This is a genomic window from Bacteroidales bacterium, assembly GCA_021648725.1.
Classification (GTDB): Bacteria; Bacteroidota; Bacteroidia; order Bacteroidales; family JAADGE01; genus JAADGE01.
This window is the reverse complement of record JAKISF010000007.1, coordinates 57,672-113,307: the sequence shown is the minus strand read 5'-3', so window position 1 is coordinate 113,307 and position 55,636 is coordinate 57,672. Positions and strand designations below refer to the sequence as shown.

General features: G+C 32.4%; 44 protein-coding genes and 1 tRNA gene (1 of these 45 running past the window's edge). 31 read left to right on the top strand and 14 right to left on the bottom strand.

Annotated features, from left to right (window positions below; all coding sequences use genetic code 11):
* Nucleotides 1-212 precede the first annotated feature (212 nt).
* Both L3J35_04495 and L3J35_04490 read right to left on the bottom strand, forming a co-directional pair.
* On the bottom strand, nucleotides 213-7,670 hold the full coding sequence (locus tag L3J35_04495; GenBank protein MCF6365442.1) for a choice-of-anchor L domain-containing protein: 7,458 nt from the start codon (nucleotides 7,668-7,670) through the stop codon (nucleotides 213-215).
* A 298-nt stretch (nucleotides 7,671-7,968) separates the two neighbouring features.
* Nucleotides 7,969-9,555 (bottom strand): hypothetical protein, encoded by a 1,587-nt coding sequence (locus L3J35_04490; protein MCF6365441.1) that lies wholly within the window; start codon nucleotides 9,553-9,555, stop codon nucleotides 7,969-7,971.
* 658 nt (nucleotides 9,556-10,213) lie between these two features.
* Between L3J35_04490 and L3J35_04485 the strand changes: the two genes are divergently transcribed.
* Nucleotides 10,214-11,911, top strand: a complete 1,698-nt coding sequence (locus tag L3J35_04485; protein MCF6365440.1) for a hypothetical protein — start codon at nucleotides 10,214-10,216, stop codon at nucleotides 11,909-11,911.
* A 62-nt stretch (nucleotides 11,912-11,973) separates the two neighbouring features.
* Here L3J35_04485 and folK read toward each other — a convergent pair whose 3' ends face one another.
* Entirely contained in the window at nucleotides 11,974-12,477 is a 504-nt protein-coding gene (gene folK / locus L3J35_04480; GenBank protein MCF6365439.1) for a 2-amino-4-hydroxy-6-hydroxymethyldihydropteridine diphosphokinase, read from the bottom strand.
* A 105-nt stretch (nucleotides 12,478-12,582) separates the two neighbouring features.
* Between folK and L3J35_04475 the strand changes: the two genes are divergently transcribed.
* The 4 genes from L3J35_04475 (at nucleotide 12,583) to L3J35_04460 (ending at nucleotide 15,530) form a co-directional block, all read left to right on the top strand.
* A tRNA-Gln gene (locus tag L3J35_04475) sits at nucleotides 12,583-12,653 on the top strand.
* A gap of 118 nt (nucleotides 12,654-12,771) precedes the next feature.
* The gene (locus L3J35_04470) at nucleotides 12,772-13,671 is read left to right on the top strand and encodes a hypothetical protein (GenBank protein ID MCF6365438.1); all 900 of its coding nucleotides are present in this window, start codon (nucleotides 12,772-12,774) and stop codon (nucleotides 13,669-13,671) included.
* 35 nt (nucleotides 13,672-13,706) lie between these two features.
* Complete coding sequence (locus tag L3J35_04465; GenBank protein ID MCF6365437.1) at nucleotides 13,707-14,252, top strand: hypothetical protein; 546 nt, start codon at nucleotides 13,707-13,709, stop codon at nucleotides 14,250-14,252.
* 54 nt (nucleotides 14,253-14,306) lie between these two features.
* A complete protein-coding gene (locus L3J35_04460; protein MCF6365436.1) occupies nucleotides 14,307-15,530 on the top strand; it encodes a 3-deoxy-D-manno-octulosonic acid transferase in 1,224 nt (407 codons plus the stop codon).
* 50 nt (nucleotides 15,531-15,580) lie between these two features.
* Here the strand turns inward: L3J35_04460 and L3J35_04455 are convergent, their stop codons facing one another.
* Nucleotides 15,581-16,891, bottom strand: a complete 1,311-nt coding sequence (locus tag L3J35_04455; GenBank protein MCF6365435.1) for a hypothetical protein — start codon at nucleotides 16,889-16,891, stop codon at nucleotides 15,581-15,583.
* 18 nt (nucleotides 16,892-16,909) lie between these two features.
* Complete coding sequence (locus tag L3J35_04450; GenBank protein MCF6365434.1) at nucleotides 16,910-19,453, bottom strand: TonB-dependent receptor; 2,544 nt, start codon at nucleotides 19,451-19,453, stop codon at nucleotides 16,910-16,912.
* A gap of 205 nt (nucleotides 19,454-19,658) precedes the next feature.
* Here L3J35_04450 and L3J35_04445 point away from each other — a divergent pair, with 205 nt between their 5' ends.
* The 3 genes from L3J35_04445 (at nucleotide 19,659) to L3J35_04435 (ending at nucleotide 20,933) form a co-directional block, all read left to right on the top strand.
* Entirely contained in the window at nucleotides 19,659-19,802 is a 144-nt protein-coding gene (locus L3J35_04445; GenBank protein MCF6365433.1) for a hypothetical protein, read from the top strand.
* 163 nt (nucleotides 19,803-19,965) lie between these two features.
* Nucleotides 19,966-20,544, top strand: a complete 579-nt coding sequence (locus tag L3J35_04440) for a hypothetical protein (protein ID MCF6365432.1) — start codon at nucleotides 19,966-19,968, stop codon at nucleotides 20,542-20,544.
* Between the two features lie 101 nt (nucleotides 20,545-20,645).
* Nucleotides 20,646-20,933, top strand: coding sequence for a co-chaperone GroES (locus L3J35_04435; protein MCF6365431.1), 288 nt, complete (start codon nucleotides 20,646-20,648; stop codon nucleotides 20,931-20,933).
* A 40-nt stretch (nucleotides 20,934-20,973) separates the two neighbouring features.
* Here L3J35_04435 and nadB read toward each other — a convergent pair whose 3' ends face one another.
* Nucleotides 20,974-22,548 (bottom strand): L-aspartate oxidase, encoded by a 1,575-nt coding sequence (gene nadB, locus L3J35_04430; protein ID MCF6365430.1) that lies wholly within the window; start codon nucleotides 22,546-22,548, stop codon nucleotides 20,974-20,976.
* Nucleotides 22,549-22,666: 118 nt separating this feature from the next.
* On the opposite strand from nadB, the gene rfbB reads away from it, so the two are divergent.
* Nucleotides 22,667-23,722 carry a dTDP-glucose 4,6-dehydratase gene (gene rfbB / locus L3J35_04425; protein MCF6365429.1) on the top strand — a complete coding sequence of 352 codons (1,056 nt, stop codon included), beginning with the start codon at nucleotides 22,667-22,669 and terminating at the stop codon, nucleotides 23,720-23,722.
* A gap of 146 nt (nucleotides 23,723-23,868) precedes the next feature.
* Nucleotides 23,869-24,321, top strand: coding sequence for a Spy/CpxP family protein refolding chaperone (locus L3J35_04420; protein MCF6365428.1), 453 nt, complete (start codon nucleotides 23,869-23,871; stop codon nucleotides 24,319-24,321).
* A gap of 51 nt (nucleotides 24,322-24,372) precedes the next feature.
* Here the strand turns inward: L3J35_04420 and L3J35_04415 are convergent, their stop codons facing one another.
* Nucleotides 24,373-25,374: a radical SAM protein gene (locus L3J35_04415; protein ID MCF6365427.1), complete on the bottom strand. Its 1,002-nt coding sequence runs from the start codon at nucleotides 25,372-25,374 to the stop codon at nucleotides 24,373-24,375.
* 158 nt (nucleotides 25,375-25,532) lie between these two features.
* On the opposite strand from L3J35_04415, the gene atpB reads away from it, so the two are divergent.
* The 7 genes from atpB to atpG all read left to right on the top strand — a co-directional run bounded on the left by atpB (nucleotide 25,533) and on the right by atpG (nucleotide 30,816).
* Complete coding sequence (atpB, locus tag L3J35_04410; protein ID MCF6365426.1) at nucleotides 25,533-26,627, top strand: F0F1 ATP synthase subunit A; 1,095 nt, start codon at nucleotides 25,533-25,535, stop codon at nucleotides 26,625-26,627.
* A gap of 29 nt (nucleotides 26,628-26,656) precedes the next feature.
* Entirely contained in the window at nucleotides 26,657-26,905 is a 249-nt protein-coding gene (atpE, locus tag L3J35_04405) for an ATP synthase F0 subunit C (protein MCF6365425.1), read from the top strand.
* Nucleotides 26,906-27,001: 96 nt separating this feature from the next.
* Nucleotides 27,002-27,496 (top strand): F0F1 ATP synthase subunit B, encoded by a 495-nt coding sequence (locus L3J35_04400; protein MCF6365424.1) that lies wholly within the window; start codon nucleotides 27,002-27,004, stop codon nucleotides 27,494-27,496.
* Between the two features lie 9 nt (nucleotides 27,497-27,505).
* A complete protein-coding gene (atpH, locus tag L3J35_04395; protein MCF6365423.1) occupies nucleotides 27,506-28,054 on the top strand; it encodes an ATP synthase F1 subunit delta in 549 nt (182 codons plus the stop codon).
* Between the two features lie 13 nt (nucleotides 28,055-28,067).
* Entirely contained in the window at nucleotides 28,068-29,651 is a 1,584-nt protein-coding gene (gene atpA, locus L3J35_04390; GenBank protein ID MCF6365422.1) for a F0F1 ATP synthase subunit alpha, read from the top strand.
* Between the two features lie 11 nt (nucleotides 29,652-29,662).
* Complete coding sequence (locus L3J35_04385) at nucleotides 29,663-29,914, top strand: acyl-CoA-binding protein (GenBank protein ID MCF6365421.1); 252 nt, start codon at nucleotides 29,663-29,665, stop codon at nucleotides 29,912-29,914.
* Between the two features lie 29 nt (nucleotides 29,915-29,943).
* The gene (gene atpG, locus L3J35_04380; protein MCF6365420.1) at nucleotides 29,944-30,816 is read left to right on the top strand and encodes an ATP synthase F1 subunit gamma; all 873 of its coding nucleotides are present in this window, start codon (nucleotides 29,944-29,946) and stop codon (nucleotides 30,814-30,816) included.
* Nucleotides 30,817-30,921: 105 nt separating this feature from the next.
* Here the strand turns inward: atpG and L3J35_04375 are convergent, their stop codons facing one another.
* Nucleotides 30,922-31,632, bottom strand: coding sequence for a GW dipeptide domain-containing protein (locus L3J35_04375; GenBank protein ID MCF6365419.1), 711 nt, complete (start codon nucleotides 31,630-31,632; stop codon nucleotides 30,922-30,924).
* A gap of 505 nt (nucleotides 31,633-32,137) precedes the next feature.
* Between L3J35_04375 and ccsA the strand changes: the two genes are divergently transcribed.
* The gene (ccsA, locus tag L3J35_04370; protein MCF6365418.1) at nucleotides 32,138-35,293 is read left to right on the top strand and encodes a cytochrome c biogenesis protein CcsA; all 3,156 of its coding nucleotides are present in this window, start codon (nucleotides 32,138-32,140) and stop codon (nucleotides 35,291-35,293) included.
* A 283-nt stretch (nucleotides 35,294-35,576) separates the two neighbouring features.
* On the opposite strand, the gene L3J35_04365 is transcribed toward ccsA, so the two are convergent.
* Genes L3J35_04365 through L3J35_04355 form a run of 3 tightly spaced genes read right to left on the bottom strand, consistent with a single transcriptional unit; the run spans nucleotide 35,577 to nucleotide 40,072 of the window.
* Entirely contained in the window at nucleotides 35,577-38,798 is a 3,222-nt protein-coding gene (locus L3J35_04365) for a SpoIIE family protein phosphatase (GenBank protein ID MCF6365417.1), read from the bottom strand.
* Nucleotides 38,799-38,851: 53 nt separating this feature from the next.
* Nucleotides 38,852-39,358, bottom strand: coding sequence for a biotin/lipoyl-binding protein (locus L3J35_04360; GenBank protein ID MCF6365416.1), 507 nt, complete (start codon nucleotides 39,356-39,358; stop codon nucleotides 38,852-38,854).
* A gap of 12 nt (nucleotides 39,359-39,370) precedes the next feature.
* A complete protein-coding gene (locus L3J35_04355; GenBank protein ID MCF6365415.1) occupies nucleotides 39,371-40,072 on the bottom strand; it encodes a Crp/Fnr family transcriptional regulator in 702 nt (233 codons plus the stop codon).
* Nucleotides 40,073-40,215: 143 nt separating this feature from the next.
* On the opposite strand from L3J35_04355, the gene L3J35_04350 reads away from it, so the two are divergent.
* Nucleotides 40,216-40,659: an OsmC family protein gene (locus L3J35_04350; GenBank protein MCF6365414.1), complete on the top strand. Its 444-nt coding sequence runs from the start codon at nucleotides 40,216-40,218 to the stop codon at nucleotides 40,657-40,659.
* A 35-nt stretch (nucleotides 40,660-40,694) separates the two neighbouring features.
* Here L3J35_04350 and L3J35_04345 read toward each other — a convergent pair whose 3' ends face one another.
* Genes L3J35_04345 through folE form a run of 3 tightly spaced genes read right to left on the bottom strand, consistent with a single transcriptional unit; the run spans nucleotide 40,695 to nucleotide 43,210 of the window.
* Entirely contained in the window at nucleotides 40,695-41,390 is a 696-nt protein-coding gene (locus L3J35_04345) for a hypothetical protein (protein ID MCF6365413.1), read from the bottom strand.
* A gap of 30 nt (nucleotides 41,391-41,420) precedes the next feature.
* The gene (locus L3J35_04340) at nucleotides 41,421-42,524 is read right to left on the bottom strand and encodes a pyridoxal phosphate-dependent aminotransferase (GenBank protein MCF6365412.1); all 1,104 of its coding nucleotides are present in this window, start codon (nucleotides 42,522-42,524) and stop codon (nucleotides 41,421-41,423) included.
* A 50-nt stretch (nucleotides 42,525-42,574) separates the two neighbouring features.
* Nucleotides 42,575-43,210: a GTP cyclohydrolase I FolE gene (gene folE / locus L3J35_04335; protein MCF6365411.1), complete on the bottom strand. Its 636-nt coding sequence runs from the start codon at nucleotides 43,208-43,210 to the stop codon at nucleotides 42,575-42,577.
* A 69-nt stretch (nucleotides 43,211-43,279) separates the two neighbouring features.
* On the opposite strand from folE, the gene mqnB reads away from it, so the two are divergent.
* The 12 genes from mqnB to guaB form a co-directional block, all read left to right on the top strand.
* On the top strand, nucleotides 43,280-43,969 hold the full coding sequence (gene mqnB / locus L3J35_04330) for a futalosine hydrolase (protein MCF6365410.1): 690 nt from the start codon (nucleotides 43,280-43,282) through the stop codon (nucleotides 43,967-43,969).
* Complete coding sequence (locus L3J35_04325) at nucleotides 43,966-44,802, top strand: 1,4-dihydroxy-6-naphthoate synthase (GenBank protein MCF6365409.1); 837 nt, start codon at nucleotides 43,966-43,968, stop codon at nucleotides 44,800-44,802. The genes mqnB and L3J35_04325 overlap by 4 nt, the downstream gene beginning before the upstream one ends.
* 73 nt (nucleotides 44,803-44,875) lie before the next feature.
* Nucleotides 44,876-46,177 carry a peptidoglycan DD-metalloendopeptidase family protein gene (locus tag L3J35_04320; GenBank protein ID MCF6365408.1) on the top strand — a complete coding sequence of 434 codons (1,302 nt, stop codon included), beginning with the start codon at nucleotides 44,876-44,878 and terminating at the stop codon, nucleotides 46,175-46,177.
* Nucleotides 46,178-46,263: 86 nt separating this feature from the next.
* Nucleotides 46,264-47,127: a hypothetical protein gene (locus tag L3J35_04315; GenBank protein ID MCF6365407.1), complete on the top strand. Its 864-nt coding sequence runs from the start codon at nucleotides 46,264-46,266 to the stop codon at nucleotides 47,125-47,127.
* Nucleotides 47,128-47,219: 92 nt separating this feature from the next.
* Nucleotides 47,220-49,352: an RNA-binding transcriptional accessory protein gene (locus tag L3J35_04310; protein MCF6365406.1), complete on the top strand. Its 2,133-nt coding sequence runs from the start codon at nucleotides 47,220-47,222 to the stop codon at nucleotides 49,350-49,352.
* 7 nt (nucleotides 49,353-49,359) lie between these two features.
* Nucleotides 49,360-49,977 (top strand): NUDIX domain-containing protein, encoded by a 618-nt coding sequence (locus L3J35_04305; GenBank protein MCF6365405.1) that lies wholly within the window; start codon nucleotides 49,360-49,362, stop codon nucleotides 49,975-49,977.
* Between the two features lie 8 nt (nucleotides 49,978-49,985).
* A complete protein-coding gene (locus L3J35_04300; GenBank protein MCF6365404.1) occupies nucleotides 49,986-51,254 on the top strand; it encodes an FtsX-like permease family protein in 1,269 nt (422 codons plus the stop codon).
* Between the two features lie 5 nt (nucleotides 51,255-51,259).
* Nucleotides 51,260-51,892: a CoA pyrophosphatase gene (locus L3J35_04295; GenBank protein ID MCF6365403.1), complete on the top strand. Its 633-nt coding sequence runs from the start codon at nucleotides 51,260-51,262 to the stop codon at nucleotides 51,890-51,892.
* A 39-nt stretch (nucleotides 51,893-51,931) separates the two neighbouring features.
* Nucleotides 51,932-52,621: a tRNA (guanosine(46)-N7)-methyltransferase TrmB gene (gene trmB / locus L3J35_04290; protein ID MCF6365402.1), complete on the top strand. Its 690-nt coding sequence runs from the start codon at nucleotides 51,932-51,934 to the stop codon at nucleotides 52,619-52,621.
* A gap of 81 nt (nucleotides 52,622-52,702) precedes the next feature.
* Nucleotides 52,703-53,773, top strand: a complete 1,071-nt coding sequence (locus L3J35_04285; GenBank protein ID MCF6365401.1) for an endonuclease/exonuclease/phosphatase family protein — start codon at nucleotides 52,703-52,705, stop codon at nucleotides 53,771-53,773.
* A 43-nt stretch (nucleotides 53,774-53,816) separates the two neighbouring features.
* Nucleotides 53,817-54,776 (top strand): calcium/sodium antiporter, encoded by a 960-nt coding sequence (locus tag L3J35_04280; protein MCF6365400.1) that lies wholly within the window; start codon nucleotides 53,817-53,819, stop codon nucleotides 54,774-54,776.
* Nucleotides 54,777-54,935: 159 nt separating this feature from the next.
* Nucleotides 54,936-55,636: the beginning of an IMP dehydrogenase gene (guaB, locus tag L3J35_04275; GenBank protein ID MCF6365399.1), read on the top strand. The gene runs 772 nt beyond the window's last position; 701 of the gene's 1,473 nt are visible here — the first part of the coding sequence; the start codon lies at nucleotides 54,936-54,938; the stop codon falls past the right edge of the window.

Genomic DNA, 55,636 nt, shown 5'->3' with positions numbered 1-55,636 from the left:
TTGACAACTTTATATTTACCTCTGCTTTTGGAAATAATTTGAACAGAAATACTACCCGAACGGTTCTTTAATTTTCTTAAAAACATGTACAAATATAGCTTGCAACACCCAATTCCCAAAATCACAATCTATAAATAAAGGGATACAGAGCTTTTTTCAAAAACCGACGAAAACAGGAAAAAGGAGCATTAAATTTGCTCCCTTATATTTTGTTATTCACTTTGTTTAAAAATCTTAATCGTTTTGCGTTGTTCTTTATTTCCTATCATTAAATAATAAATTCCTGCTGAATAACTTGAAATATCAATTTCAACAGAACCTCTGCCATTTGTTATTATATTTTCGTATAACAAAACTCCTGTAACATTTACTATTCTGACTGTTGATTTTTCTTTAACAGAATTATAATCAATTGTAAGCATTCCGTTTGTCGGGTTCGGATAAACATTTACAATCATGTTTTCAATATCTTTCACAGAATTACTGAATTCAACAGTATAATTTCCTTCAAATTCGCAACCGTTTTCATCCGAAACTGTAACGAAATAATCTCCGGGTAACAATCCGTTGATGTCTTCCGAATTTGCTCCGTTGCTCCAATCAAAAGTATATGTTCCTGCAGGTTCGGGAGTTAAGTCAATTGTTCCGTCATTACAAGTTTCACAAGAACTGTTGGTTATTATTTCACTAACATTATATGAAGGAATTACACCTACATCATACGACCTGAATTCTTCACACGAAAATTCTAAATCAGTAACAATAACAGTATAAGTCCCGCCGGGAATATCATGTAAGAAATCAGTTGTTTTACCGGTATTCCAAAGAACCGAATAACCGAGCGGAGCCCCTGAAATTGTTAAATCAATGCTTCCTACAGATTGCCCGCAAATATTATCTTGAACATTTTCCGAAATAGAAATATTATTACTGTCATCAATAACTTCTTCTGTAATAACATCAGAACAAGAAGAATTATCTGTAATTGTGCAAGTATAAGTTCCTGCCGAAATGCCTGTTAAATCTTCGGAAGTTGCTCCGTTACTCCAATCGAAAGTATAAGTTCCGGCAGGACTAAGGGTTACATCTATCGCTCCGTTAGAATTTCCGCAAGTTTCATCAATTTTTTCAGAACTCGCTGTAAATGCAACAATATTTGTGATTGTTTGAGATAAAGTTTGCACACAACCTGAATTTACATGCGTTATTTCACAGGAATAATCTCCTGCCGATAAATTATAAATGTCTTGTGTGGTTGCACCGTTGCTCCAAGCATAATTGAAACTTCCGCCGCCACCGCCGCCGGCACTTATTTCAATCAAACCGTTTTGTTGACCGCAAACTTCATTTTGAACATTGTCAATATTAATACTAAAGAATCCGTCACTTTCAATCGTAACTGTTTCATCAACTCTGCAATATCCGTCAATAAGCGAAATAACATAATCTCCTGATGTTAAGTCCGTAAAAGGCGGAACACCCGGAACGCCGTTAAGTTCATAAGTATAACTTCCGGAAACAGCAGCGTCATAATCAATTAACCCCCAACCTTCACCGCAAAAATCAGGTTCTGTATAAATATTAACTATTGCAAGTTCATTATTTTCAGTGTTTTCTACGGTATAGTTTTCGGATGTCATGTTGCAACCTGTGTTATCAGTAATCGTTACAAAGTAAGTTCCTGCCGTAATATTATTCAGGTCTTCACTTGTTAGTCCGTTATTCCAAATGAACGTGTACGGACTGTTTCCTCCTGTCGGAGTTATATTAATACTTGCATTTCCGGAGGCACACTCATCATTAACTATTTCGTTAAGCGTAACTGCAAGTCCGTTTGCATTATTTATTATACTTGCCGAGATATTTATTATACAACCTGAGTTATCAGTAATAATGCATGTATAAGTTCCTTCCGAAATATTATTTAAATCTTCGTCGGTTGCACCGTTACTCCATGCAAAATTATAAGGAGTATTTCCGCCTGTTAAGGTAATGTCAATTGCACCGTTATGGTTTCCGCAAGTTTCGTCTGTTACATCAATGTTTTGCAGAGCAAGTCCGTTTGTGATATTATCGACAAAGTAATTTTTCGTTATTGAACAACCGTAAAAATCTGTAATAGTAAGTTCATAGTTTCCGCTTGTAAGCGAATTTATATCTTCGGTAGTTTCGCCGTTGCTCCATAAAAATGAGGTAGGTTCATTTGCTCCCGTATAAGTTATATTTATTGCTCCGCCTGCATTTCCGCAACTTTCATCGGTTATGTCGGCATTTGTGATTGTGATTGCATTTGAAATATTTAAAATTTCCGCTGAAGTTTGAAGTTCGCAACCTGTTGCTTCCGTAACAGTCAAATTATATGTTCCTGCAGAAAGCCCTGTTAAATCTTCCGTTGTTTCTCCGTTATCCCAGTTAAAAGTATAAGTTTGAGTTCCTCCGACCAATGTTACGTCAATTTCTCCTTGTCCGTTATCACAATGTTCGTTTGTAATTTCTGTATTAATAATTGCAAAATCTCCGCCTATGTCTTCAACTGTTGTACTGTAATTTATTGAACAACCTTCATTGTCAGTTATTACGCAATTATAATTTCCTGCGTCAATATTTGTAAGGTCTTCGGTTGTTGCTCCGTTATTCCATGCAAAAATATAAGGTTCTGTTCCGCCTGCAACTGTAATGTCAATTGAACCGTTACTGTTTCCGCAAGTTTCATTTACAAGCACTTCGTTCGAAACATTAACATTTCCTTCAACATTCTCTACCACAACAAAATAGCTTAATTCGCAGCCATTTGCATCGCTTGCCGTGCAAGAATAAACTCCTTGATGTAAACCTGATAAATCTTGTGTTATTTCAGAATTGCTCCATAAATAATTTATCGGTTCCGTTCCGTTTGCAACTTCGGCATTAATTGAACCCGTTGCATCACCGCAATGTTCGGGAATTGCACTTATACTTGTTAACGTGAATGCTCCGGCATCATTAAGAATACTAAAGTCGGAAGAAACTATTTCGCACCCGTTATTGTCATTAATCGTAACATTATATGTTCCGGCTGTTAAAGCTGAAATATCTTCTGTTGTTGCTCCGTTGCTCCACGCAAAGTTAAAAGGTGTAGCACCGTTAACAGTAATATCAATTGCTCCGTTAGCATTTCCGCAAATTTCATCTGTTTTAGTAAATGATGTTATTTCAAGATTTCCTGTGTTATTTATAACTTCCGTACTGCCCGATACGGAACACCCGCTGTTATCCGTAATTGTGTAGTTATATATTCCTGCCGATAAATTTGAAATATCTTCCGTATTTGCTCCGTTGCTCCAAGAAAAAGTAATCGGAGTTTCTCCCCCGGTAAATGTTAAATCAATTGCTCCGTTTCCTGAACCGCAAGTTTCATCGGTAACATCAACAGCCGTAACCGACATTGTCGTTGATGTGTTGTTAATGTTGTACGGACCTGCATTAATTGAACATCCGTTTGCATCGGTAATTGTACAGGAATAAATGCCTGTAGAAAGGTTTGTTATATCTTCTGTTGTTGCTCCGTTAGTCCAGCTGAATGTTAGGGGAGTTGCACTTCCTGAAATTACAAGGTTAACTGAACCGTTACCGGTCCCGCACTGTTCATTCGTAACAATTGAATTTATAAGATTCAAATCTCCTGAATTATTATCTACGACAGCATTAGCATTAGTTTCGCAACCAATTGCATCAGTAACAATACAAATATAAGTTCCTGCGGAAAGGTTTGTTATGTCTTCGGTTGTTGCTCCGTTATTCCAATCAAAATTAATCGGATTTGCTGCTCCTGAAATCGTAATATCAACAGTTCCGTCAGCACTTCCGCAATTTTCATCAGAAATAATAATATTTGATACGGTAATTGTTCCGTTGTCGTTATTAATTGTTGTATTGAAAGATACAAGACATCCGTTTGCATCGGTAACTTCACAAGAATAATTTCCGGCATCAAGACCGTTTAAATCTTCATCGGAGGAACCGGTATTCCAAAGGAAGTTGTAAGGTGTTGTTCCCCCCGTAATTGTAATGTCAATTTCACCTGAATTATTATTGCATAGTTCATCAACGGGAACTATATTACCTAATGCAAGAGTTCCGCTTTCATTTATAATTATTAAATTACCGGTTGAAACAGAACATCCGCTTGCATCTGTGATAGTATTATTGTATGTTCCGGCAGAAAGATTAAAAATATCTTGTGTTGTTTGCCCTGTGTTCCAGATAAAATTATAAGGCGTTGTTCCGCCTGAAATAATAAGCTCAATATTTCCGAGGTTGTTGTTGCAAATTTCATTATCTACGTCAATACTGTTAATTGCAAGAGTTCCTGCTTCATTTTCAACTACATAAGCGGGAGTTGTAATTTTACAACCGTCTTCATCGGTAACAACACATGAATAAGAACCTTCGCTAATATTTATCAAATCCTCCGTTGTTGCTCCGTTTGACCATAAATACTCATAATATCCAAAGCCGAAAGGATTTCCGCCTTCGATAAGAATGTCAATTGTTCCGCTTGAATTACCGCAGATTTCATTAGTTGCATTACCCCAAGTTAAATGTAAATCTCCGGCTTGATTCGTAACCGTTGCCGAAGAATTAACAGAACATCCGTTTGCATCCGTAACAGTTACATCGTATGTTCCTTCGCTCAAATTTGTTAAATCTTCTGTTGTTGCTCCGTTGCTCCATTTGAAAGTATAGGGCAATGCTCCGCCGTTAACAGTAAGATTAATTTCTCCTTGTCCGTTTCCGCAAGTTTCATCAATTACGCCAATACCAAGAACTTCAATACCCGATGTTTGGTTAACGATTGTATAAGTTTCTGATAATTCGCAACCTTCGGCATCAGCAATTGAAACTATATAATTGTTTGCAGTTAAGGAGTTTATATCGTCGGTTGTTGCTCCGTTATTCCATGAAACAGTATAAGGAGAAAAACTTGTAAATATTGTTAGGTCAATTGCTCCGTTTGTTTGTCCGCAATTTTCATCAGTTAAAATAGCATTTGTAATTGCTAAATCACAATCGGGAATACAATTTCCGACATAATTTATAATAGTAAAAGTTTGATTTGCAGTACAAGAATTTGCATCGGTAACCGTAACCGAATATTCGCCTTGTGTAAGTTCATTAATATCTTCAAAAGTTTCTCCTGTTGACCAAACAAAAGTATATGGTTCAATACCTCCTGAAATCGAGATATCAATTATGCCTTCTTTGTCTCCGCAATTTTCATTTGTAATATTTGCAGTAATGCTTATAGGAGTTGCTTGCAAAACTTCAAAAGTATTAATTCCGGAACATCCTCCTGCATCGGTAACCGTAACTGTGTAATTACCGGGGATAAGAGGTGAGATGTCTTCTGTTATTGCTCCGTTGCCCCAATTAAAAGTAAAGTTCGGAGTTCCTCCTGATACAGTTAAATCAATACTTCCGTCATCGGCATTTACGCATGTTTCGGCTTCGGTTGTTGCTGTTAAGACCAAAGAGCCGTTGTTTGAAAGATTAAAATTATAATCATAATCGCAACCGTCATTTCCCTGAATATTAACTGAATAAGCACCGCTTGGTATTGCTGAAATATCTTGTGTTGTTGCTCCGGTGTTCCAAAGATATGCCACAGGATTAAAACCGGTAACGGCAATATCAATATTCCCGTTACTTACTCCGCAATCAGGCTCTGTTTGATTAGATGTAACATTCGGTAATGCAGGTTCGGTAATTTTAATAATTGAATCAGACTGGGGAGAACTTACACTTAAACTCCATTCAAAAATATATCCGTTATCAAGAATATAGAAGTCGGTAACAATTATTGTCCAAGTTCCGTTAAGTTCCGTACCGATAAAATCGGCAAGATTTCCTTCCGGTTGATATGAACCTGAGGGATAATAAAAATCTGTTAGTTCATTTCCGAAAGTTGAGATATATGTGTGTTCAGGCAGAAGCTGATTATCAACTTGATATGACATTGTACCATATGTCGGGGTAAGATTCCAAACATATTCATACCCTATACCGGGAGTTATATTATTTGCATTCCATTGGTCAACTCTACCGGAAGAAACCGGTTCTCCCATATCACAACTGTTGTTAGGGTTGCTGCCGATTAGTCCGTCACCTTCTGCCTTAAGAAGGACTTCTGTTCCGTTTGGTGCTCTCAAAGTAATTGACAGGTCATTTGCATAAGAATGCTCCATTGTTGCAGAAATTTGTTTGAATTGGTCTATTGTTTCCAAAGTTTCACCTGTGCCGAAACCTGTAACTTCAATTGATGTTTCGTAAGTAACACCTGTTCCTGTGGGTAAGAATGTTGTTCCTGCATTAAAAATATCACCGAAAACAATATCTTCCGCTTTACAACCGTAGCTGTCGATAATTTCAACAGAATAAGTGCCGGCAGATAAACCAACAATAGGGTTTGCTGTATATGAAGATGTTTCTAATGTAACCGTATCCGTAAGGTTTATAGTGTACGGAGCAAATCCTCCGGTAATTGTAAAAAGAACCTCTCCGTCTGTTGCACCGTTACAATTTGCACCTGTTTCTGTTGCTGAAAATTCAATCGGTTGAAAATCATCAATAAATAATGAGACGGTTTCTTGTGCTTGGCAAGGAGCCGGTGTATATGCTATTTCAATAGTTTCTTGCCCTTCCGTTATACCGTCGGAATAAGATTCTATAATAATTGTAGCACTTGTTTGTCCGGCAGGTATGATGATTAAAGGGTCTATGTGTTTATAATCAACTCCGTTAATAGCAGAACCTCCTATATTCAAAGGTATTTCAACATCATAATCAACGGCTTCGGCTAATTGAAAAGTAAAATCGGCTTCGATGCAACCTTCAAGAGCTGTATTGTTGTTACTGTAGGTTGATGAGCTTGCTGAAATATTTGCTTGAACAAGAGAATTTTCCTGTAATAAAACACCTGCATCAAATATGCCGTCTCCCGCATCGGCAATCATTAATTTTAATGTATATGTTTGACAAGATTGAAGACCTGATTTTTTAGCTGTCATCAAAGTTGTAAAACCGTCAAATTCTATATTTGTGTTTCCGTTTGTGTTATCGTGATAGAATTGCCAAAATAGGTCGTTATTTATTGTATTTATTGAAACAGGAACTGTTGTTCCCGGAACTATTGCAAGATTTTCTTCTCCCGTTATTCCGGGACCTGAAATATAAAAAGCAAAAACATCATTATAAGGGCTTCCTACAAATTCATTATACTCTTCTGATAAAAAGTTAAAGTTGAATTCTATTTCATCTGATTGAACTTCAAAATCAAATTGCAGAACAACTGCATCATACGTTTCTGAACCTGCCAACTGTGTTAACAGGGCATTGCCTGCCCCTCCGAAATCAGTTGATGTTTCTCCGCTACTGTTTGGTCCTGCTGCATCAAAAATACTTCCGGATGAAAGAATAACACCTGAATTAACATCAAGGCCGTTACCGGTAAAAGTAAAACTTCCGTATTGTTGAGTGTTTCCTGTTATTGAAACATTTGTAGCAGTAATATTTTCTCCGGCAAGAATATTTGCCAGTTCTTGTGCTGTATGTCCGTTATTAACTGTTAATTGTGATTTTGCTGAGAATGCAATTAAAAGTATTGCAAAAAGAAAAGTAAGTTTCGTCTTCATAAGTGTTTTTTTAATGAAAGTTCTTCGAGATATTATTTAACCCAAAATATGCATTAGAAATTCTATTACGGTATGAAACTACTTCAAAATATAACACTTCGTTACATTTTTCACATTAAGCATAGCGGTGCTATGCTTAATATAATAAAATGTCATATTTTATTGTATTTTCAAACCTCAGAACAAACTTCTAAAACATAATTTGGGTTTAAATATATAAAAACAGATATGTATATACCAAAAGGTTGCACCTAAATTTTACAATAAATACAACCTGAAGAAATGGGATATTAAAAAGCTATTCACAATCAGAGTCAGGGTCAAGCCTGATTGATTTATATTTCATTTTTTTAGGAGCATTATCAGGAGAAATTGTAAGTTTATCCGTAAATATAATTTTTCCTTTTAAATCAACAGAAATCTTATATGTTTTTCCCCATTTGGCAATGAAGATAAATCTCTTATTCTTATGATTAGGCTTTACTTTATATGATTCTTGTGTTTCAGTGTCTTTTATTGTTATTGAAATGTCGGGTAAGTCGTCTGAGCACTTTAAAAATACATCACCAATCATAACAGTAAGGTCAGCTCTTTTTACAGACTCAAGTGTTATAAGGTATAAATCATTATCCTTGCGGTTCGGATTTTTTTGAGATGAATAGTATGCTCTTTGTCCGTCAGCAGTAGGCATATAAAAAACATCATTCCCAACGGTATTTATCGGATAACCTATGTTTTCCGCTTTTGTCCAAGTTCCGAAATCTGTTTTTGTTGATTTAAATATATCGTAACCTCCAAGATTTTCATGTCCTTTTGAGCTGAAATACAGCGTTTTACCATCAGGGTGTATAAAAGGTCCTTCTTCGTTATACTTTGTATTAACAGCATTGCCAAGGTTTCTGGCAGGTCCCCAGATTCCGTTTCTTAACTTTTCTGACACATAAATATCAAGACCTCCGAAGCCTCCGGGGCGATCGCTTGTAAAATACAGATATTTCCCGTCGGCAGAGAGAGAAGCATGAGTTTCTCTGTCATCTGTATTTATGTTTTCTCCTAATTTATAAGGGGTGCTCCACTCTCCTTTTTCAAAAGTACTCATATAAATACTGCCGTAATCATCATCTTTGTAGATGAAAAGTTTTTGACCGTCAACTGATAAGCCTATTGAAGCTTCGTGTTTTTTTGTATTGATATTCATTCCTATACTTACCGGCTTTGTCCAAGCCTCGTTATGCTTTTCTGAAATAAAAATATCCTCATTATAATTTCCGTCTTCATCAATTTCTTCATTCCAACCGTTCGGTCTTCTTGACGTAAAAATAAGAACAGACTCATCAGCAGAAATTACCGGGCTATGATCTTGGAATTCAGAATTTATAGTATCTCCAAGACTTGTAATTTTAAAATTTATTTTATTTTCGAAAAGTTTCTGCCCATGTTCACATTTAAGAGTTTCTCTGTCAACTATTGTTGTAACATATTCATTTTTTACGACTTGCATTCTTAATTGCGACAGTTCTTCTAATGCAGCAATAAAAAGGTATGATGCTCGATAGGCTCTTGCAAGTTGAAATGAACTTTCTACATATTTTGATTTTGTAGCAGGTTTATTATAAAATTCTTTTGCTTTTTTAAAGTATTTTATTGATTCTTTTTCTCTTGTTTTCGTATTTAATAATGCAAAGCCCATTTTGTAATTAAAATCAGCATCATTAGGATTGTCTATCAAAAATCTTTCGTAAAAATCAATACTTTCTACAAAAATATCTCCTTCAATAAAATCTTCGGTAAGTTGGACCATATCAAGGTTTCCTTTTTGAAAAATTGCACATCCCTCAAAAAGTATAATACCAAAAATCAATAAATTAATTATTTTAAATTTCATTATTTATCGAATTTACTTATTGTTCATCAAATTCAAACACCGTATCGTATGGCGGTAAACTTATCGGTTTTTTGATTAAATATTACTCGGTCAATAAATTTCTTTATCAACATCTGTACATAATTAATGCTATTCCGTGAATTGAAGTGCTTCCATGAGATAAAATGTATTCTTTCTTACTCATATCAAATTTAACGCCAAAAAATGATTCAGAGGAATAATTGTTAATATCATGTATTCCTTTATCATTGTTTAATTGTTTCCCTGCACTACATGAAAAGTATAATTCCTTGTTGTTTTTTTAATACCCCGAGAATATTTTGAACCCGGTATAATTAAATTTATAATTTCTCCTCTATAAGAACATTTCAGTATTTTCCAACTTCATAAAGCTTGTTAAATATTATTTTAAGGATTGTTCGTAAACATTTATAATTATATTGAAAGTTATATTTGCGTAAAATTTCTTTAGTTGTATATATTTCGTAAAAGCATTACAGCATTTTATCAAAAAAATAAAATTTGTTAATTATTATGTCAAGCCTTATAGTGTTGACACAACAATATTAAAAAATAAAAAATGTAATCAAAAAAACTTGCAACATAAAAAATATTTATTTCCTTTTGAAATGTTTAAAACCTTAAAATACAAAAAACCATGAAAACCCTACAAAAATTTTCTTTATTAATTCTTGTTTCTATTTTTCTTTATTCAAGTGCTTTCTCGCAAGGTGTCATTATTTCAGGCAGCTCAGGAGATACCCCTGCAAGTTCTGCAATTTTTGAAGTTAAATCTACAACACAAGGTTTATTGATTCCAAGAATGTTAACGAGCCAAAGAGAACTAATTTCAAATCCTGTTTCCGGGCTTTTAGTTTTTGATACCAACTTAAATTCTTTTTTTATTTACGGAGACGGCAAGTGGGTTGATTTGTCAATGTCATCTGAAATTTGGACACAAAATGCAACAAATGTTTATTTAACAAATTCGGCACAAAATGTCGGTATAGGGACAAAAACCCCTTCAAGCAAGTTTGTGATTCAAGCAGATAAATCTAAAGCGGAAGATGATATTTTATTTGAAGTAAAGGATAAAACAGGAAAAACAATTATGTCTGTTACTTCGGTAGGTGTGAGAATGTATGTTGCAAACCCGGCAAAATCAGGCAAAGGGATTTCCGGCGGTTTTGCCGTAGGGAAATATGGAGCAGCGAAAGGTGTGGGAGATCTTCTAGTCGTAAATTCCGGAGCAACAAATATATATGTAGATGATGCTGCCGCAAAAGGGATTTCCGGCGGGTTTGCAGTCGGGAAATACGGTGCTGCTAAAGAAAAAGGTCTCGGAGATTTATTGATTGTAACAGGAGACAGTACACGAGTTTATACTGATGAATCATTAGGTATTTCAGGTGGGTTTGCAGTCGGGAAATACGGTGCAGCAAAAGATAAGAAATTTAAATATTTCTACACACATCCCGACAGTACAAGGATTTACTCAAACCCTTCTGCAAAAGGTATTTCCGGCGGGTTTGCAGTCGGGAAATATGGTGCAGCAAAAGCAACTTTTGATAAGTTTGTACAATTCACTAATAATAATGCATTTATCGGGCTGTCTGCAGGTTCTGAAACCACAACAGGAACTGAGAATGTTTTTATAGGTAAAAATGCAGGTATCCAAAATACAATAGGGAGCAACAATGTTTATATCGGCAACTTAGCCGGGAGTAACTCCGGTGCAACATTAAGCACCGGTAATATATTTATAGGAAACAGTGCGGGGTCAGGTGAAATAGGAAGTAATAAATTATATATATCTAACAACTCATCAAATTCAGCGGGAGCATTAATTTACGGTGATTTCACAACCGGGTCGGAAAGAGTTAATCTTAACGGAACACTTAGGTTTAACCGAGGGTTTCAGACGATAACAATGCCGACAACGAGAGGAACTGCAAATTATGTATTAACAACAAACGGAGCCGGAAGTACAAACTGGATTAATGTTAATTCTCTCGTATCGTTTCCTCCTTCAAACGATCCAAACTTAGTAATTACAGAACTGCTTGATTTCCCGATAGAAGACCCGACATTAACAACATTAGTTGTAAGATCAACAGATGTAGGAAGCCCTTCAAGAGTTTGGTTGCCGGATGTTAATGAAATACCAAGCAGAATTATTATAATAAAAAATTCAATGGTAGCAGGAGAATTAAGACAAATAAGTGTCGAGTCTATTGCCGGTGATTTAATTGACGGGCAAGTTACTCCGTTAATTATTAATTTTGGAGAATCATACACCCTACAGTCGAGCATTAAGGATGTAACGTGGTATATAATCGGGAAATCAATGCCGTAAGATGAGTTATGCTATATTTTAAAGCAGAGTTTAATATTGTTTTTAATAACCAACATCAGAAATTATTCTTTAAATAAGGTAACCATACTTTTATCTTCACACATTGTGTATATACAGTTAATATTTTTTTGAAATACAGGATGAATAAAATCCGGTGCAATTTGCATCATCGGCTTTAATACAAAGTTTCGGAGATGCAATTTAGTATGCGGAATTGTTAATTCTTTTGTGCTAATGACTTTGTCATCATAAAATAAAATATCAATGTCAATAGTTCTTGAAAGATATTTAGGTTTCCCTTTGAAAGTTACAGTTTTGTTTTTTCTGCCGAGTTCTTTTTCAATTCTTTTCAATTCTTTTAATAAATCTTTCGGAATAAATTCAGTTTCAATTTCAATTACTGCATTTAAATAATTATTATCATGGTATGACCAAGACTCTGTTTCAAAAACATCGGAAGTTTGAATAATATCTCCAAGTTTTTTATTAATCTTTTTTATTGCTGCTTTAATGGATTTGTGCCTGTCATTTTTATTGCTTCCTAATGATAAAAACACTTTCGACATATCTGAAAATTAATATTAAAAGATGCAAAGTATATTTTTTTAAATTAAATCAGAAAAATTTGCATAAAAAGAAAAAAAAATAATAATTTTGCATTCCTGAAATAATGACCTATGGTGTAGTGGTAACACATCTGGTTTTGGTCCAGTCGTCCTAGGTTCGAGTCCTGGTAGGTCAGCAAAAAATCCCGAAAAAACCTTTCGGGATTTTTTTTTGCTGAACTTTTTTTTTAACTTTATACTTTCATTTATAAAATATCATTTAAATAAATTTAATTAGTAACAAAAAATATTGGTATGAAAGCACCGTTTAAATTTTTAAAAATTGCATTTGCATCAGCAATGTTGCTTTGGTTTTCTGCTTGTGGAGAAGATGACAACGGAAACAATAAAGACAATGATACAGTTGCCCAAAATGTTGTTGAAATTAATGATGATAACTTAATTACTTATCTTATTCCTTCACCTAAGGATATGTTTGCATTTACAAGAGAGGGCGAATTGCAATATTCAGATAAAGTATTAAATAATAAAGAAAATGCCGAAAAATATTTAGATACAAAATCACTTGAAGTCGGTTTTGGTTTGTATTCTGCTGATTTAGCGTATGCTGCCGCATTTAATCAAACCGGTACTGCCGGCGAATACCTTAAAGTTGTTGAAGGTTTAAGTGATAAAATCGGTTTAGGTTCTGTTTTTTCAGAATCATTAATCGACAGATTTAAAAATATAGAGAGCAAAGATTCTTTATTAAAAGTTACAAACGATACATATTATGATATTGTTAAGTTCTTAGAAGAAAACGACAGAAATACATCTTTATCTTTAATTTCAGTCGGTGGTTGGGTTGAGAGTTTATATATCGTCACAACTCTTCAAAATAACTATGAAGAAGATAGTGAAATTATTCAATTAATTGCAGATCAAAAAAACATATTTGAAAATTTAATATTATCATTGCAACAAAGAGAAGCAGATGAAAATATAAGTGCAATTATAAAAGAACTTCAACCTATTAAAAATGTTTATGACCAACTGGAAGTTATTAAAATTGAAAATCCGAAAATAAGCAATGCAGAAGGCAATCAAATTGTAGTAGGAGGAACAACAAGAATCGTAATGACCAAAGACCAATTTAACAAGTTAAAAGAATCTATTGCTGAAGTAAGAAATAATTTGGCCGGTTCTAGCGTTTAATTAAAATAAATCAGATAATTAATAAAATGAATATTATGAAATCAAAACTTATACTAATATTGACAATTATTCTTCTTTTACCGCTATTTGCAGATGCACAAGCAAAATGCTCTGATTTTTTCAAATACCGGAGACCTGAAAATCCCTATGAATACAATGACCAATCAAGCAGTGCCGTTTGTGTTACCGGACAAACTTATGAATTTGTTCTGCCCTTGACAAAAGGAAAAGATTACAGAATAAAATTTTATGCTGCTGCTGTTTTTAACAACAGAATAAAATTTAAAATTATTGACGAAAGTACACACGAAACAGTTCTTGATTTACCCGGCGAAAGTTCTTCAAGAGAAGAAGGAACTTGTGTTTTAGCAGATTTTTATGATGATGATACCGGAAAATCATCTCATCCGTATTTTGATTTTTACCCCGTAACTTCTACAACCTTGAAAATAATAATGGAAGTTCTGCCGGTTCCGCAGGGAGAAAGTGATGACCCTAACATTAAAAAACAAATAAAACTAAACAGAGGATGTGTTACTGTTGTTGTTTTGGATAAACCGGCTGACAATACCTCTTTCTAAATAAACAATATTTTAATTTTAAAAGGTTGCTTTTTGCAACCTTTTTTCTGTAAGATGAAAATAACATATATTATTTCGGTTTTTTTATATTCTTTGCTTATTAAAGTTGCTTCCGTTTTTAATAAAAAAGCAAAACTGAGAAACAACGGAATAAAATCTACATTTAAAACTATTGAAAATTTTAATCCGAAAAAAATAATTTGGGTACATTGTGCCTCTCTCGGTGAATTTGAGCAAGGAAGACCTCTTATTGAAAAAATAAAGAAAGAAAAACCGGAATACCAAATTGCTTTAAGTTTTTTTTCTCCTTCCGGCTATGAAGTAAGAAAAAACTATAAATATGCCGATATTGTTTTTTATTTGCCCGATGATTCAAAAAAAAATGCAAAAAAGCTGATACAACTTCTAAAACCCGAACTTGCCTTTTTTATTAAATATGAATTTTGGTATCAATATTTATCCGAATTGAATAAAAATAATATCCCTGTTTATCTAGTTTCCGGTATTTTCAGAAAAAATCAAATCTTTTTTAAACCCTACGGAGGGTTTTACAGGAAAATATTACATAATTTTAAGTGCCTTTTTGTTCAAAATGAACTTTCAAAACAACTTCTTAAAAGTATTGATATTACTGATGTCAAAGTTACCGGAGATACACGTTTTGACAGAGTATTTGAACTTTCTAAAAACAGAAACGAAATTGAGATAATTGAGAAGTTCAAAGAAAACTCTTTCGTTCTTATTGCGGGCAGCACATGGAAGCCCGACGACGAGATTATTATTAAATTTTTCAACCAAAATAAACCCGGTATAAAATTAATACTTGCTCCTCACGAAATAAAATCTGAGAACATTAGTCGAATTATTAGGATGTTCGATTACCGGGTTTTAAAATATTCTGAAGCAAACTTACAAAATATATCAGAAGCAAATATTTTATTAATAGATAATATAGGACTGCTCTCCTCTTTGTATTATTATGCCGACATTTCATATATAGGCGGAGGTTTCGGAAAAGGAATACACAATACACTTGAGGCTGCTGTTTTCGGTATGCCGATTATTTTCGGTCCGAAATACGGTAAGTTTGATGAAGCAAAAGAACTAATTAAGCAAAATGCTGCTTTTTCAATAAGAAATTATCAAGAATTTTCAGAAATAACAGATAAATTAGTAATTGATTCGGAATTAAGAGCAAAATCAGGGACATCTGCAAAACTATTTGTAACAAATAATATCGGTGCAGCTGAAAAAATATTAACTTCTGCTCTAAATTAAAAGAGGCTGCCTTAAAAAGGCTGCCTCTTTTTGATTATCAAAACTTTTATTTATTCAACAAGTTCAGGACCGGAAGTGTACTCAAATTCACCTACATTTATACATTTATAAGTAACAGTATATTGATTTCTCACACTGTTTTCTCCGTATGTATTGTAAGTTATCGCATAATAAACCTGAACACCGTTTAATACCGGTACAGCATCAGGGTATTTACCTTCAAGAAATACTCCTATTGCCTCATTTATCCTAAGTAATATTGCTTCGCTTGCTTCTTCATCAGATAACCCGTCTAATAAACCAAGCGGATCGTAATCTCTTCGTTTATAAAGTTTTAAGTAAAAATTATTATAATATGAACTTGCACCGTAATAATATTCTGCTGTTTCAGGGTAGTATGCATCTAAATATTCATTCGGAATATCCGGATTATTTGCAACATAGTCTATTACTATTTGATAATCTTCTGAAAGAGCCATTGTATATCTTATGGTAGGATCAAAAACCCACTCTGTTCCGCTGTGAACAAACGGGCTTATTTTGCTTACTGAATTAACCCACCCTGTTCCGTCAAATACATAGGCGTCCATTACAGAGGCTGTTGAACTTCCGTCATAATACTTATAAACAACATGAATCTTATCATTATCAAAAGCGTAAGGATAATTATTTTTCAAGTAAACAGGCAAGTAATGTTCGGGGCTTTTTGATGCTGAAAAATTCAAGTAATTACCTGTAATTCCGACACTGTTATAGTCTTCATCTGAAAAAATGTGAAAATCAGAAGGCGTTACCCATGCTCCGTCTTCATAAACAAAAACCAAGTTTGTATCAACTGCTGCCGCAAAACTGTCGCCGTATCTGCAAGAAAAATAATAAACATAGTTTGATGTTGTATCAACATCGGCAAATATTAAATATTCAGAAGGCTCTACAACTGAAGAAAAGCAAGTATCTGCAATTCCGAACATATTTGTATAATCGGCATCTAACATTTTTTTAACACTTATGCTGTCATATTCATTAACACTATATTTATATTTTATGTTTATTGAAGATGCACTGTCAAGAGCAATGTAATTGTTTTCCAAGAAAGCCGGAATTAAATCTGCTGCAGAACGAGTAATCGAAAAGCTGTTGTATGTATCTAAATCATACGCAATTGTGCTGTCAGAAGATGTTGTTGCAGCCGAAAGGGCTAACTTTTTTATGGATGTATAATCGGCATCTGTCAATTCGTAATCAAATGTTTCATGATACGGAAGCTCTGCAGCATCAATCATATCATAAATATCTTTATTCGGGTTGCATGCCAAAAACAACATCCCGATAACTGCTGTGAAAATTATATATTTTTTCATTTTAAGAAATTTTAAAGTTTAGAATCTGATTTTTAATGCAACAGACCATGTTCTTCCGAAACCGTAAAAAACAGGAGATGTTTTATAGTCATGACCTGCACCGTCAGTTGCGTCCGCTATATATTCCGTGTCAAGTATATTATTTATTTTACCGTACAAGGAAGCGTTAAGTTTTCCCATTTTAAATTTATATCTTACACTTAAATCAGATAAAAAATATGCCGGCATCTTCCATGCGTCAACTCCTATATCTGATTCACTGACACGAGTCGTAATATCAAAATACGAGTATAAATTGTCATAGTAATTCATATCAACGCCAACGGTCAAGCGAGGCAAAACCTCTGCATCAATACCGAAAGCCGCAGTCATTTGTGCAGCATCTCCGACATGAATTCCTCCGGAGTAAATAAAAACAGAGTCAACAAAGTTTTGATCTTGATCATAAACTGCAGCTGCTACATCATCACTCCAAATCCAGTTTCCTGTAGAAAACATACCTCTTGCTTTTATTTTCTTTGATGGTTTATATGTAAATTCAACTTCAACTCCTTGATGAAGTGCATTCAATCCTGTTATATTTGCTGTTTCCTGTCCTAATGATCTTGTCAAAGCTTTGTCTAACCATTCAGTTCTGTATAAAGACAAGTTTCCGGTAACTTTCGGAGAATGATACGCATAACCTAATTCAGACGAAAGTACTCGTTCATGTTTAGCACCTTCATTAAATGTGTTGCTGTACCCTACAAATGCGTACCTAAAAAATGGTGCACGAGTAAAATAACCTCCGTTTACAAATACATTGTGGTTTTTGTTAATGTTATAGTTAACTCCTGCTTTTCCGCTGTATGCCAAAAAGTTTCGCCATTCAGAAATTTGACCTTCCTCCGGGGTATATTTAAAATAATCTGTTCGCCTGTACGAGCTGTTAGAAAACGAACCCGACACAAATGCAGAGAAATTTTCTAAAATATATTCGCCTTGAACAAAAACACCTTCCCAAAGAACTTCTCCTACACTAGAGTATGAAATCTTATCGCCTTTAAATAACGGAGTTGATGAGGGTCTGTTTGTATTTCCGCCGTCAAGATAGTAATTTCCTCCGAGTAAATCCTCAATTACTTGATAGTGATACCCTCTGTAATATCTTCCGTCAAAACCTGCCGTAAGATTTATTGCTCCTAATTTTGTATTTAAGGATGATAACACACCGTACCAATCATGAGAATTATTGCTCATTGCAACAATTGCTTGTGAACCGGTACGAGAAGCCTGATTTATTCTCATAACAGAATCATAGTCTAAGTAACCGTCCGGTGTTAATAAGGTTTCAGCATAAGGTTCTCCGGAAGGATAGTCAAATAACAAAGTGTTTTGTTGACTTCCGGTAACACGACGCCCTCCACCGCTTGATTTTGAAGCATAAACTGCCGTAGATAAGCTTGTTAAGGAATTAATGCTCCAATGGTGGTTAAGTGAAATTTGCGGTTTATGATATTGGTTGTATGCATATCCGCTGCCGTAAACTTTTCCGTTTCGGTATCCGAAGTTCGAGTTATATAAAACTCCGTCAGGATGGTTTTTGTATGTTGAAATATAATGTTGAGAACTTCTTTGGTTGTGCCATTGAGGAGCTCCGAAAGCCGTTAAAGCAATTGAATGGTCTTTATTAATACGTTTTGATACATTAAAGAAATAAGAATACCCTTTAAAATTTGTACCTCTGATGTATCCGTCTCCTTGAGTTTTGCTTCCGCTTACGGTTACTGCCCATCCGTTCTCTTGCAAACCGGTAGAAAGGGTAAAAGCTGTTTTGCTGTACCCGTTATTTCCGGTAGCAACATAAACAGAGCCTCCTTTTTTTGCATCAGTTGTTTTTGTTATGATATTAATTGTACCCCCAACCGATGAAATAGCTAACTTTGAAGCACCTAAACCTCTTTGTACTTGCATCAATCTTGTAACATCAGACAAACCTGCCCAGTTTGACCAATATACTTTTCCGCTTTCCATATCATTTACCGGAACACCGTTTATTAATACACCGATGTTATTTGAATCAAAACCTCTCAGGTTAATACGACTGTCACCGTAACCGCCGCCTTCTTTTGTTGCATATACACTTGGCGTTGACTTCAATATTTCCGGATATTCCTGATTACCTAACTTCTCGGCAATTATTTCCGGTGTAATAGTTGAAAATGAAACCGGTGTATGCCTGTCTCTTGCAAAATCTGCAACAATCATAATTTCAGCAATTTCTTCATTTTCAGGAACCATTGATACGTTAATTATCGTACCTTCAATTTTCACTTCCTGTGTTTTCATTCCGACGTATGAAAATACTAAAAAATCAGAACCCTCCGGAACAATAATTTCATACTTACCGTTTAAGTCAGTAATGGTTCCGACACTTGTGTTTTTCACTAACACAGTAACTCCCGGCACTGTTTCCTCTGTATCGGAACTGACTGTACCTGTTATTTTTGTTTGTGCAAAAGAATAAAAACTTATCCCTGTAAATACAAACATAAACAAAAATGTAAAAATCTTTTTTCTCATATAATTTGCTTTATTTAATAAAAAAACTAAAAAATAGTTTACAAATATATGAATAAAATATATTTTTATTGTTATTTAAATAATTTTAAAAACATGGTACTGTCAATATATGTGTGAATAAATTATTAAAAACTTAAACTTTCTTTAAAAGGAGATAAGTTTAGGTGTTGAAATATTCGGCCATGTTTTCAATTTACTTGATGAAATGTACATACAAGATGCTGTTGATAACAGTAAATATAACGGTTTTTACGGATATGACAACAGATTTTCTCATACCGTAAACTCTGCCGAAGTGTACCTCGGTTTACCGAGAACTTTTAATGCAGGTATTAAAATTACTTTCTAAGAATTTGTTTTTAATACAACTTAAGGCTGTCGAATATCGGCAGCTTTTTTTATTTGACAATTTGGCATACAATAATTCGCAGATAACAAAAAAACTGTCGTTTCTGCATTTTATTTTATTCGGCATAAGACTTGATATTACCCGAATAAATATTTTTAATAAAATGATACATATTAACTCATATACTGATTTTACGGAAAAGGCAAAAAAAACAGATAATTTCTGGCTGTTTCTGTATAAAAAAACATCAGAACAAAGTGATTGTGCGTATAAAAGTATATTGCAATCTGCAAAAGATATAAAAGATGAACAAAAAATATTTGCAGCAGATGTTAATACCGTTAAAGACATTCATAATCAGTATGATGTGAAAACCGTGCCGACACTGTTGAGGTTTGAAAATAACGAATTTAAAGCTGTATATAAAGGTTGCAATGACAGTAAATATTACGCCTCATTATTTTCAAATTCAATATATTCTACTTCCGGAAGTAAAGCCGCTCCGAAACAAAAAAGCGTTACTGTTTATTCAACGCCTACATGTTCTTGGTGCACAAGAATTAAAGATTATTTAAAAGACAATAAAATAAGATTCAGAGATATTGATGTTTCAAAAGACCAAAAAGCTGCCGCAGAAATGGTAAAAAGAAGCGGACAACAAGGTGTTCCGCAAACTTTAATCGGCGGACAAATTATTGTAGGTTTTGATAAAGCAAAAATTGACAAATTATTAGGTTTATAAAAGAGCAATTGTTAAAATAATAACACGTTATTAAAATCAAAAGGAAAAATAAATTTATACTTTTGTAAAATATTTAATTAAAACAATAAAATTTATATAAAATGAGAGAATTACAACCTTTAAACGAAAATGTTTTGCTTGAATTAGCAGAAAAAACAGGAGAGCAAAAAACAGCAAGCGGAATTATTATTCCGGATTCTGCAAAAGAAAAAGAAACAACGGGTAAAGTTGTTGCATTAGGGAATATTGAAAATCCGGGGATTTCTGTCGGAGATACAGTTTTATATAAAGACTTTTCCGGAAATGAAATGGAATTTGACGGTAAAAAATATCTGTTTATCGCCTATGCCGATGTTTTAGCAAAAGTTGTCGAAACTGACGCAATATAATTTTTAAACTTGTCGAGTTCTCACAACTCGGCAAGTTTTTTTACAATATCTTCCCTTTTTCAGGATAATCAACCGTATAATGTAAACCCCTGCTTTCTTTACGTGCTTTTGCCATTTTTATAATTAAATATGAGATATTTATTGCGTTTCTCAATTCGCAAATCTCTCTCGAAACTGTTGACCTGTCATATAATTTCTGAGTTTCTCGGTAAATAATTTCAAGACGTGCCAAAGCTCTGTTCAAACGCAAATCAGACCGTACGATTCCTACATAATAAGTCATGATTTGTTGCAATTCTTTAAATTCTTGCGTTATTAAAATCATTTCTTCCGGGTGTGTTGTTCCTTCATCATGCCAACAAGGAATATTCTCGTTAATGAAAAGGTCTTTTAATATTTTTGATGAATCTGCCGATGCTTTATCTGCATAAACTAATGCTTCAAGCAATGAATTTGATGCTAACCTGTTTGCTCCGTGCAATCCGGTTGAAGAACATTCTCCTGCGGCATATAATCGCTGTATTGATGTTCTGCCGTTTTTGTCAACTTTAACACCTCCCACCAAATAATGAGCAGCCGGTGCAACGGGAATATAATTCTTTGTAATATCAATTTCAAGGGTTAAACATTTTTTATAAATATTAGGAAAATGAGATTTTAACTTTTCTGCATCTAAATGTGTCGCATCTAAATAAACAAACTCATCTCCGCTTATTTTCATTTCTGTATCAATGGCACGAGCAACAATGTCTCTCGGGGCTAAATCTTTTCTTTTATCATATTTTATCATAAAAGCATTGCCGTTTTTATCGCGTAAAATTGCTCCGAATCCTCTTAATGCTTCGGTTATTAAAAAAGACGGACGCTTATTTTTATTATACAAAGCCGTAGGATGAAACTGAACAAATTCCATGTCGGTTATTAATGCTTTTGCTCTGTATGCCATTGCTATACCATCGCCGGTTGCAACTTGCGGGTTTGTGGTAATATCGTAAATATTTCCTAACCCCCCTGTTGCCATATATGTAATTTTAGAAACAAAACGTTCTGTTTTTTGTGTTTCGGGGTTTAAGACATAAGCTCCGTAACATTCAATATCACTTTTATTTCTGATAATTGTGTAGCCTAAATGATGTTGTGTAATTAAATCTACTGCATAATAATTTTCATAAACAGTTATATTTTTGTTTACTCGAATTTTATCTGTTAAAGCTCTTTGTATTTCAAAACCGGTATTGTCTTTATGATGAAAAATTCTGTTGTCGGAATGCCCGCCTTCTTTTCCTAAATTATATGTACCGTCAGAATTTTTATCAAATTTTGCTCCGAGTTCTATTAAATCATTAATCATTTCAGGACCTTCCGTTACAACTGTCCTGACAACCTCTTCATCACAAATTCCGTCTCCGGCAATTAATGTGTCATTTATGTGCTTTTGGTAAGAATCATCAACTTTCCTGACGGTTGCAATACCTCCCTGTGCATAACTTGTATTGGTATTATCAATTTTACTTTTTGTAATAACATTTACGGTTCCGAATTCCGAAACTTTAAGAGCATACATCAAACCTGCCAAACCGGAGCCGATTACTAAAAAATCTGATTTATTTACCATCAATTATTTAATTTATTTCACAAAAATATAAAAAAACAAGTTTATGCTCAGTTAATTATAATATTTTTGCAAAAGTATTGTTTCAATAAAGGTTTTTTACCTTTTTTAACCGAATAAAATGAATAAAACAATTTTAATAACCGGAGGTGCCGGATTTATAGGTTCGCACACAGTAAAATTATTTGTAAATAAATATCCTGATTATAAAATCATTAATTTAGATAAGCTTACTTATGCCGGAAACCTTGAAAACTTAACGGATGTTGCATCTTTCTCAAACTATGAATTTGTTAAAGGTGATATAACAGATACGGATTTCATTAATAAACTTTTTAAAAAACATAAGTTTGACGGCATAATTCATCTTGCTGCCGAATCTCATGTTGACAGGTCTATTTCCGACCCCGGAGCTTTTATTAATACAAATATTCTCGGAACGGTAAATTTGTTAAATGCTGCAAGAAACTCTTGGAAAGATAATCTTGAAGGAAAACGATTTTACCATATTTCAACAGATGAAGTTTACGGTTCTCTCGGAGAAGACGGTTTTTTTACGGAAGAAACAGCGTATGACCCTCGAAGCCCTTATTCTGCATCAAAAGCAAGTTCCGACCATTTGGTAAGAGCATATATGCACACTTACAAGCTTCCTGTTGTTTTAACAAATTGTTCAAATAATTACGGGGCAAATCAATTTCCCGAAAAACTTATTCCGCTGGCAATTAACAATATAAAAAACAACAAACCCATTCCGATATACGGAAAAGGAGATAATATAAGAGATTGGTTATTTGTTAATGACCATGCAAATGCAATTGATTTAGTTTTTCATAAAGGCAAAAACGGAGAAACATATAATATCGGAGGCAACAACGAATGGACAAATATTGATTTAATTTATAAGTTATGTGAAATTATGGATAAAAAATTAAATCGAGAAAAAGGAACATCGGCAAAACTTATAACTTTTGTAAAAGACAGAGCCGGGCACGATATGCGTTATGCTATTGATTCTTCAAAAATTCAGAAAGAGTTAGCATGGAAACCGTCTTTACAATTTGAAGAAGGGCTTGAAAAAACAGTTGATTGGTACTTAGAAAATGAAACTTGGATGAATAATATTATTACCGGCAAATATGAACAATATTATGAAGACCAATATGTTAAAAGATAACTAAAACTTTTTAATATTATAAAAACTGCATAAAATTATAACTTTTGCAGTTTTTTTTTATTTTAATTAAACCTTATCAGAAACATCCGGTCAAAGATGCAAACAAACAAAAATTAAATTATTATTTAACATTTAAATCAACTAAAATGAGAACAAAGAATTTTATGATTATTGCAATTTTGATATTTGTATCCGGAAGTATGTTTGCACAAGGACCAAATTCAAAACATGGAAACAGAGGAAACGGTTTCATGAATATTCCGGATTTAACCGAAGCACAAAAAACCAAATTAACAGAAATGAGAACTGCCAACATGAAAGAAATGTTGCCTTTGAGAAATGAATTAAAAGAAAAGCAAGCTCGCTTAAACACAATTTCAACCGGCGATAATGTAAATATGAAGGAGGTTAATAAAACAATTGATGAAATTGGCATTCTTAAAACAACTATGGCTAAAAAAAGAGCAGCCCACCGTCAAGGAGTGCGTAAAATATTAACAGATGACCAAAAAGTGTTTTTTGATATGCACGCAGGACAAAAAGGGCCTCACGGCAAAAACGGTAAAGGGCAAATGAACAAACATTGCCCTAACAAATAAAATGTTAAGAAAGTTTTAATCATAACTCCGAGATAAATTTTCGGAGTTATTTTATTTATATAAACCTTCCGTACAATTTTTACAAATATCAATTTGATTTCTGTTTAACAAAAGAGACTCTCTGAAATTTAAAGACTTTTTGTTGTTATTTATTTCTTTAAACGAAAACCTTTCAATATTTCCGAAAGAATACTTCGCATCTTTATCAAAACAACAAGGTAAAACTTCTCCGGTATTTGTAATTACTGATGCCTCCCACAATCTTTTGCATCTGTTTTTTAGTTTGCTTTTAATCCGAAACTTACCGGCAACATCTTTTTTATACCTTGAATGTTTTTTATTCTCAGGTATAAATTCGGTGTCATTTTCAAAATCATAAATTTGTGCAGATTTTAATTCAAGCTTATCAACTTTTAATTCTTTGCATAGTTTTTTTATCACGGGTATTTGATGTTCATTAAATTTAAAAACTAAAAACTGTACAACAACATAGGGTATTTTTGATTTTAATTCTTTTTTTGCAGAAACTATATTTTTAATCCCTTGTATTACAACTTTTAAATCACCGTTATTCCTATATTTTTCATAGGTTTCTTGATTTGTTCCGTCAACAGAAATTATTAACTTATCTAAACCGGACTTAATTATTTTTTTAGAATTTTCCGAATCCAAAAAATGACCGTTTGTTGAAGTTGTTGTAAATACCTTTTTCTTTTTTGCAGAATACTCAATTAACTTAAATATTTCGTTGTTTAAAAACGGTTCTCCCTGAAAATATAAAATTAAATTTAAAAGGTAGGGAGACAATTCATTTGTTACTTTTTTGTATAAATCAAAATTAATATGACCTTTAAATCTTGATAAATTATTATTCCCTGTCGGACATTCGGGGCAATTAAGGTTGCAAAAAGAAGTCGGCTCAACAGATAAGCTGACAGGATAAGCAAAGTGTTTTGACCTTTTAAAAACAACTGATATCAAAAAGCTGGCATACAACAAAATTGCATTAACAATCTTTTTTAATGTTATTTTTTTCAAAAAGCTGATTTGCATCTGTTTTTTACCTTTATGCCGAGAATATGATGTAAGTATAAAATTTACCTGTAATTTGAAACAAAATTAGCGTATTTTTTATAAAATTAACATTGTATAATTATTAAAAAATGTTTAATTTTGCATTCGTTTTATTATTACGATATTAAAATCGGCTTATGCTCAATAATTTAAAAATTTTAACGACAGTAATTTTAAGTTTTACGTTTTTACTTGTTTCAAACACAAGTTTTTCTCAGCATGGCGAACAAACTGAAACAGAAGAACATGAATCCGAATTCAATCCCGGCGAAATGATTATGGAACATGTCGGAGATTCTTACGGATGGCACATTACAACATTCGGAAAAACCTATATTACTATTCCGTTACCGATAATTGTTTATAGTAAACACAGTGGTTTGTCTGTTTTTATGTCTTCAAAATTTAATCACGGTCATTCTTCTTATAAAAATTTTAAAATAGCAAGCGGAAATGATAACCCTAATAATGAAAAAGTTGTTGAGGTTGTTAACGGAGAAGAAATAAGGCCTTACGACATTTCAATTACAAAAAATACACTATCTCTTTTTATCAGTATAATTTTCATATTATGGATTTTCCTAAGTGTTGCAAAAGCTTATACAAAAAGAGAAGGTCAGGCACCAAAAGGATTACAGTCATTTTTAGAACCGTTAATAATTTTTATAAGAGATGATATTGCAAAAGCATCTTTGGGTAAGAAAAAGTATATGAAGTTTACACCTTATTTATTAAGCATATTCTTTTTTATATTTCTAAACAACCTTTTAGGTTTGGTTCCGATTTTTCCCGGAGGAGCAAATTTAACCGGCAATATTGCAATAACAATGGTTCTTGCAATTTTCACATTTGTTATAATTACAATTAACGGAAATAAAAATTACTGGACACACATGGTTAATACCCCGGGGGTTCCTTGGTGGCTTAAATTTCCTATTCCCTTAATGCCTTTTGTTGAAATTCTTGGAATGTTCATTAAACCTTTCGTTTTAATGGTACGTTTGTTTGCAAATATTACAGCAGGGCATATTGTTGCATTAGGTTTTTTCAGTTTAATATTCCTTTTCGGTGAAATGGGAGGAGTCGGAGCAGGATACGGCGGGGCTGTATTTTCTGTTGCATTTACAATATTTTTAACAATGCTCGAATTATTAGTTGCATTTATTCAAGCATATGTATTTACACTTCTGTCTGCATTATATTTCGGTATGGCAACAGAAGAACACCATTAGTTTTTTATTTTTAACCCTAATATATAATTATGGATTTATTATTAGTATTATTACAAGCAGTTGCAGATTATGGTGCAATGGGAGCAGGTATCGGTGCAGGAATTGCCGTAATAGGAGCAGGTATCGGTATCGGTCAAATAGGCGGAAGAGCAATGGATGCTATTGCACGTCAGCCTGAAGCTGTCGGTGACATTCGTTCAAATATGATTGTTGCCGCTGCACTTATTGAAGGTGTTGCCTTCTTTGCAATTGTAATCAGCTTGTTGATTATTCTTTAATCAGCAAAAAATTAAAGAGTAAGATAAGCGGTTGGCTTATCTTCACTCTTATTTTTCAAAAAAAGACTTTGAATTATAACATATAAATAAAAAATTATGGGTTTAGTAACACCTGATTTCGGTTTAGTATTTTGGATGACGATATCATTTCTTGCAGTCCTTTTTATTTTAAAAAAATATGCTTGGAAACCGATATTAAAATCGCTGAAACAAAGAGAAGATTCAATTGACGGTGCATTAAAAGCAGCAGAACATGCCAAAGATGAAATGGCAAGATTAAAATCGGATAACGAAAAAATATTACAAGAAGCTCGCAAAGAAAGAGAAAAACTTTTAAGTGACGCAAGAGAGGTTAAGGAAAAAATATTATCGGATGCAAAGATTCAAGCAAAAGTAGAAGCTGATAAAATGATAATATCGGCAAAAGCTCAAATAGAAAGCGAAAAGCTTTCGGCAATTGATGAGATTAAAAATAAAGTTGTTTCATTATCTGTAGAAATTGCAGAAAAAGTTATCAGAAAATCATTGTCGTCTGATAAAGAGCAGGTTGATTATGCAAATTCATTATTAAAAGATATTGAATTAAATTAAAATATTAAAATGAATACAAACAGAATAACCGTAAGATATGCAAAAGCATTATTTGGTTTAGCTTCAGAAGAGGAAAAAGCGGAACGAATAAATAATGATATGCATTTAATAGGAGAAACAGCAAAGATTCCTGACTTTAGAAGGTTCTTGGAAAATCCTGTAATTTTCCCGTCAAGAAAACAAGTTGTATTCAACAAAATTTTTAAAGAAAAGGTAAATGAATTGAGTTTACGGTTCTTTAAATTGTTGTCTGACAATAAAAGAGAGACTTATTTAAGCTCAATAGCAAGGAATTACAGTGAATTATACCGAAAGTTTTACGGTATTAAATATGTTCAACTCACAACAACATTTAAAATTGACGATAAACTAAAAAAAGACATCTCCGATATTATTTCAACAGAATTTAAAACAAAAGTAGAGATGACAGAGCAAGTTGACAAAGAAATTATAGGCGGTTTTGTTCTGACTGTTGAAAATTTACAATACGATGCAAGTGTTGCAACAAAACTAAAAAATATTAAAAAAGAATTACTAAAAGCTCCGGCTGATAAATAAAAAAATCAATATTATGGCAGGCATAAATCCCGCAGAAGTATCTGAAATATTAAAACAACAATTACAAGGTGTAAGTTCTGAAACTGAATTTCAAGAAGTCGGGACAGTTATTGAAATCGGTGACGGCATTGCTCGTATTTATGGGTTGAAAGGCGTTAAATACAATGAAATGATTGAATTTCAAAACGGAGTTCAAGGTATTGCGTTAAACTTGGAAGAAGATAATGTAGGTGCAGTACTGTTAGGGCCGTCACAAGGAATCGGAGAAGGGGATACCGTTAAAAGGATGAAAAAAATCGCGTCTATTGACGTAAGTGAAGGAATGCTCGGAAGAGTCGTAAATACATTGGGAGAACCCATTGACGGAAAAGGAGCAATAACCGGTGAGAAATACAATATGCCTTTGGAACGGAAAGCTCCGGGTGTAATTTATCGTCAACCTGTAAACGAACCACTTCAAACAGGAATAAAAGCAATTGATTCAATGATACCGATAGGAAGGGGTCAGCGAGAATTAATTATCGGAGATCGCCAAACAGGAAAAACTGCAATTGCTGTTGATGCCATTATCAATCAAAAAGAATTTTACGATAAAGGTGAGCCTGTTTATTGTATTTATGTTGCAATAGGACAAAAAGGTTCAACAGTTGCAAGTATTCAAAAAACACTTGAAGAAAACGGTGCATTAGTTTATACCACAATAGTGTCTGCAACTGCTGCCGAACCTGCTGCACTGCAATTTTATGCACCTTATGCAGGAGCAGCAATAGGTGAATATTTCAGAGATACAGGAAGACCGGCTTTAATTATTTATGATGATTTATCAAAACAAGCTGTTTCTTACAGGGAAGTTTCTCTTCTTTTAAGAAGACCTCCGGGGCGTGAAGCATATCCGGGTGATGTATTTTACTTACATTCTCGATTATTAGAGCGTGCAGCAAAAATCATTAATAATGATGAAATTGCACAACAAATGAATGATGTTCCTGATTCTTTAAAAGGAAAAATTAAAGGCGGCGGGTCATTAACAGCATTACCGATTATTGAAACACAAGAAGGTGATGTTTCGGCATATATTCCTACAAATGTAATTTCAATTACAGACGGACAAATATTTCTTGATGTTGATTTATTTAACTCAGGTGTAAGACCGGCAATTAATGTAGGTATCTCGGTTTCAAGAGTAGGCGGAAATGCACAAATTAAATCAATGAAGAAAGTTGCGGGAACTTTAAAACTGGACCAAGCACAATACAGAGAATTAGAGGCTTTTTCTAAGTTCGGTTCTGATTTGGATTCAGCAACTCTTTCTGTGCTTGAAAAAGGAAGCCGAAATGTTGAAATATTGAAACAAGGCCAGTTTGAGCCTTACACAGTAGAAGCCCAAACTGCAATTCTTTTTGCCGGAACAAAAGGTTTGTTGAGAGATGTTCCTGTAGAAAAAGTTAAAGATTTTGAAAATGAATATCTTGATTTCTTGAAAACAAAACATGCAGATGTTCTTGAAGCCTTATCGCAAGGAAAATATTCGGATACAGAAATTAAAGTTTTAGAGGAGGTTGCAAAAAGTATCGCATCAGCTTATAAAGCAAATTAAAGAATGCTAAAATGGATCAAAAGCTATTTGATGAAGCAGTATTAAAATCTAAAACATTAACGGAACGACCGTCTAATGACATTTTACTGAAATTATACGGTTTATTTAAACAAGTTACAGAAGGAGATGTTCAAGGAGAACGCCCCGGAGGATTTGATTTTAAAGCCGCAGCAAAATATAATGCTTGGGAATCATATAAAGGAAAAACAAAGGATGATGCTGCAAGCGAGTATATTGATTTAGTTAATTCCTTAATCGGATAATTTTATAAAAACATTCATTTTGATTGTTTATGGCAAATTTAAAGGATATAAGAACACGCATATCATCTGTTAAATCTACAAGACAGATTACAAGTGCAATGAAAATGGTTTCTGCATCTAAACTAAGAAGAGCTCAAAATGCTATTACACAGTTAAGGCCTTATGCAAATAAGCTTAATGAGATTTTAAGCAGATTAAGTGAAACAAAAGGAACAGTTTCTGACAATATTTATGCAGAAGAAAGAAAAGAAGAAAATGTTTTGTTATTGGCAATAAGTTCAAACAGAGGGCTGTGCGGACCGTTTAATTCAAATATTGTTAAAAAAGTAATTGAACTAAGTGAGGAACAATATTCTGAGCAGCATGAAAAAGGAAATTTGACAATTGTAACAATGGGATTTAAAAGCGGTCAAATTTTAAGTGCAAAGGGATATGAAATTTCATATAATTTTGATAAAATATATGAGGATATGTCTTACGAAAAAGTTTCAGTTATTGCCGAGCAATTAATGAATGATTTTGTTGAGAAAAAATATGATAAAATTGAAATTATTTATAACCGATTTAAAAATGCAGCTGTTCAAATTTTAACTCAAGAACAATTTTTGCCTATTAAACCGGATGATTCTGTTAATGATAATCATGACTATATTTTTGAACCTTCGCAAGAATACATCTTTGAAACATTGATACCGGATTCTCTTAAAACACAGCTATTTACAGCACTAACAGATTCTTTTGCTTCTGAGCAAGGTGCTCGTATGACGGCTATGCACCAAGCAACAGACAATGCAACAGAAATGATTCGATCCTTAACACTTAGCTATAATAAAGCACGACAGGCAGCTATTACAAAAGAAATTTTAGAGATAACGGCAGGAGCGGAGGCACTGAAAGGATAACAAGAAATAGAACATTGATCAGAAATATTCTGTAAATAAAAAAATCAGTTCACTTAAACGAACTGATTTTTTGCTTTTTAATATTGTTTAAAAAAATTATAAGAGCTACTTCACAGAAGCATCCTCCATAATAATTTTGTAAAAATAGCCATATCCGAAATCTTTATCTAAAGCTATTTTGCCTTCAACAACAATTGTGTCGCCTGTTTTAACAACAGCTTGAGAAGTAATAGTTAAGTCAAATTCTCCGTTAAAATCAGTTCCGTCTTGAAGGTGTATCCAATTTTTCTTCATTATTTGAGGGCTGAATTTAGCAACAACCCCTTTTATTTTAACAGTTTTACCGTTATATTTTTCTTTTTCGGAAAAAAGTTCGCTTATTGATATTCCGCCTTCAATCCCTGAAACCTGAATGTCTTTTTTTCCGATTACCGGTTTTTCATTATGTGTTGTTGAATTATGCGGATTTGTATTTTGTAAAGATTCTTTAACCGGTTCCGGCGTAGTTCTCACAGCATCCAGAAAAAATATTTTATCAAAAGTTCTTTTCAGTTCTTTACTTTCAAAGTTTTCCATCAGCATTCCGCCGTCATAATAATAAACATCTCCTTTGTTTGCTGTCATTTTAGGTACGGCAAGCCATACTTTTTCACCATTCTCATCCACATAAAGATATGTATAGTTGGTTGTTTGAAGAACTTCCGATACAACTACTTTATGAGTATTTATAAGCCCTGTGTTCAATGTTTCTGTTTCATCACTTTGACATGCGGTTAGGGTAAATATAAGTCCGATAGTCAGAAAAAATAACCTCATTGTTAAATAGTTTAAGTTTAATAAAAAATTGAACCACAAAATTAATAATAAAAACTGATATTACTATATAATTGGTATTACAATTTTTGCAAATTATGATATTCAGATGAGAAACTGCTATTTTCACAAATTTGTTATATTTATTTTTGATTGTAGCCCAATGTATTCATATCAATAAACTTAAAGTGTACACTTTTGTTGTTTGTACAAGTAACGGTCGGTTAATCAGCTACATATCCCGTTTGCAGAAACTTCGAAAAGTTTTGCTGAAATTACTTACATTCAACCGATAACACACATGTCAATGATAATTGTCAGAAATTTATATGTTTCTAAACAAGATTATACAGCATCTTTAAGAGTTTTGAATTAAGCAGTTTTAATTAGTATTTTTTTTTATTTTTGAGGCGTTATTAAAGTAAGGATTAAAATTGTGCTTGCAACTAATAAATTGCAATATCCTTAATATTTTATTACTTATATTAAAAATTTTAAAACAATAAATATGAAAAAAATAGGAGATATACTTTTTTCGAGAAAATTAACTCTGACTTTACTTACTGTTTTTGCTTTTGCAATAGGTATTGCAACTTTTGTTGAAGATAAATATGATACAATAACAGCAAAAATGCTGATTTATAATGCAAGGTGGATGGAACTTCTTTTGTTCTTATTGGCGGTTAACCTTATTGGTATTGTATTCAGAAGAAAACTATACAAAAAAGAAAAGTTAACAATATTAATGTTTCATTTAGGATTTATTTTTATGATTTTTGGCGCGGGAATTACCAGATATATCGGGTATGAAGGCAGTATGCACATCAGAGAGGGGCAAGCATCAAATGTTATATATTCATCCGAAACAGTTTTGAGAATAATGCCCGATGTAAACAGTCCCGAATTAGTTGAAGATATTCCGGCAAATGAGCGATTAATTACTTCCGAACCGTTTAATTATACTTTTAATGTTCCCGGTAAAGGCAATGTGAAAATTAGTGCAAAAAAATATATTCACAGTGCTGTTGAGAATATTTCCGAGAACGTTTCGGACGGTGTTGACATGCTTGAAATAAGGGTTGCTACACATGAGGGAACAATTCCGGATTTATTAAAAGATAAGGAAAGTAAACAAATCGGAAATTTTAATATTTCATTTAATAAAGATGCTTCAAATACCGTTAATGTTAATGAAGTTGAAGGGAAACTGATGATTTCTGCTCCCTATGATTTATATCTTACAACAATGAGCGGAGAAATTGAAGATTCAATAAGTACAGGTAATTCGGAGGCATTAATTTTCAACCATGTTTATAAAGCAAATGATATTTTATTTTTATTTGTGAAACACTATAAAAAAGCAAAAAAACAACTGGTTGACGGAAATCCAGATTCTAATCATCCGAATGCAATTATTGCAGACATTAGCTATAAAGGTGTTAACCATGAAATTGAAATTTTCGGAGGAGATGGGTTTATTGCAAATTTTAAAGATTATAATATAGATGATTTATCGTTTAAATTGGCATACGGAAACAAACCTATAGAAATTCCTTTTTCTATTTATTTAGAAGATTTTATTTTAGAACGTTACCCGGGCTCTAACAGCCCATCTTCTTTTGAAAGTGATGTAATACTAATTGATAACAGAAAAAACATGAGAGAAAATCATAAAATTTACATGAATAATATCTTGGATTATGGCGGATATCGATTTTTCCAGTCATCTTATGACAGGGACGAATTAGGCACAATACTTTCTGTAAGTCATGACAGGGCAGGTACACTGGTTACATATTTCAGTTATATATTATTGTGTTTAGGATTTATTGCTACTCTCTTAAATAAAAAATCCAGATTCGGCATTTTAGGCAAAAAAATCAGAAAAACCCGTATTGAAAGAAAAGCAATAACAACAATTGCTTTAATTATCGGATTAAGCACCGCCGGGTTTTCGCAATCAACAACACAAATGCCGGTTAATAAAGATCATGCTGATAAGTTCGGGCATTTAATTGTACAAACATACGACGGGCGTTTTGAGCCTGTTCATACCTTAGCCTATGATGTTCTTCATAAAATATATAAAAAGAATTCAATAAATGTTGAAGGAAAAGGTAAGCTAAATGCTATGCAATTTTATATGGATTTAATGCTTGACAGTGAATTCTGGAAAACACAGAAAATAATTTTTATAAAAGAGCCTTCAATAAGAAACCTTGTCGGAATAACCGGAAAATATGCTTCTTATGTAGATTTTTTTGATAATAATAATCATTATAAACTTGATGCTTTTTCGGAAGCGGCCTATATGAAAAGTAAAGCAGAGCAGAATAAGTTTGATAAAGAGATTATGAAAGTTAATGAACGGCTGAATATTTTGTTAATGACTTTCAGCGGCAGTATGCTGAAAATTTTCCACGACCAAGATTCAAACAATCATAAATGGGTAAGTCTTGAAGATTCGGCGGCATACAGACCTCTTACGGGAAGTATCAGTATAATTAACGAAGATTTACAATTAAATACGCTTACTTACAGCAACATCTTTCAATTATATCTGCACGAAGTTTCAATGGCAACACAAACAAACAATTACTCTCGGGCAGATCAAATATTAGATTATATAAATCAAATACAGCGACAAACCGGTTCAGGAGAAGTTATTCCTTCGGAAGCAAAAATTAATACAGAAATTCATTATAATAAAGCTCGAATTTTTGTAATGCTGAAATATGTGTATATGATTTTAAGTGTAATTATTTTGTTACTTGCATTTGCAGATCATCTGAAAGTAAAGAAAAGCAAAGCTCTGACATATACGCTTAACTTTTTCATTATTCTTTTAGCCGGAGGATTTATTTACCACACTTACGGCTTGGTTTTAAGGTGGTATTTGTCCGGCCATGCACCTTGGAGTAACGGATATGAAGCATTAGTATTTGTAGCTTGGGGAGGATTATTAGCAGGATTCAGTTTTATGCGATATTCTAAAATTACACTTGCTGCAACAGCTTTATTGGCATTTTTTATTATGTTAACTGCCGGTTTCAGCAGCTACGACCCCCAATTAACAAATCTTCAACCTGTTTTAAAATCTTATTGGTTAATTGTTCACGTTGCAGTTATTGTAATAAGCTACGGATTTTTAGGATTAGGCTTTATTTTGGGCTTAATGAATTTATTCATATATCTGTTTAAAAATAAGAACAATGCTGCTAAGTTAGATTTAACTATAAAAGATTTGACCAATATTAATGAAATGAACTTAATAATAGGAATTGTTTTAGCTACACTTGGTACATTTTTAGGAGCCGTTTGGGCAAACGAGTCTTGGGGGCGTTATTGGGGCTGGGATGCCAAAGAAACGTGGGCATTAATAATATTGATGGTATATGCTGTTGTTTTACACTTAAGGTTAGTTCCCGGATTAAATAAAGCTTTTATTTTTAATACAGCATCAGTAATTGCATTCGGAAGCGTTATTATGACCTTCTTCGGCGTAAATTACTATTTTTCAAAAGGCTTGCATAGCTATGCTTCCGGAAGTAAAGCCAGCCTTCCTTTGTGGGCAATAATTTTAGTGCTCATGATATTTCTTATTATTCTGGGAGCTTACTTTAAACACAGGAAATATAAAAATGTTAGTGAAGAAACAAAATAGTATAATTTACGGAATTATATTTTGAAAAAGGACTCCTCCTTATTTCAAACAATTAAAAAGCGTAGTTTTCAACTACGCTTTTTAATTGTTTTTTGTCTTGAAATAAATTGATACAATGTCGAAATGAATATATTATTTCAAAATCTCATCCTTTCTTTGCTTTCTGTAACTTATTTCTGCGGTTAAACTCAGCGTATAATTTTTTTGACAGTTTGCAAGACCTTTTTTCCTAAGCTTGTAATTGCAGTGGAAATCAAACCGATATAAGACAATTAGCTTGCTTTTACAGTTTAATTCTTATTCCCATAACCAAGATATCATCGACCTGTTCTAATTGTCCTCGCCAACTGTTTATAACTCTTTTTAAATTATTTTTTTGTTCTTCAACAGGCAGCCTGTAATTGTTTAAGAGCATATGGCGAAACCTTCTGTATTTAAATTTTTTCTCGTCCGGACCTCCGAACTGGTCAACATAGCCGTCTGAAAACAGATAAATCATATCCATATCTTGTACTTCAATAGTATGATTTTTAAAATGACCGTAATTTGTTGTAACAGGAGATATTGAAAATCTGTTACCTTTTATTTCAATAATATTATCATCTCTGATTATAAATAACTGATTTATTGCACCTGCATATTCAATTATATTATCTTTTTTATGAATTGCTATCATACTTATGTCCATTCCGTCTTTTAATTCCCCGGAAAGTTCATCTTTTCTGAAAATACTTGCAACATCTCTATTTAGTCTGTCCAGGATTTCTCCGGGGGTATCAATTCCTTGGTTGATAATATTTCGCAATAAATCTAATCCTACAATTGACATAAATGCCCCGGGTACACCATGCCCGGTACAATCAACAGCAGCAACAAAAACTTTATCTTTACTTTCATCTACCCAGTAGAAATCTCCGCTGACAATTTCTTTTGACATAAACAAAACAAAGGAGTCCGGGATTAATTTTTTAACAAATTGTTTTGTGGGTAAAAGGGCATCTATAATTCGGGATGCATATCGCATACTTTCGGCAATATTATTATTTTTAATTGATAAAAGTTCTCTTTGTTTTTCTACCTCTTTTGCTACAATTTGTTTTTCGTTTAATATTTTGTTTTCTTTCCTTATTTCTTTGTTGTAAATAAAAAATCCGCCGAGAACTAAGAATATAACAAACGCAACATAAAAAATATATGCTGAAGTTGTTTGCCACCAAGGAGCTGATATATGTATTATAAGGGTAACCGGATTAATGTTCCAATAATTGTCACTGTTTGCTCCTATTAATTTTAACGTATATGTTCCGGGGGATAGCTGAAAGAAGTTAATTGAATTTTTTGTTCCTAAATCAATCCAGTTTTCGTTTGCCTCTTCAATTTTGTATTTGAACTTATTTTTGTCGGGATGTGTGTATTCGGGAACAGCAAAGTTTATATCGAAACTGCTTTCTTTATATGTCAAAAATACTTCATTGTTATTTCCTATTAACACCTCTTCTTTTCCTTTTTGGGTGCGTTTTACAAATTTTGTTATAAGAGGTTTGGGAGCAACAAGATTTTTTGTCAGATTTTTCAATTTTATGGAATTTAAACCATTTAACCCTCCCCAAAATATTTCATTAATAGTATCTGCGGAATATACAGCACCTATATTAAATTCATAACCTTGTAAGTTATCATCTTGAGAGAAGTTTATTACCTCTTCTGTTTTTATGTTAAATTTGGCAATTCCTTTATTTGTGCTCAGCCAAAGATTATTTAAGTTGTCTTCTGCTATCGTATATATAAAATCATTACTAAAACCATGACTTTTAGAAGTGTAAAAAATGAAAGAATCTTTTTCGGGAATATATTTGTTTAAACCGGTTCCTGTTCCCACCCAAAGAGTTTGGTCTGAACTTTCAAAAACAGTTAAAACCGAATTATCGCTAATTTTTTTATTGTCTTTTGTATAGTTTATAAATGTGTTTGTTTTTGGGTTAAGCTTACTTAAGCCGTGAAGCGTTGCAACCCAAATTTCTCCGTTTTTTCGTTTTATTGATTTAAAAACATCATTTGCGACTAAGCTGTTAACTGTTCCGTCTTTTTTGTATGTTTTGATTTTTCCGTTACTGTATTTTAGTAAACCGTTTAATGTTGAAAACCAAATATCTCCGCTGTCAAAAAACATACTTGAAATTCTGTTATTTTTAAAATATCCGTTAAAGTCTTTATTCACATATTTTGAAAAGGGAATAAAACTTTTGCTAAATTTATTATAAATAAAAGGACCGTTACTGGTTCCTACCCAAATGTTTCCTTTTTCATCTGCTGTAATACAATGAATATTATTATCCGTAAGAAGAGAATTATCTTTATTATATATCTTAACTTGGTTTGTTTTTCTGTTGAATATATTTAAGCCGAAAGCTCTTGTTCCCAACCAAATTTCTTCTGTTTCTGCATCATAGTAAATAGAATAAATTGTATTAGAAGAAAAATTAATTGAACTGTTTTTTCCTTTACGGTATAAGTTAAAATGTTTTTTCTTAGAGTCAATTTTAAAAATGCCGTAATCAGAACAAACCCAGATAATATCAGAGTTATCCTGCATTATCCCGGAAACATTGCCGACATTAACTTCGTCTGAAATATAATTGTCAAGTTTGAAAGATTCGAAATAATTATTCTCCGGTTTTTTGTACATTAAACCATACTCGGTACCTATCCAGACATTACTGTTGTTGTCTTTATGGATTGCCCTGACATTTAATATGTTTTTTTGAACTGTGAATTTATTAAACTTTTCTGTTGTCGGGTTAAAGGTATAAACTCCGTTTTTTGTTCCCACCCAGTATTTTTCTTGGTTTTCAAAATATACTGAAAAAACTTCATTATTCCCGGATTTTTTATCAAATTTATATGTATTAAACTCTTTTGTTTTATGATTAAATTTTATTAATCCGTCTTTAGAGCCGGACCAAAAATTATGGTCTGAGTCTTCTAAAATCGAAAAGTAGTTATAATCACTTATAAAGCCGTCTCCTTTTTCAGTTTGTTTATATTCCAGGAATTCATTTTTTTCGGGGTTATAACGAATAATTCCGTCAATAGTTCTCAGCCACAATATTCCTGAGGCATCTTCTTTAACGGCTTTAATGTTTGTAGAATATACAGATTGGGTATGGTTTTTATTTCTTATTACAGTGGAGAAGTGATTTGTTTTATAATCAAATTTTTCCAATCCTTCATTTGTAACAACCCATAGAATTGTATCTTTTGAGCCCTCAATGTCAATTACATAATTGTTTGATAATGAATTCTCATCATTCGGGTCTTGTCTGAATGTAATAAATTCATATCCGTCAAACCTGTTCAATCCGTCTTGAGTTGCAATCCAAATATATCCGAATTTATCTTGAAAAATACTGTTTGTAAAATTTTGGGAAAGTCCGTCATTAATAGAATAATGTTGAACGCTGATTTGATCTATTTGTGCTGAAGAGTTATTGAAAAGAAATAACAAAGCACTAAATATATATATGCTGAAAGACCTATGCATAAACAAAAATATATTGGTTATTCAAATGTAACTAATACTTGATTTTTTTCAACAGAATTGCCTTTTTCTACAATTATATCTTTAATAATTGCATCATGTTCGGCTTTTAAATTATTTTCCATTTTCATTGCTTCCAAAATTAATAAATTATCTCCTTTTTGAATTGTATCTCCAATTTTAATTATAATTTCGGTTACTAATCCCGGCATTGGTGCTTTTAGGTCTTTATTTTTTTTGTTTTCTTTATTTTGAATTCCCATCTCTTTGAGCAATTTATCTAACTCGTCGGTTATCTTAACTTCAAATGTTTTTTGATTAACTTTTAAAATTACTCTTTTCTCAATATTATCAATTGATATAATATCAACATTATAGGATTTAAGGTTATTTATTATATGAAACGATTTGTTATTATTTTTAATAACATTTATCTCAAAACGCTCATCAGATATTGTACCTTTACTCAAAAGTTCATTGCTAAACTTAATATTAAATTTTTTATTATTTATCTCGGCAGTAAACATAAAATATTTTTTTTAATATATTTCCGAAAGTCTTTTTAATTTTGGGATATCAAGTAATTTTATCTTTCGTTTATTTAATTCAATAAGTTTATCTTTTTTAAATTCTGACAGAAGTCTGATAACAGATTCTGTTGCTGTTCCTACAATTCCGGCAAGTTCCTCTCGTGTCAAAAATATATTTAATTCGCCTTCTTTATTTATACCGAAGCTTTCGTTTAATAAAAGCAAAATTTCGGCCAATCGTTCTCGAACATTTTTTTGAGCAATATCTAAAATATATTGATTTGCATATCCTAGTTCTATGCAGGATAGTTTCATAACACTCATTGAAAAGCCTGAGTTTTCTTTTAAAAGTTTAAGGAAATGGGCTGCAGGAATAAAACACAAAGAACAATCTTCAATTACTTTTGTAGAGGTGCAAGCAGAATCTTCGGATAAAATTGCCCTGAAGCCGAAAATCTCTCCTTTTTTTGAAAACCTTATTATTTGCTCTTTTCCGTCATTCCCTGTTTTATAGTGCTTAACAATTCCGCTGTTTATACAATAAATGCCGGTTACCCGTCCTTGTTCACTATATATAACCTCTCCCTTTTTATAAGTATTGCAATTTTTTATGTATGATAAAACATCAAGTTCATCTTTTGTTAAATGCCTAAAAATGTCATTGCTGACAAAGCAAGTTTCACAAATCGGTATTTTATCCTTGTCTATCATTTTAAAAAGTTTGACAAAAATAAGAATTTTAATTTTGTGCAGAATTTTATTTTGGGTTATTTTGCATAAATTTAGAAATCTAAACATAAACATACAAGTATTTGTTAAGAATAATTGAAATATAACAACTGAATTAATAAATTATGAGTGAAAAAATAAAAACAGTTTGGAAAGGTAATATGGCATTTGAATGGGAGGTAAACGGCCATAAAGTAATGATTGATGCAACGGATAAAGTAGGAGGAGAAAACAGGGGACCCAGGCCAAAGCCGTTTATGTTGGCTGCCCTCGGAGGTTGTACGGGTATGGATGTTGTATCTATATTAAAAAAAATGAGAGTAACAGATATGCTGTCAGATTTTAATGTTGAAGTTTCAGGAGAGTTGACGGATGAACACCCTAAACACTTTATATCAATGCATGTTGCCTATATTTTTACACCAAAAGACGGTGAAGAATTGCCGACAGCAAAACTTGAAAAAGCAATTAATTTATCAGAAGAAAGATATTGCGGTGTAAGTGAGGTGTATAAGAAAGCAGGTATTAAAATGACCTCAGAAATAATTATTAACAAAAATAATTTCTAAGAATTATATACACTTTATAGTCTGAAGCAGATTAATCAGAAATTAATTTCAACAATATTATTTGCTGTAACATTAACCGGAGAAGGATATATTTGTGCTGTTGATAAATTATCAAACTTAACCTTACAAAACCAATTATTTTTTGCAGGTACGGCTAGTAAAAAAGTATCGTTAGAACTTGTAACATCGCAATGCCTGTGATGCAGAAACTCTTCGCTAATTATATTGTTTTTTATTACGCCTATAGTGCAATGTCCTGTATTTGAGAAGCTTGCTTTAATTACTCCGGAGTCTTTAATTTCAAAGTTAATATTTTTAATTTCGCCGTCAACACTTATTTGTATTGCTTCGCCGTTTTCGAAAGTATAATCGCCGTAACATCCTATAGGGTCTGCATACACACCGTTAATTAATGTTTCATTTGCAGTCGGACCTGCTGAATTTCCTGAATTATCAATGTCCATAAAAGCAGATAAATACAAATCTCCGGCATAAGCCCCTAAATCAATAATATAACTTCCGGCATCTGAAACAGAAGTTGCAAAATCGGGTGTGCCTATTGCTTTTGTATTTGATTTATACCCTCTTATGTAAATTGTTCTGTTTTGTCCGACATAAACACCGTTATATGATATTACACCTGAAACAGAATTTGTAATGTTTTCATTTTTATTGCAAGATGTTATCAGCCCTAAAACTACTGAGAATATAAACAGAAAATAAATTTTCATAATTGTATGAGTTTTGTGTGTTAAACTACACTATAATTTGTTAAAAAAGCTAACGAATTTTTCTTTTGGGGCTGAAACGCAAATTCTTGAATATTTTCCAACATCTATATCTGTTCGTTTTGTAAAATAATTTAAAGGAACGCTGCCTATTTTTTTTGATTTTAACTCATCAAAAGATTTATTAACTATTACAAAAATTCCGACAGGTGTTTTATTACTGTAAAATTCTTCTGCAAGTATCTTTTTTTTCTGTAATAGCTTTATATTTTCTTTTATGTCCTTTGTTGTTTTTATTTTGAAATCTGTTGCTGCTTTTTTGCCTTCAGGTGTTGTTAGTATTTTTTCAACTAAAATTTGAGCAAAAGCATTAACTCCGTTTCCGGAATATAATAATCGAACAGCAAATTCATTGTTAAAATTTGTATCTCTACAATACATAAACCCTATGCGTTGTCCGCTTAAACCAATTGATTTACTGAAACTTTCAGTTATAATTACATTGTCGTAGTTCAATAAATTTTCATATAAAGTATCTGTTTTGTCATAAAAAAGTCTTCTGTAAGGTCCGTCCCAAATTACAATTGTATTTTGTTTTGCCAATAAACCCAAAAGTTCAAAAAGCTCTTTATCATCAACTTTGCTGCCGGTAGGGTTGTTAGGGTCGCAAATTATTACGGCAGAATTATTATAATTTTTATAGTTTGCTTTTAACTCTTTAAATCCTTCATAAAATAATTGCTTTTTTCCTGCAATTTTTAAAGCATTTGTATATGCTCCCCAATAAAGAGAATGTGTATAAACTTTTTTTATGTTTAGTGTTTGAAAAACAAGCGAAAGTGAGTTCATTCCGCCCGATGTAATAAAAATATTATCATTTGATGTTTTTCCGGCAAAGAATTCTTCGTTGATTGCTTTCCTCAACGACAACATTCCTTTTGAATGCGGATAATATTGAATGGTATCTGAATTAAAATCAATCATCGGAATTATTTTTGACAAATCAATATTTTCAACCTGATTAATTCCTCTGTTTAAATAAAGAAATTCTTTACCGGTTTTTCTGCTTTCTTCTCTTAACTCTTCTCCAATTCTTACAATGGCTGAAAATTTTGCACCGCTTTTTGATGTTTTCATGAAAAATAAATAAAACGATATGATTAATGTGCCTAATATCAAAAAGAATATCAGATTAACTTTGCTCCTATTAAATGAATAAATTCTTCTCTTGTTTTTGCATTATTAAACGCACCCGTAAAAGCAGAGGTTGTAGTAACCGAATTTTGTTTTTGAATTCCTCTTATTCTCATGCACATGTGGGCAGCTTCAATAACAACTGCAACACCAAGAGGTTCAAGAGTTTCTTCAATAGTATCTCTTATTTGCATTGTTAAACGTTCTTGAACCTGTAATCTTCTTGAGTAAGTTTCTACAACTCTTGCAATTTTACTTAATCCGGTAATCAATCCGTTCGGAATATATGCAACATGAGCTTTTCCATAAAAAGGTAACATATGATGTTCGCACATTGAATATAAATCAATATCTTTTACGATTACCATTTCGCTGTAATCCTCTTTAAACAAGGCACTTTTAATGATTTTAGCCGGATCTGAATTATAACCTTTCGACATAAATTGCATTGCTTTTGCAACACGTTCAGGAGTATTCTCAAGACCTTCTCTTTCTGCATCTTCTCCCAACAGCCCTAAAATGGCTTGATAGTGTTCAGCTATTTTTTTTGTTGTTTCATCATTATACGAATCTATTCTTACATAACCGAAATCTTCATCAATGCCGGTTCCTTTGCTTATTATTTTCATTATATTTTTTTTAAGCTGATATTTAAATAATTTTGTAAAAATAAAACAATTCATAATCAATAAAGTATTTTGAAAAGAAAAAAGGAAATATTAATTGTATTTGCAACAAATTCAGAAGCATATCCATTCTTAAAAGAAGTTAGAAATAAGAATTATTCTGTTAAGAACGATAATGAGTTTTTTACTGATAATTTGAATGTTAAAATATTAATTTCGGGAATAGGAATGTCTGCAACAACTTATTCTTTGACAAAAACAATAAGTAAAAAAAAGTATGATTTAGTTATTAATGCAGGTATTTGCGGCAGTTTTAATGATGATATTTGCATAGGAGATTCTGTAAGTGTAATTCTTGACGAGTTTGGCGATATCGGAGTTACCGACGATGATAATTCCTTTAAAACTTTATTTGATGAAGGTTTGCTAAAACATAACACAAGACCTTTTATTAATGGAAAACTATACAGTTCAACTCAGCAACAAGTTGATACTGAGCTTCCAAAAGTCACAGCAATTACAGTAAATGCAAGTTCAGGCAATAAAAAACAAATAAAACATCGTATAAATAAATTTAATCCGGATATTGAAACGATGGAGGGTGCAGCTGTTGCATATGTTTGTTTAAAAGAAAAGGCAGATTTTTTACAAATCAGAACAGTTTCTAATAAAGTTGAAGAAAGAAATAAAGAGAATTGGAATATTCCTTTAGCACTAAAAAATTTGTCACAAGAGTTGTTAAATATATTATCAAAAATATGAAATTAAGTCTTGGTTTTTCAACCTGCCCTAACGACACCTTCATTTTTGATGCCGCCGTTCATCATAAAATAGATACCGAAGGAATTCAATTCGAGTTAATTTTGGCTGATGTTGAAGAATTAAATAAAAAAGCATTTGAAGGAAAAATTGATATTACAAAATTAAGTTATCATGCTTATTCTTATGCAGCAGAAAACTATGTTTTGCTTAATTCAGGAAGTGCATTGGGAAATAATAACGGACCTTTGCTTATCAGCAAAAAAAAGATTTATCGGAATGAGGTCAATGATTTAAAAATTGCAATTCCCGGCAAATTTACGACAGCAAATTTACTTCTCGGAATTGCATATCCTAAGGCAAAAAATAAAATTCCTTATTTATTTTCTGATATTGAAGATGCCGTTAACGATGAAGAAGTTGATGCAGGACTTATTATTCATGAAAACCGGTTTACTTATGAAGCAAAAGGTTTAAAAAAGATTATTGATTTAGGAGAATTTTGGGAAAATATGACAAAAACACCGATACCTCTCGGCGGAATCGTTATAAACAGGAAACATCCTCCGGAATTGCAATTAAAAATAAGCAATATAATTAAAACAAGCATTGAATTTGCATATAAAAACCCGGAATCAAGCTTAAGCTATATAAAACAATATGCACAAGAAATGAATGCAGAAATAATGAAAAAACATATTGATTTATATGTAAATAATTTTTCACTTGATTTGGGAAAAGTCGGAAAGAATGCCGTTAAAACTTTATATAATGAAGCATCCGAAAGAGATTTAATTCCTGAAATATTAGATGAGATTTTTATAAAATCAACCTAAAATAGTAAATCAGAGAGTAATAAAATTAACTTTGTCGGTTTTTAAGGAAAAAAGAAAAATCAAAAACAGAAGAATGAAGAAAGGAATTATAATTATTTTTTTAATTGCAGCAATAGGCGTGAGCGGTTATTATCTTTATAATCAGACAAGTAATAAGAACAAAGATAACACTTCAACAAATATCGTAATACCTGAACCGGTTAAAGAAAACAAATTATACGGTTTAAGTGCTGATACATTTTTAATAGAAACAAGCAAGGTAGAACCCGGAATGTTTTTGGGAACTTTATTTGAAAAATATAATGTAATGAATAAACTTCATTCAATAGTTAAAAAAACAGAAGGTCTTTTTGATGTAAGAAAAATTAGAAGAGGGCAAAAATATGCCGTTTTTTTTTCAAAAGATACATCAAAAACCGTTAATTATATTGTTTACGAAAAAAATAAAACTGATTATGTTGTATTTGATTTAAACGACAGCTTAAATGTTTATACCGGTAAGAAAAAAGTAGAAATAAAAGTTAATGAAACCGGAGGTATAATAAAATCTTCTTTATGGTTTGCAATGGAAGATGCCGGAGTTAAACCGATTTTAGCAAATGATTTATCGGAAATTTATGCTTGGTCAATAGATTTTTTCGGCTTACAAAAAGGCGACAGGTTCAAAATAATTTATGAAGAAAAATTTGTAAACGATACATCCATCGGTTACGGAAAAATACTTGCAGCATATTTTGAGCATTATAACGACAGCATATATGCAATTCCCTACACACAAGACAGTACGCAAAGTTTTTATGATTTGGAAGGAAACAGCCTGAAAAAAGCATTTTTAAAAGCACCTCTTAAATTTTCCAGAATAAGCTCAGGCTTTTCGTATGCACGAAAACATCCCATATTAAAAATTGTAAGACCTCATTTAGGGGTAGATTATTCTGCTCCTTTCGGAACACCGGTATTTGCTTTAGGCGACGGAACAGTTATACATGCAGCATATACCGGCGGTGCCGGGAACTATATTAAAATAAGACACAACAGCGTTTATACAACAGGCTATATGCACTTAAAAGGTTATGCAAGCGGTATTCGTTCCGGCGTAAGAGTAACACAAGGACAACTTATCGGATATGTCGGAAGTACAGGCTTATCAACAGGTCCGCATTTAGATTTCAGGGTATGGAAAAACGGAAAACCGACAAACCCACTTCATATTGAAGCACCTCCGGTTGAACCGATTAAAGAAGAAAATAAGGAAGCATTTAATAAAACAATTCCTGTTTTCAAAAAATGGTTGGATAAAATTGAATATAAAGTTACCGGGCAGGATACATCTTTAATGGATACTTGTGACTCTACAAGTATTCTGAGAAAATAACGATTCTGTATTTTCATTAATTTATGTTTAACATTGATTTTATTAAAAAATAGTATCTTTACTTTTTTAACTAAATATCTATTTTTATGAGAAAGATTATTTTTACCCTACTTGCTGTTTTATTCAGCACAATTATGTTCTCACAAGAGGACGGAACAACAGAAGTTGTAAATAAACACGGTGTTTCTGTTTTGCCTAAAGCAGGTGACTTTGCACTTGGAATTGATGCATCTCCTTTTTTCAATTTAGTCGGGAATATGCTTAGAATTAATGATTTCACAGGACCGTTTGCTGATCCCATGGCTTTTAACTTTGTTGACGGAGGTAGTATTTACGGAAAATATTTTTTAAGTGACGATGCTGCAGTAAGGGTTAGGTTTGACATAAATATGATGTCCCAAACATTAAATAACCTTGTTGTTGATGATGCAAACACTAATGCAAGAGTTACAGATACTTGGAAACATTCGGCAAGTGGCGTTAATTTAGGAGTAGGTTACGAAATGAGAAGAGGAAAAGGTCGCTTACAAGCATTTTACGGAGGAGAACTAAACTTAATGTTTGGTGGCGGTTCGAAAGATGTTTACACTTACGGCAATGAATTGAATAATAGTGACTCTATTCCTACTACAACTGTTAATTGGCTGGGTATGACTTCAATGGGAGTTGACAACAGATTGACAGAGGTTACTAATGCCGGCGGTTTTGGTTTTGGTTTGAGAGCTTTTGTAGGTGCAGAATATTTCTTGTTTCCTAATATCTCCTTCGGAGGTGAATTCGGATGGGGATTCGGCATAAATTCAGTAGGAGAAGGGACGATGAGTACAGAATCTTGGGACTATACTAATCATGAAAGAACAACTAATGATACAAAAATTGCAGGTTCAAGCGGATTTAATCTCGGAAATGATAATTTAGGCGGAAATGTTTATATGATGTTCCACTTCTAAAATTATTTAATATATTATTTTAAACCCGAGGCATTTATTTGTCTCGGGTTTTATTTTTAAATTTGTATCCTGTATTTAAATATTAAGAATTAATGAATTTAAAACATATCAAAATAATTGCGGCTGAATTAAACTTATCAGAAAGGCAAGTTGAAAATACAATAAACCTTTTAACAGAAGGTGCAACAATCCCGTTTATAAGCAGATACAGAAAAGAAGTAACAGGAACCTTAGATGAGATTCAGATTTCCGATATTAATACATTATCAGATAAACTTGCTGAGCTTGAAAAAAGGCGAGAAAGTATCCTTTCTGCAATTGAAAAACAAGGAAAACTTACAGACGATTTAAAAAATAAAATTGAAGCAACATACGATATATCAGAGCTTGAGGACTTATATCTGCCTTATAAACAAAAAAAGAAAACAAGAGCAATAAAAGCAAAAGAAAAAGGTTTAGAACCTTTGGCAAAAATTATTTTCATTCAAAATATTAATGATGTTGAGTCAGAAGCCTTAAAATATGTTAATGATGAAGTTGAAACTGTTAAAGATGCCCTGCAAGGAGCGAGAGATATAATTGCAGAAGAAATAAATGAAAATAAAAAAGCAAGAGATGCAGTCAGAAGAGAATTTAATTATTCTGCAACCGTAAAATCAACCGTAGTAAAAACAAAAAAAGACGAGGCTGTAAAATTTCGAGATTATTTTGAATTCGAAGAATCTCTAAAAAAAATACCGTCACACAGATTACTTGCTGTGTATAGAGGTGTTAATGAAGGCTTTTTAAGAGTAAAGATTCATCCGAATGAAGATAAAGTTCTTGAAAAACTGGATCGAATTTTTCTGAAGGGCGATACAGAAGCAACAGATCAAGTCGAATCAGCAATTGATGATGCCTATAAAAGATTATTATTACCTTCTATTGAGAATGAATTTTCTAATGCAGCAAAAGAAAAAGCTGATAAAGAAGCAATAAAAGTTTTCGCAGATAATTTAAGGCAATTATTATTAGCCGCACCGCTTGGCGAAAAGCGAATCTTAGCAATTGACCCGGCATTCAGGACAGGATGCAAAACTGTTTGTTTAGACGAGCACGGAAATTTGTTGCACAACGAAACGATTTATCCGCATCCTCCGCAAAAAGAAACATTTCAAGCCGGAAAAAAACTTGCATCACTAGTTAATGCATATAATATTGAAGCAATTGCAATAGGAAACGGAACTGCAAGCCGTGAAACCGAACAACTTGTAAGGCAGAAAGTCAGGTTCGACAGAGAATTGAAAGTTTTTGTTGTAAGTGAAGACGGGGCATCTGTATATTCAGCATCAAAAATTGCAAGAGAAGAGTTCCCGACTTATGATGTTACCGTAAGAGGCGCTGTTTCTATCGGAAGAAGGTTAGCCGACCCTTTGTCGGAATTAGTGAAAATTGACCCTAAATCAATTGGGGTAGGGCAGTACCAACACGATGTTAATCAAAAGGAACTTCAAAAAAGTCTTGATATTGTTGTTGAAAGTTGTGTGAATGCCGTAGGTGTAGATTTGAACACGGCAGGCAAACATTTACTGAACTATGTTTCCGGACTCGGAGGACAATTAGCACAAAATATAGTAGATTACCGAACAGAAAACGGTGCATTCAAATCTCGTAAAGAACTAAAAAAAGTTAAAAGATTGGGAGAAAAAGCTTATGAACAATGTGCCGGATTTTTAAGAATAAGAGATGCTGAAAATCCGCTGGATAATACGGCAGTTCACCCCGAGGCATATCACATCGTTCAAAAAATGGCGAAAGATAATGGCGTGAGTATAAGCGACTTAATACAGTCGGCACAATACAGAAAAAAAGTTAACTTAAAAAATTATATCAGCGATACAATAGGTCTTCCGACCCTAACTGATATAATGAAAGAACTGGAAAAACCGGGAAGAGATCCCAGGCAACAAGCAAAAGTTTTTGAATTTTCAAAAGATGTATTTACTGTTGACGATTTAAGAGTAGGAATGATTTTGCCCGGAATAATTACAAATATTACAAATTTCGGTGCTTTTGTTGATGTCGGTGTAAAACAAGACGGCTTAGTACATATTTCACATTTAAAGAATGCGTATGTCAGCAATCCCGCAGATGTTGTTAAGTTACATCAACACGTTCAGGTTAAGGTAATCAGCATTGACTTAATCAGAAAAAGAATCGGATTAAGTATGAAAGAAGCAGAATAAACCAAAAATGAAATCAATAACTGTTTACTTTAACAATCAAAAAATAATTCTTTGGAAAAAAACAGAAGAATTAGAAATTAAAGTTGATTCTCTTGAAATTGACGAACCGTTTCTGCATAAATGCAACAACAGAATGAGTAACATTCTGAACACTTTTTTTGAGAGAAAAATTTCCGAAATTAGCTTTGAGCACTATGACTTCAATAAATTGTTCAATGATTTCAAATCTCACTTTAAATATATTGAAGCAGCCGGCGGAATAGTAACAAATGAAAATAAAGAACTTCTCGTAATTCATCGTTTCGAAATACCGGATTTACCTAAAGGAAAAATAGAAGAAGGCGAAACTCCTGAAGATGCAGCAATAAGGGAAGTTAAAGAAGAGTGCGGAATCAATAATATCAGAATAACAGAAGAAGTGCAATCCTCATATCATATTTATACCTGCAAAAATAAACGAATATTGAAAAAAACATATTGGTTTAAAATGCAACATCTCGGAAATCAAATGCCGGTTCCGCAAACAGCCGAAGATATTACAAAAGTCGAATGGTGTAATATTTTAAAGGTTAAAGAACATAAACAACATACTTATTCGAGCTTGAAAGTATATTTTGAAAAATAAAACTAATTTTGTCGAAATTTAATAACCAACTTTTGAATATTTCTGTTTTTATAGCTAAAAGAATAACTTTTTCCGGTAACGGTAAAAAAGATTTATCAAAATCTGTGTTGCAAATTGCAATTAGTGTTGTTGCAGTAGGAATGGCTGTTATGCTTATTACGGTTTCGGTAGTAACCGGGTTTAAAAATGAAATTTACCGAAAATTAGTTGGTTTTCAAGCACATATTACAATAAAAAACAGAGATATAAATGAAACCTTTGAAACTAAGCCGGTAAACAAAAATCAAACATTTTATCCTAATATTGTTTCTGAAAAAGGAATATCGCATATTCAAATTTTTGCTACAAAACTCGGTATTATTAAATCTGAAACTGAAGTTCACGGTGTTGTTTTAAAAGGAGCAGGAAAAGATTATGATTGGACTTTTCTTAAAGAAAATCTCACAAAAGGAAAAATCCCCGATGTGAAATCAGATAAAAAAACAAAGGAATTACTTATTTCGGAAAAAACTGCCGACTTATTAAACTATAAAGTCGGAGATAAGATTTTTTTATATTTTATTCAAAACCCGCCGAAAGCTCGTGATTTTATTATTTCGGGAACATACAACACCGGAATGGAAGAACACGACAAAGCCGGTGTGTTTTGCGATATAAGACATATTCAAAAAATAAATGATTGGAGTAAAGAACAGGTAAGCGGTTTCGAAATTTTTATTGATGATTTTGATGAGCTTGAGAAAATGACAATACTTGTTGAAGAAGAAGTGTCGAGCATAATAAATGAAGACGGAACAATGCTTCAGGTAAGCAATTTTATAAAGGACAATGAATTTATAGTGCAATGGTTAGAACTTTCAAACATTAATGTAAAGGTTATTTTAATTTTAATGATAATTGTCGCAGCTTTAAGCATGGTTGCTGCCTTATTTACAATTATTTTGGAACGAACCAACATGATTGGCGTGTTAAAAGCAATGGGTGCAAATAATTTAAGTATTATAAAAATATTTGTGCTGAACGGTGCTTTTTTAATAACAAAAGGTTTACTTTTCGGAAATATTATTGCATTAATAATTTTATATATTCAAGATTATTTCAAAATTATTCCTTTAGACCCTAAGTTGTATTATGTTGACAGCGTTCCGGTTGAATTTAACTTTTCTAATATTTTGTTATTGAATGTCGGAACACTTATTATCAGCACATTAGTTTTAGTGCTGCCGGCATTATTAGCTTCAAAAATAAATCCGGTTAAAACAATTAATTTTAAATAAAAGATATGAGTCTTGAAGAATATACAAATAAATTAATTGATGAATTGAATAACAATTTACCGGGATACACTTCTCAAATAAAAATGATTCCGGAAGGAAGACCGCATAAATTCGACAAAACAAACACCAAAAACATTAAAAAAAGTGCTGTTTTAATATTATTGTTTTCAGAAAAAGATGAAATTTACATTTCATTTATCAAAAGGGTTTCAGACGGGAGCAAACATTCCGGGCAAATTGCACTGCCGGGTGGGAAATTTGAAAAAGAAGACAAAAGTTTAATTAAAACAGCAATTCGCGAAACCGAAGAAGAAATAGGTGTAAACAGCAATGATGTTAAAATACTTGGGAAATTAACATCATTATTTATACCCGTCAGCAATTACGATGTTCAACCGGTTGTAGGGTACATAAATTATAAACCTGAATTTAAACGAAACGTGGATGAGGTTGATGAAATATATTCGGTAAAACTCAAAGAACTTATAAATGCTTATACTGTATGCAAAACTTTTGAAGTGCAAAAAGAAAAAATAACAGCCCCTTTTTATATTCTTAACGGAATAGAAATTTGGGGAGCAACAGCTATGATACTGAGTGAATTTCTTGACATAACAAGCAAAATTAATAAAGTGTAGAGGCAGGTTTGACCTGTATTATTCGAATAAGAAAACAAAATGGGCAAAAACAAACTAAAACGATTTGAAGAAAATAAAACCTTTTTACATCTTTTTCAACCTTCGCCCCAAGAAATGTATGAAGGAGATTTTCATTTAAAAGGCTGTTGGAACAAAAAATTCTTTAAAAACAATAACCCTATAGTTTTAGAAGTCGGGTGCGGAAAAGGAGAATACACAGTCGGGCTTGCAAAAAAAAATAAAAATATTAATTATATAGGTATTGATATTAAAGGTCCGCGATTATGGAAAGGAAGCAAAATTGTTCAGGAAGAGGATATAAAAAATGTTGCTTTTATCAGAAATAAAGTCGAGTTTTTAAAATCATTCTTTTCAGAAAATGAAATCCGTGAAATTTGGATAACTTTTCCCGACCCGCAAAAAAGAAAAATGAAAAAACGTCTTACATCTGCTCGGTTTCTTGAAATTTATTCAAATATTTTAAATCACGAAGGAATAATTCATTTAAAAACAGACTCTGTTTTAATGCACGAGTTTACGAAAGAAATTATTCAGTTGAACAAATTAGATTTGTTGTATAAAACTGATAATATTTATAATACAAGCACTAAAAATGAACTGACTCAAATAAAAACCTATTACGAACAAAAATTCATTGAAAAAGGATTAAAAATAACTTATCTTAAATTTAAGCTGAATAATAAATTAAACTTTGAAAATCCCGAGTAAAAATTTGCAATTTCACATTCTTTATTTTACAATTGTATTAAGAATTATCACTTTTGTTATTTTCGGTAAAAAAAGATTGCTTTGAAAAAGATACTCTATAAAACAGGAATAATCTTAAACTATTTCTTTGCAGGTTTACTTGTGTTCTCATACCTGTCAGTACATATAGGCCCTGATAAGATTCCTTATCTTGCATTATTCGGTTTATTTTTCCCGTTTTTAGTTTTAATAAACTGCCTGTTTTTAATTTTTAGAATATACAAGAAAAAAGCACATTTCTTTATTTCATTAATAGCTCTATTGCTCGGATTTAACCATATTCTAGATTTTTATGCTTTTAACAATAAAGAAAAAGAACCGCCCTCTGAAAACACATTAAAAATAATGTCGTATAATGTTCGTATGTTCGATTTATATAAATGGGCAAATGATAAAAATGCAGGGAATAATATATTTGAAATTATTAAACAAGAAAACCCTGATATTATTTGTTTGCAAGAATTTTACTCAAACAAAAAAAATAATTGGCAAGATAAAATAATAAGAGCACAAAAAACTAAAGATTATATAATTTCGTCTAAAAAGGGAAGTTCATATTCCGGCAATGCAATATTCAGCCGCTATCCTGTTGTAAATCATGGGTTTGTTGAAATGGGCTCAACAAAACAAAAATGCATCTATGCCGATATCTTAAAAAATAAAGATACAATAAGAGTTTACGGCATTCATTTGGCATCCATTCATTTAGACGGAGATGACTATGAATTTATCAAGAATTTAAAATTAGAAAATAAAGATGAAAACATTAAAGGAGTAAAAGGAATCGGCTCAAAGATGGTACTGGCATATAAAATCAGGGCACGTGAAGTTGATGCAATTTCCCCTCACATAAAAAAGTCACCGTACAAAACAATAGTTTGCGGAGATTTTAACGATACGCCTGTTTCATATACTTACAGAAGAATAAAAGGAAACTTTAAAGACTCATTTATTGAAGCAGGTTTCGGAATCGGAAATACTTATGCCGGAAATATACCTGTATTCAGAATAGATTATATAATGCACAGTCCCGAACTTTCAACTTTCAAATATCTCAGAATCAATAAAGGTTATTCAGACCATTATCCCATAATTGCTGAAATAACCCTGTAGATTAGGACAAGAGAAAAAGAATCAAACTAATAAACAAAAAAATATGCTTGATTTTATATTTTTAGCAGGAGGAATTATTTTAATAATCTTTAGTGCAAATTGGCTTGTTAACGGAGCTTCTGTTTTAGCTAAAAAATTCGGAATAAGTGATTTGGTCATTGGATTAACAGTAGTTGCAATAGGAACTTCTGCTCCGGAGCTGACCGTAAATATTTTTTCGGCACTAAGCGGTTCAACAGATATTGCAATAGGTAATGTGCTGGGAAGTAACATCAGCAATATTTTCCTGATACTCGGAGTTTCGGCAATAATTTACCCTATTACGGTAAGTAAGAATACAAAATGGAAAGAAATTCCTTTCAGTTTATTGGCAATATTAATCTTGGGGGTATTAGCAAATGATGTATTTATTGGCAGTAGTAAAGAAAATTTCATTTCAAGAACTGACGGAATAATACTGCTTAGCTTTTTAATTTTCTTTTTTATTTACACTTTCGGAATTGCAAGAAATTCAAAATCTGAGAACAATACAGCAGAAAAAATAAAGGTAATGCCTCCCCGGAAAGCCGTAATGCTTATTATTGCAGGTTTAGCAGGGCTTTATTTCGGCGGAAAATATTTAATTGAAGGTGCTGTGAATATTGCAAAGTTAATCGGAATGTCTGAAAAGGTAATAGGTTTAACTATAATTGCAATAGGAACATCCTTGCCTGAATTAGCAACAGCAATTGTTGCCGCAAAAAAGAAAAAAACGGATATTATTATCGGTAATGTAATAGGTTCAAATATATTTAATGTGTTCTTTATTCTCGGCACAACGGCATCTATTAAGCCCTTGCCTTTTAATGCGTCAATTAATTTTGATATTTCAATAGCTGTTCTTGCAAGTGTTTTGTTGTTTATTACAACAATTACACTCGGCAGGAAAATAATATCAAAGTCAGAAGGCTTAATCTTTTTAATTATTTATATGTCGTTTATTACCTATTCAATTGTAAAATAAAACGAAAAATACAGCATTCTCACTCCGGCAGTTTTAACAGTTAATTGTCGGGCAAAAAAATATTACACAAAAATCAACGTTTTATCGAATGATAATTTAATATAAGCTAAATATTTCTATTTTTGCGGATTAAATATCTTTAATAAAAATATATTTAATATGTCATTTGCATCAAATAAAATAGTTTCGGAGGCACTTACATTTGATGATGTTTTGCTTTTACCTGCATACTCAAAGGTTTTGCCGCGTGATGCTGACATTAAAACAAAATTCAGTCGCAATATTACACTTAATACTCCGATTGTTTCGGCAGCAATGGATACCGTTACAGAAGCAGAACTTGCAATTGCAATAGCAAGAGAAGGAGGAATAGGTGTTATTCATAAAAATATGAGTATTGAACGACAAGCACAACAAGTAAAACAGGTGAAACGTGCCGAAAACGGAATGATTATCGACCCGATTACAATAACAAAAGACAAAACGGTTGAAAATGCTTTGGCATTAATGAAAAAATATAAAATAGGAGGTATTCCGGTTGTTGATGAATCAAAAAAACTTATAGGAATTGTAACAAACAGAGATTTACGCTTCGAAAAAAGATTTAAGAAAAAGATTAGTGAAGTAATGACACACAAAAATCTTGTTACAACAGATCAATCAACCGACCTTGAACAAGCAGCAGAAATATTGCAACAGCATAAAATTGAAAAACTTCTTGTTGTTGACGAAAAATACAAACTTGTAGGATTAATTACATATAAAGATATTACAAAAGCCGAAGACAGACCCAACTCTTGTAAAGATGAAAAAGGAAGGCTTCGGGTTGCTGCCGGAGTAGGGGTTACTGCTGATGTTTT

Excerpts from the sequence above, each read along its gene's own strand:
- L3J35_04495 (MCF6365442.1), bottom strand. The coding sequence starts at position 7,670 with ATGAAGACGAAACTTACTTTTCTTTTTGCAATACTTTTAATTGCATTC.
- L3J35_04490 (MCF6365441.1), bottom strand. The coding sequence starts at position 9,555 with ATGAAATTTAAAATAATTAATTTATTGATTTTTGGTATTATACTTTTT.
- L3J35_04485 (MCF6365440.1), top strand. The coding sequence starts at position 10,214 with ATGAAAACCCTACAAAAATTTTCTTTATTAATTCTTGTTTCTATTTTT.
- folK (MCF6365439.1), bottom strand. The coding sequence starts at position 12,477 with ATGTCGAAAGTGTTTTTATCATTAGGAAGCAATAAAAATGACAGGCAC.
- L3J35_04470 (MCF6365438.1), top strand. The coding sequence starts at position 12,772 with ATGAAAGCACCGTTTAAATTTTTAAAAATTGCATTTGCATCAGCAATG.
- L3J35_04465 (MCF6365437.1), top strand. The coding sequence starts at position 13,707 with ATGAAATCAAAACTTATACTAATATTGACAATTATTCTTCTTTTACCG.
- L3J35_04460 (MCF6365436.1), top strand. The coding sequence starts at position 14,307 with ATGAAAATAACATATATTATTTCGGTTTTTTTATATTCTTTGCTTATT.
- L3J35_04455 (MCF6365435.1), bottom strand. The coding sequence starts at position 16,891 with ATGAAAAAATATATAATTTTCACAGCAGTTATCGGGATGTTGTTTTTG.
- L3J35_04450 (MCF6365434.1), bottom strand. The coding sequence starts at position 19,453 with ATGAGAAAAAAGATTTTTACATTTTTGTTTATGTTTGTATTTACAGGG.
- L3J35_04445 (MCF6365433.1), top strand. The coding sequence starts at position 19,659 with ATGTACATACAAGATGCTGTTGATAACAGTAAATATAACGGTTTTTAC.
- L3J35_04440 (MCF6365432.1), top strand. The coding sequence starts at position 19,966 with ATGATACATATTAACTCATATACTGATTTTACGGAAAAGGCAAAAAAA.
- L3J35_04435 (MCF6365431.1), top strand. The coding sequence starts at position 20,646 with ATGAGAGAATTACAACCTTTAAACGAAAATGTTTTGCTTGAATTAGCA.
- nadB (MCF6365430.1), bottom strand. The coding sequence starts at position 22,548 with ATGGTAAATAAATCAGATTTTTTAGTAATCGGCTCCGGTTTGGCAGGT.
- rfbB (MCF6365429.1), top strand. The coding sequence starts at position 22,667 with ATGAATAAAACAATTTTAATAACCGGAGGTGCCGGATTTATAGGTTCG.
- L3J35_04420 (MCF6365428.1), top strand. The coding sequence starts at position 23,869 with ATGAGAACAAAGAATTTTATGATTATTGCAATTTTGATATTTGTATCC.
- L3J35_04415 (MCF6365427.1), bottom strand. The coding sequence starts at position 25,374 with ATGCAAATCAGCTTTTTGAAAAAAATAACATTAAAAAAGATTGTTAAT.
- atpB (MCF6365426.1), top strand. The coding sequence starts at position 25,533 with ATGCTCAATAATTTAAAAATTTTAACGACAGTAATTTTAAGTTTTACG.
- atpE (MCF6365425.1), top strand. The coding sequence starts at position 26,657 with ATGGATTTATTATTAGTATTATTACAAGCAGTTGCAGATTATGGTGCA.
- L3J35_04400 (MCF6365424.1), top strand. The coding sequence starts at position 27,002 with ATGGGTTTAGTAACACCTGATTTCGGTTTAGTATTTTGGATGACGATA.
- atpH (MCF6365423.1), top strand. The coding sequence starts at position 27,506 with ATGAATACAAACAGAATAACCGTAAGATATGCAAAAGCATTATTTGGT.
- atpA (MCF6365422.1), top strand. The coding sequence starts at position 28,068 with ATGGCAGGCATAAATCCCGCAGAAGTATCTGAAATATTAAAACAACAA.
- L3J35_04385 (MCF6365421.1), top strand. The coding sequence starts at position 29,663 with ATGGATCAAAAGCTATTTGATGAAGCAGTATTAAAATCTAAAACATTA.
- atpG (MCF6365420.1), top strand. The coding sequence starts at position 29,944 with ATGGCAAATTTAAAGGATATAAGAACACGCATATCATCTGTTAAATCT.
- L3J35_04375 (MCF6365419.1), bottom strand. The coding sequence starts at position 31,632 with ATGAGGTTATTTTTTCTGACTATCGGACTTATATTTACCCTAACCGCA.
- ccsA (MCF6365418.1), top strand. The coding sequence starts at position 32,138 with ATGAAAAAAATAGGAGATATACTTTTTTCGAGAAAATTAACTCTGACT.
- L3J35_04360 (MCF6365416.1), bottom strand. The coding sequence starts at position 39,358 with ATGTTTACTGCCGAGATAAATAATAAAAAATTTAATATTAAGTTTAGC.
- L3J35_04355 (MCF6365415.1), bottom strand. The coding sequence starts at position 40,072 with ATGATAGACAAGGATAAAATACCGATTTGTGAAACTTGCTTTGTCAGC.
- L3J35_04350 (MCF6365414.1), top strand. The coding sequence starts at position 40,216 with ATGAGTGAAAAAATAAAAACAGTTTGGAAAGGTAATATGGCATTTGAA.
- L3J35_04345 (MCF6365413.1), bottom strand. The coding sequence starts at position 41,390 with ATGAAAATTTATTTTCTGTTTATATTCTCAGTAGTTTTAGGGCTGATA.
- L3J35_04340 (MCF6365412.1), bottom strand. The coding sequence starts at position 42,524 with ATGAAAACATCAAAAAGCGGTGCAAAATTTTCAGCCATTGTAAGAATT.
- folE (MCF6365411.1), bottom strand. The coding sequence starts at position 43,210 with ATGAAAATAATAAGCAAAGGAACCGGCATTGATGAAGATTTCGGTTAT.
- L3J35_04325 (MCF6365409.1), top strand. The coding sequence starts at position 43,966 with ATGAAATTAAGTCTTGGTTTTTCAACCTGCCCTAACGACACCTTCATT.
- L3J35_04320 (MCF6365408.1), top strand. The coding sequence starts at position 44,876 with ATGAAGAAAGGAATTATAATTATTTTTTTAATTGCAGCAATAGGCGTG.
- L3J35_04315 (MCF6365407.1), top strand. The coding sequence starts at position 46,264 with ATGAGAAAGATTATTTTTACCCTACTTGCTGTTTTATTCAGCACAATT.
- L3J35_04310 (MCF6365406.1), top strand. The coding sequence starts at position 47,220 with ATGAATTTAAAACATATCAAAATAATTGCGGCTGAATTAAACTTATCA.
- L3J35_04305 (MCF6365405.1), top strand. The coding sequence starts at position 49,360 with ATGAAATCAATAACTGTTTACTTTAACAATCAAAAAATAATTCTTTGG.
- L3J35_04295 (MCF6365403.1), top strand. The coding sequence starts at position 51,260 with ATGAGTCTTGAAGAATATACAAATAAATTAATTGATGAATTGAATAAC.
- trmB (MCF6365402.1), top strand. The coding sequence starts at position 51,932 with ATGGGCAAAAACAAACTAAAACGATTTGAAGAAAATAAAACCTTTTTA.
- L3J35_04280 (MCF6365400.1), top strand. The coding sequence starts at position 53,817 with ATGCTTGATTTTATATTTTTAGCAGGAGGAATTATTTTAATAATCTTT.